Consider the following 57,671-nt stretch of genomic DNA (forward strand, 5'->3'; position numbering starts at 1 on the left):
CAAGCTCTGCTTAAGTATTTACTACTAGCTGCTCATAGTGGATTCTACCAAAACCAGATTGCTTATACAAGGCTGATTGTCAGTAGCATTACCTCGCTTAGTACTTATGCTAAGGTTTGTTGGGCATTTTTTAAAGAAAAAATTAAACTGACTCAGGATTTACAGTTTTTGAGTTACTGATCATGTAACTTGAGAGTAGTGCCTACCAGTGCCTCTACACTAATTCTCTCCCTGATAAACCAAAAACATTACTGGGCATAGCTTTACAATGTTACGCTAATAAGGCATTATTCGGGGTTATTACTAGCTAGCCGCTCACCCATCGACCGTGAGTCTGTTTGTGGTGCCAAGGCAAGTCTTAGCAATACATAGTTAGCAATACATAGTCAGTTTGGTTTGGAGCAATAGAAGCAATGTACAGTCCTAGCGAGTCTACTAATTCCAGCACTGTTACAGAATTTGGTAGTCGCACTTACCTTTATGAGGTAGTCGGTCTTCGTCAAAATGGACCGATTCGTCAGAGTGGCACAGTTTTGTTGACGGTGCCCTATAACCGCATGAAGCAGGAAATGCAGCGTATTGCTCGCATGGGAGGGAAGATTGTAAGCATTAAACCTTTATCCAGTAGTGCCGCTAATGGGTCAGTGGCTCAAACACAACCTACCCAGTCAGAAAACACAACTAAGCCTACCCAGTCAGAAAACACAACTAAGCCTATGACTCAAGCGAAACCCAAAAAGGCCAAAGATGATATCCCTGTCAATACCTATCGACCCAAAAACCCCTTCATTGGTAAGTGTATATCAAACGAACAACTAGTCCGGGAAGGGGGTATTGGTAATTGCCGTCACCTCAAATTTGACCTTTCTGGAGGTGATCTGCGGTATCTCGAAGGTCAAAGTATTGGTATTATTCCCGAGGGTACTGATGACAAAGGCAAACCCCACAAGCTTCGTCTGTACTCCATTGCTTCTACTCGTCACGGCGATGACCTGGATGATAAGACAGTATCCCTGTGTGTCAGACAGCTGCAGTACAAACATCCGGAAACTGGGGAAACCGTAAACGGTGTTTGCTCTACTTTCCTGTGCAATATGAATCCAGGGGATGATGTTAAAATCACTGGACCGGTCGGTAAGGAGATGTTGCTGCCATCGGACCCCAATGCCAATATCATCATGATGGCAACGGGCACTGGTATTGCACCATTCCGCGCTTTCCTATGGCGGATGTTTAAAGAGCAGCACGAAGATTACAAGTTCAAGGGCTTGGCTTGGCTGATCTTTGGTATTTCTACTACCCCTAACATCCTCTACAAAGATGATTTAGAAGAAATGCAGCAGAATAACCCAGATAACTTCCGCCTCACCTATGCCATTAGCCGTGAGCAGAAGAATTCTGAAGGGGGCAAGATGTATATCCAGCACAGGGTGGCGGAACATGCTGACGAGTTGTGGAAGCTGATGCAGCAACCAAACACCCATACCTACATCTGCGGATTAAAAGGTATGGAAGGTGGTATTGATGAGGCTTTGACTGCTGCAGCTGCTAAGGAGGATGTAGATTGGACTACATACAGACAGCAAATGAAGAAAGCACATCGCTGGCACGTTGAAACCTACTAGGTTACGGCTGGTATAAAGTAAATCCTCCAAAAGGAGGATTTAGAGCAAACTAGCGCGTCTGTTTCTTTTGGCCATAGGGCTGAGGGACACAGGCGCGCTACTGTTTATTTGAGTTGATTCTAACTACCTTGCTCACAGAATGAGATTTATGTTAAATTTAGTTAAAATAACGTTACAATAACTTGTGTTATCACGAGTTATGTGGCAATACCCCTCAAAGGTATTGACCAAAAATACAAAAATACTCAGGAATTACGCAAGTGCCCCCTAAATCCCCCAATTCTGGGGTACTTTGACATCATTACCCCCCAAAATTGGGGGGCAGGGGGGCAAAACCAACTAAACTTCGTAAGTTCTAATACTATAGGCAAACGGTTTTAGGGTATTGAATGGATATTTGATCTTGATTTGCTTTGTAATCAGATCCTCCCTAACAGGGTGATACCAGCATTCGTTACCAGTAATAGAGGCGAATAAAACATGAAATTTTCTTGGAGAATACTCCTACTCTGGACATTACCTGCCCTAGTCATTGGTTTTTTCTTTTGGCAGGGAACATTTGCCAGTACTACCGGGAATATGGGTAGTAATACCGCCAGTACTCGCATGACCTATGGTCGCTTCTTGGATTATCTTGATTCCGGTAGAGTCACTAGTGTTGACCTCTATGATAGTGGTCGCACAGCGATTGTAGAAGCTGTGGATGTGGATCTTGATAACCGCTTACAACGGCTGCGAGTAGATCTGCCAATTAGTGCGCCGGAACTGATTTCTAAGCTTAGAGAGTCTAATGTTGCTCTGACATCCCATCCCGCTCGCAATGATGGGGCAATTTGGGGACTGCTGGGGAATTTAATTTTTCCGATTCTCTTGATTGCAGGATTATTTTTCCTATTCCGTCGCTCCAGCAACATGAATGGTGGTCCTGGTCAAGCGATGAATTTCGGGAAATCCCGGGCGCGGTTCATGATGGAAGCGAAAACTGGGGTCCTGTTTGATGATGTCGCCGGTATCGAAGAAGCGAAAGAGGAACTCGAAGAAGTAGTTACCTTCCTTAAGCAACCGGAACGGTTTACCGCTGTCGGAGCACGAATACCAAAAGGTGTGCTGCTGGTCGGTCCTCCTGGAACTGGTAAAACCCTCTTAGCAAAAGCGATCGCTGGTGAAGCAGGAGTGCCTTTCTTTAGTATCTCTGGTTCCGAATTCGTGGAAATGTTCGTGGGTGTTGGTGCCTCTAGGGTTCGTGACTTGTTCAAAAAAGCTAAGGAAAATGCCCCTTGTTTGATATTTATCGATGAAATTGATGCGGTAGGACGGCAACGGGGAGCTGGAATTGGTGGTGGTAATGATGAACGGGAGCAAACCCTAAACCAATTGCTGACGGAAATGGACGGGTTTGAAGGAAACACCGGCATTATCGTGATTGCTGCTACTAACCGTGCGGATGTTCTGGATACAGCTCTGTTACGTCCCGGACGCTTTGACCGCCAGGTGATGGTAGATCCCCCAGACCTCAAAGGGAGGATTAAGGTTTTGGAAGTCCATGCTCGGGATAAAAAACTGGCTTCAGAAATTTCCATCGAAGTGATCGCAAGACGGACCCCTGGATTCACTGGTGCTGATTTATCCAACCTGCTCAATGAAGCTGCTATCCTGACTGCTCGCCGTCGCAAAGAAGCGATTACAATGCTGGAAATCAATGATGCGGTTGACCGGGTAGTGGCTGGGATGGAAGGTACTCCCCTGGTAGATAGCAAGAACAAGCGATTGATTGCTTATCATGAAGTTGGTCACGCTATTATTGGTACCCTAGTCAAGGATCACGACCCCGTACAGAAAGTTACCCTGATTCCCCGGGGACAAGCTCAAGGTCTAACCTGGTTTACTCCTAGTGAAGAGCAAGGTTTAATTACCAGATCTCAGCTTTTGGCTCGCATTACTGGAGCGTTAGGCGGTCGAGCTGCGGAAGAAGAAGTATTCGGTGATGCGGAAGTCACTACTGGTGCCGGTGGTGATTTGCAGCAATTGACTGGAATCGCACGGCAAATGGTAACTCGCTACGGCATGAGTGACTTAGGTTCTCTGTCCTTGGAAAGCCAAGAGGGAGAAGTCTTTCTCGGTGCCGGATTAATGTCTAGGGCAGAGTATTCTGAAGAGGTTGCTGCTCGGATTGATCAGCAAGTTCGTCAAATTGTAGAACATTGCCATCAAGAAGCACGAGATATCATTCGAGATAATCGAGATGCGGTTGACCGATTGGTGGATCTGTTGATTGAGAAAGAAACTATTGATGGTGAGGAGTTCCGTCAAATTGTGGCTGAGTACACCGATGTGCCTGAGAAGCCACAGTATGTACCTCAGTTATAAGGGCTTGAAGAAGGTTGAAGGTTGAAGGTTGAAGGTTGAAGGTTGAAGGTTGAAGGTTGAAGGTTGAAGGTTGAAGGTTGAAGGTTAGTGGACACTTGACCGTGGCGAATTAAATTCGCCACGGGTCGCACCTGTAGAATGGGCATCTTGCCCGTCCCTTGATCTTGCCCTTGCGGGCAGGATGCCCACTAATCTCCTATTCATTACTTGACTGATGCAACGCCTGGATTCTCGTTGTTTTAATGACTAATTCCATAGAAATGATTCAAGGATGTGATTTAAAGAATCACATCCTTGAATCATTTCTATGAAGATCAATGGCTATGGAAGAGAAATAAAATCAGCGTACCAATTAAACCCTCTGAGAATTAGACCTTTGACACTCCCCGGCCTTAAGGCGCGGAGATTCTTAGTTCTGCGATATACCTTAAAGTTAGCTATCCTGGAAGGCAATACTTAAGCCGTAAACCCGTTATAAATAACCAAGAATCAAGCCTAATTTAACTAACCCCAGTGGGCTTATCTCCCTAAGCGTTTAAGATTCAGAATATCCGAATCCTTGTTTCCGTGTGCCCCACGGTACATTATCATTTTGATTCTTTACTTTACTGGGTTTCGGTATCTGTTAATATCCATGGGTTTGAGAGGTTTTTCGCGCCTCGTGTACTAGCATCGCTTTACGTCGTTGGGGTTGGAGGCAGTACCGACGAATCCTGCCTGTGCTAGGCTACACACTTAATAAAGTATACACCTTTTGTTGGATAGATTCCGGAAAAGCCGTCCTAGAAGGACGGGGCTTGAAACCCATTTTTTTGGTCAAACTGTTGAAACCTTCCAATTACTGTACAAATTAACCATTAGTTAAATTGTACAGCGTGATCGTTTTAAAAAAACGATTTTGAAACGCTTACAGTGATTGAGTTTCGGCGTTGCTGAATTAAGGAATGAATGCGCGATCATCTGGTTTTATTAAAGCCCTCGCTCGGGGGACTTTGAGTATGGCTCCCCCCTTTTTTAAGGGGGGCTGGGGGGGATCATAATCTTGCGGAAAACTTTGAAAACACGCCCTAGGGGGGCGAAACCATACCTAGAATCAGCAACGCCTCATTTTTGGTAGATAGGTCAGGGTTACTATATTTGACCTATCTTTTTTTTATTCCTCTGCTGTAGCCCTTGCTACACAAGGGCTATAACCGCTATTTATTCCCTTCAGGTGGAGTTTAAGGTTGAGACTTCGCATCACCAAAAGCAATAAAGCTGAAAGCAGCATCTACAAAGCCATTTTGGTCTGTAGTCCAGAATTCAACATAATCACCATCAGTCTCTTGTTTAAAATTGTGTACTGAAACAGACATGCCAGCTGTGCTATTGGTATAATAACTCTCATCAGTATAAATTGAAGTGGTTATTGCAGGCTTTTCCTTAAATTTCTTGTCAAATTTTATTTTGTACTTCCCTTGTTTGTCCGGATCTAGCTCGCAAAGTTTGAAGCCTTCACCCCAAAGGTTTTGGCCGTTTGCCTCAACACCACCTTAGATATGCTGGTGTTCATCACCATTAACACTTTTAACAATTGGCATAACTAACTCCTGTTAGATTGACTGTTTACAAATGGATTGTAGGAAAAAAGAAGTGATTAAATTCTTTGGTTCCCCTACACATAATTATCTTAGTATTTTTCACAGTTTTTAATCTAATAAAACTCATATAAAAACTCATATAAAAACTCATATAAAAACTCATACTACTCATCTCAAACTTCATACTACTCATCTCAAACCTCATACTACTCATCTCAAACCTCATGTAAAACCTCATACTACTCATCTCAAACCTCATACTACTCATCTCAAACCTCATGTAAAACCTCATACTACTCATCTCAAACCTCATACTACTCATCTCAAACCTCATCTCAAACCCTACATTCCGGTTCCTACTCAATCTCCCATAAAATTGTTGCAAAAAAAATTAAACCATATATCACATTACCGTCAATTTGTCAAATCCTAAGTCCTCATACCTGCTGAAAGCCCGATAAAAAAAATGACGGACTTCAGCAGGTAAACCCGTCAGCTACAACCCTCATGGTTGAGGGATTTTTATCAAGGGCAAGACCTGTTTAGCCCCATATTTCACCCGAGCTGAAGCGAGGACGATTTTCCCCATCCAAATGCCAATACCTATACCAAAGGGAACAGGGAACAGGGAACAGGGAACAGGGAGTAGCGATGCAGCGCAGTCTTGGGGGTTTCCCCCATGAGCGACTGCATCAAGACGGGAGTAGGGAAAAGAGAACAAAAATTCTCACAATTCATTTATGATTGGTATACTATGTTTTCCCGGCTTTTTCAAAAGTCGGGGATTGTTGTAATTTTGTTCATTTTCCGCAACCCCGACTCCCGACTCCCGACTCCCGACTCCCGACTCCCGACTCCCGACTCCCGACTCCCGACTCCCTGTTCCCTGTTCCCTTTACTAAACTACCTCACCCAATTTAAAACCGCTATATTGATTAATCCAAATATGGCAAGATTACTTGAAACTTTGTTCCCACACCAACTTCGCTGTCCAGGTTAATCTTACCCCGATGCAATTCAACACATTTTTTAGCAATAGCCAGACCTAATCCTGTTCCTTTTATAGCACCAACATTAGTGGCTCGATAGAAAGAGTCAAACACTCGTTGCTTTTCTTTTGACGGAATACCAATCCCTGAATCCCGAATAGTTAAAATTGCTTCTTCTGGCTGACAAAATACGTCAAACTTAATGATGCCTCCTTGGGGAGAATATTTAACCGCATTAGATAGTATATTAGTCAAAATTTGTCCAACTAACTGTTCATCTAAATTAACTTGACTAGAATTACTCTGAGTAGAAAAATCTATTTTATAGTCACTACTTAAAGTAACCTGTAAATTATTAATAATTTTTTGGCATAGTTTCTCTAGATTCAAGTATTCAGGATGACAATCAAGTTCCCCTGATTCAGTTTTATCTAGGAAAATCACATTGGTCAGGAGTTGATTCATGTGTTCAACTGCCCATCCAATTTGTTGAAAATGTTTCAGTCTTTTATCTTCTGACAATTTCTCACTGTACTTAGCTAGCAATTCGGTAGACGATTGAATCATCATCATTGGAGTACGAAACTCATGAGATATCGTACTAATAACCCGAGATTTAAGTTCACTGAGTTCTTTTTCCTGTTCTAGGGATTTACGAATGATTTCTGAGCGACGTTCTCGTTCTTGGATATCCGCTTCCAATTTGATTTTCTCTTTTTCTAAAGCTTGAGCTTTTCTAAGTTCAGTGGTGTCTTGTAGCATACCAGAAAAACCGGTAACCACACCATCAATCATCAAGCTTGAATGAATATTAATCTCCCCCCAGCGGCACTTCCCTGTTTTGGTAACATATCTTATTTCATGTTTAAAGGAATCCTTTTCACCGTTGACTAGAGACTGCCACAATTGTTGATAACGTTCCTGATCATCAGGATCAATAAATTTTAGGCAATTTTTCCCTAGACTTTCTTCTACAGTAAAGCCAGTGAAAGTAGTCCAGGCGGAATTGAGAAATATCCAGTGTCCAGTGGCATCGATTTGAAAAAACACTTCTTTAACACTTTCTACCACAGAACGATATTGTTTCTCCCTCTCCCGTAAGGTTTTTTCTGCTCGATTAGCTTCGATCAGACGACGGACACGCTTCCTTAGAACTGATGGTTGGATGGGTTTAGTTATATAATCCGTTGCTCCGACTTGAAATGCCCAATCAACGGAAGCTTGGTCATTAAGTCCAGTAATCATTAATACTGGTGTTGATTCATTTTTAAGTAGCTTTTGGATTTGGGCGCAACACATAAACCCATCCATCACTGGCATCATAGCATCCAGCAAGACTATATCGGGTTTTAGCTCAGTATAAGCTGCCAGACACTGCTGCCCATCTCCTACATCTTCGACGTTATATCCCTCATTTTCCATAATTGTACGCAGCATTATCCGGGTTTGTTTATCATCATCGGCGACCAGGATTATAGGAGCATTGTTTTGTTCAGTATTCATCATATTTAAGCTAGTTTATACTGTTATTATAGTAAGCGTTAATAACGGTTTATCTCAGAGGTTGTCTGAGAAGTCTCATTTGCTACATCCAAGCCCCCTAAATCCCCCAATTCTGGGGGACTTTTAGAAGCAAATGGACTCTTCCCCCAAAGTTGGGGGGTCAGGGGGGCAAAATTCAATATCAAAAAACTTTTCAGATATCCTCTCACTAGTTTTGGATTTAATTAAGGTATTAATTTAAAATTAAAATAATAAACAAATGGTTATTAAACCTCAATTTCAGCATTGTTAACTGACGCAATAACCTAACGGACTTGTAAATATATTGATAAACATTACTATAGTTGTCAACCTTAGCACAGGCATCTTACCTGCACAAGGATGATGCTCACAGGAACAATTTATTTGACGAATCAAATCAGATAGTAGTTTGAGAAGGTTTAAAAGTCCCCTGCTTTATCTTCCTGGATCATCTCTAGTTGCTAAAACCGTATTGTTGGGGATTTTTTTGAGCTTGCAGTCAATTAAGATCTAGAAGAAATTACTCAAAGTGTGGACTGTTGACTGTGGACTGTTGACTGTGGACTAGCAATAGTCAACTTAAGCCAATGCATAGCCTACCCAAATTTTAGTGAGGCACACACCAAATTTTTTTCCTCTGGTCTGCTTCTTCCCACTCTGCCCCTCTGACCCTAAAAAAAAATAAGAGAGTCACAACTGCGGCTCTCTTAATCATCAGGGTGCATCTACTGATCTAAATATAACACAAATAATGAGGGGTGCAACCCCTCACCCCAAAAATCTAAAAAAATGTTATTTTATATACCGTCTTCAGGGAAAAGTTAACTGGAAACGGATGGGTTAACCCATGTAACGGATATAACGGAAGATGATATGGTTCTAGAAAGACTCAACTTGTTGTCAAGGCGTCAAACTCTGCAATGGCTAATCTTTGCATCCAGCACCTTTATCCTGGGGGCATGTACTCCCCCAAAGCAAACATCTTCTGGCAATGACTTGGGTGATGCTAAGCCCAGCCCATCGATGTCTTTCTCTCTAGGGGTGACCACTTGGATTGGTTTGACTCCTCTTTTGATTGCGCTCAAAAAAGGCTTCTTTCAGGAACTGGGGCTAAGGGTTGACCTGAAAACCTTTGGCTATAATCCCGATTATATCTCTGGCTTTTTAGCAGGAAAACTGGATGCTATTGCTCCTGTAACTTCTGAAGCAGTCTTATTGGCAACTAAGGGCAAAGACTATCGCATTGTTTTGGTAGAGGATAACTCCGTTGGTGGGGATGGCATCTTAGCCCGCAACAGTATTAGTAGCATTAAGGACTTTAAGGGTAAGAAGATTGCTGTTGAAAAAGGGGCAGTTAGCCATTTCTTTCTACTAAAAGTACTCACAGCAGTTGGGTTGAGTGAAGCTGATGTTACCTTGGTGAATGTGGATCCAGCCGGAGCAGCAGCAGCTTACCAGGTGGGGAATGTGGACATTGCTGTTACCTATGCACCATTCCTAAAACAGGCTAACTTGGCTCAACCTGATGGACGCATTATCTATGACTCGTCCCAAATACCAACAGCGATTACGGATGTTTATCTGTTTGCCACTGAGTATATCGAAGCTAACCCAGAGGCGGTGGAAGCCTTTGTCAAAGGGGTTTTCAAAGGACTAGGGTTTCTCAATCAATATCCATCGGAAGGGTTAGCGATCGCAGCTAAGGAGTTGAAAATTAAGCCGGATGCCCTAGCTGCTGATCTAAAAGGCATTAGTATCCCAGACGCTCGTGCCAATCTGGAGATGCTAGGAAATAAGCAGAGTGATTCCTACTTACGGTCGCCGTTGATGGATGTGGCGAGATTTTTGGCAAACCAAGGCAAGATTGATACTATTCCTGATATGGAGCAATTCCTGGAACCCAAATTTGTCAAAGCCGCTTTAGAAACATTGTAGAGAAACATTACCTAAATTTGCTGTCACTTAAGACCCCTGTGCCACAACCTATATCTTCTCCCCGCAAACGTTACCTACGACCATCCGTATTTTGGAGTATCCGTCAGGGCTTTCCTGGCTGGCTCAGTATCTTTCTCACCATCATTGCCTTAGTAGTACCCCTGCTAGTTTGGATCGTCCTAAGCTATGAAGAATTAGTAGACCCAAGATTCTTGCCAAGTCCGATGGTTGTCCTGAAAGCTGGCTGGAAAATGTTGACAGAAGAGCAGTTACTGACTGATATTATCGCCAGTTTTACCCGTGTGCTAGTTGGTTTTTTGTTTGCCGCAGTAGTTGGTATTCCCATTGGCATTGCCATGGGGACATTCTACAGCATGGAGAGCTTGTTTGGTACGATTGTCGGTATTGTACGCTATATGCCAGTGGCGGCGTTTATGCCCCTAATTGTTCTGTGGGCAGGGTTAGGTGAAACCGCAAAGATCCTAATTATTTTCTTAGGAATTGTCTTCTACAACGCCATAATGATTGCTGATGCTGTCAAGTTTATCCCTGATGAAATGCTGAATGTGGCTTACACCTTGGGGGCGAATCGGGTTGATGTATTATTTCGAGTGATTCTACCAGCAACTCTACCAAATATTATTGATACGATGCGGGTTAATGTTGCTGGTGCCTGGAATTTTCTGGTGATTGCGGAATTAATTGCTGCTGAAAATGGTTTGGGCTTCAAGATTATCTATTTTCAACGATTCCTAGAGACAGATAAAGTGCTCTTTTGTATTTTAGTGATTGGATTGATTGGGTTGATGCTGGATTTTGCGTTTAGGTGGCTTTTTCGATTAACTGTTCCTTGGTCGGAGCAATTTGTTGAGCGTTAAAGGTTTAAGCTTTAAGGTTGTTCGCGTAGCGTGGCCTTTTGGCCAAGGTTTAATCAGCTTGAATGTTGAATGTTGAATGTTGAATGTTGAACGTTGTTCGCGTAGCGTGGCCTTTTGGCCAAGGGTAAGCATTCAGCTGATAGCTTCAGATATTTTCCCGATTCCCGATTCCCGATTCCCGATTCCCGATTCCCGATTCCCGATTCCCGATTCCCGATTCCCGATTCCCGATTCCCGATTCCCGATTCCCGATTCCCACACTTCCCCTTCTTTTTTACAAATATCAGATGCACCCTTTTAAAATGACCAATGATCACAATTTGCCTAAGCTACAGGTGTGTGATATTTCCAAAAGTTTTCGCCAGCGACGGGAAGAATTGGTAGTGCTAAAGGATATTAATCTCAATCTTGAAGCAAATGAATTTGTGTGTATAGTTGGACCGTCTGGCTGCGGCAAATCAACCTTGCTCAACATTATCGCTGGACTAATTCCTCCTTCCAAAGGACAGGTAAAGGTAGATGGTGAGGTGGTTTTAGGTCCTGGTCGGGATCGGGGCATGGTCTTTCAGAACTATACCCTATTTCCCTGGCTAACCATTGCTGATAATATCGGTTTTGGTCTGAGGTTACAACAATTGCCTAAGGGGGAATCCCAAGAACGGATTGCTTACTATTTGGATGTAATCGGTCTAACCCGCTTTGCTAATGCCTACCCCAAACAGCTGTCAGGGGGTATGAAACAGCGAGTTGCGATCGCACGAGCGTTGGCTAATGAACCGGAAGTGCTGTTGATGGATGAGCCTTTTGGAGCCTTAGATGCCCAAACTAAGGAGGAATTGCAGGAATTCTTTCTTGGACTTTGGCAGAAGACCCATATTACGGTTTTGATGATTACCCATGATGTGGAAGAAGCGGTGTTTTTATCCGAGCGTATCTATGTGATGGGAGCTGATCCCGGTTGTATCCGGGATCAGATTATGATTGATTTGCCCACTGTTCGTACTCTGGATACAAAGCTAACCCTGGAATTTGTGGAATTGAAACGGCAGGTAATTCAGGCTTTGCGCATTTGATCATGCTTATTAATTGGAGATAGTTGCTATTTTATTAACTCTTTCATAGTCTTTATTAAGATTAGAATAGTTGTCCAATTTCTCTCCAGAAAGCCAGGTTTTGATGATATCTACGACTTCTGCTGTAGCCTCGACTGTAATGCGAGCAACAGCGTTATCCCATTCCCTTTCATCCTGCCAGTCTTCTAAATCAATTGCTATTCCATCACCATCTGTGTCAATCCAAATGTGTCTTTCTGGATAATTTAGGCTTTGGAAAGATAAAGTAGATAGACAAGCTTCAGCACGATTGACCTTTGGTCACGCTACGCGATCGGTTTCATAGGCTATTGGGATGATCTCCCCAATCATTTGCCTAAGAGTTTCGGTAATATCATCCTTTGGATCAGTTCTCAAAGTCATCAGGTTACCTCATTTCTTAAATTTTTATCTGTTATCTGTCAGTAGCTTGCGAATGTTTATCCCTGCTACTCTTCCAGCTTTAATATAGCGATTCAGCTCTTTCGTGACTAATAATTAGTCTTGGGGAATCGATAGTAGAAGGTTAAGCGATCGCATTGTAAGCATTCAGCATTAAGCATTCAGCATTCAGCATTCAGCATTAAGCATTCAACTTTCAACTTTCAACTTTCAACTTTCAACTTTCAACTTTCAACTTATGGGCTACCCACGCTACTTGAGTGGCCATTGGCCAAGGGCTGACCACTGACCACTGACCACTGACTACTGACCACTGACGGCTGTTCGCGTAGCGTGAGCTTTTAGCTCACGGCTGAATGCTTAAATCGCATTCACAAAATTATGATAAGCGGTCTCAACCTTCTGGGCTTGGGAGGCGACATCAGCCTCTAACTGTTTTAAGCGAGCTAATTCTTGCTCCCGATTAATTTCATGAGATTCTTTTTGCTTAATTAAATTATCTAATTCAGCTTTGCGAGCTTTAATATCATCATCCATCCGCTCAGTTACTTCCTGCTCATACATATCAAAACATTCTTTGATAGCATCATAAATCGGTTGCCATTGCTCTTGTGCTACCTCAGGCAAATATTTCACCAACTCTTTTCTAGCTGCTTTCACCAATTCCTTACGAGCTTGATCGGCTTGCACGACTCCAACTCCTAATCCTAACAACGCTAAGCTGTTCGGCATTTAAATTGGTATAATAAAAATTAATAAATAACCCAATAATAGGAAATATGCCAGCAAAAAATTATCTGACAGCAAAAAACAATACTTCAAAAAGCCTTAAAAATAGAAGAAAATGGAAATATTAGAGAACGTATTTTAATTTTGCTGTTGTTGAATAGTGGAAAAACACAGTTAGAAATTGCTGAAGTTTTGGGTTGACAATCCTTTCTAATGTGGAGGTACCAATGAAAGTGTGTTCCTATCATGAGGAGCCGTATGACGGGAAACTGTCACGTACGGTTTTGGAGACGAGTCGCAGAGGTAACTCTGCGGCTTAGTTTAATACTCTAACGTTTTGCAGGACTGCGTAAAAAGGGTAGACCTTGCCTTTAAAAGATACCTTAAGGGTGATTGCAATGGGAAACGGAGTGGTAAACCTAGATTCAAAAACAAAGCCAGATATAGGTCTTTAACCTTCTCTGCTTTTTCTAAAGAGCCCATAAAAGGAAACAAACTGAATCTTCCTAAATTTGGATGGGTCAAGATGGTATATCATCGCCCCATTCCTGAGGGGTTCAAGATTAAGACAGCCACCCTGACCCGCAAAGCTGACGGATACTATGTGACTTTGTCGCTACAAGATGACACTGTCCCAAGTGTCATCCCAATAGAGGAGGTCTCTAATCCAATAGGAATAGACATGGGACTTAAATCTTTCTTAGTTAAGTCTGATGGCACAGAGGTGCAAATTCCTCAGTATTATCGTAAAGCTCAAAAAAGATTAAAAAAAATCCAGAAAGCAGTTAGTCGATCTAAAAAAGGTAGCAACAACAGGGAAAAAGCAGTAACAAAGCTAGGAAAGGCTCACAAACAAGTTTCTGATACCAGAAAAGACTTTCATTTCAAGGTAGCAAAGAGCTTATTAGACGACCATGATTTAGTTGCTCACGAAAAGCTCAACATCAAAGGTCTTTCTAGGACTAGGATGGCCAAGTCGGTTTTAGATGCTGGATGGGGTCAATTCCTGGATATATTATCAACCAAAGCCGTTCGCGTAGCGTGGCCTACGGCCATAAATGCTGGGTTGATAACAAAAGCCGTGAATCCTCGAAACACCAGTCAAAACTGCTCTAACTGTGGGCAAAAAGTACCAAAGAAACTAAAAGACCGAGTTCACTCCTGTCCTCATTGTGGATATACAGCGGACAGGGATGTTAATGCAGCAATTAATATATTGAAGTTGGCGGTGGGGCATCCCGTCGGAAATAAAGCTTACCGAGTATCCGAGGCATTAGCCGGAGTTGGTAAGAAGCCCACACTGAACTTGTAAAGTCAGTGTGGGAGTATGTCACATAAAGCTTCATGGATGACCTGTTTTTGATCAGAATCGTATCTCCAGCGCTGCAGAAATTCTTGGTAGTTGCCAACTCCGGTAAGGGCGCTTTGCCTTAACTGTTGGGCAATGTCAAACAGGCTTGGCATGTTTAGTTGTTTAATGAGATTAGCACTACGCGATCGCACTCGGTCTGATCCTTGAGCCATGTCTTCTTTGCCATTGCGGCGATGGTTCAATGCCATTGCCGCTGACATAGCTAAATTTTTGACTAACAGTTCGGCTACGATTTCGGGGGATGACTCTAGGGCTGTGATCACCTCTGGTGAGGGATTGTCAGCTAAGGTGCTGTCACTGGTAAGGTAGGTGACAAAGAAACCTCTAGCACCATTCTTGCTCTTGACTAAGGATGCGATCGCTTCGGTAATTTCTGGCGATGTTAGTTCCCCTGTTACCATTTTGGTCATTATCGATTCGGTGAATGCGATCGCATTATCAAACGTTACGGTTTCCAAAATCTCCATGGCAGTTCTGAGGCTAGTTCCATAGTGGGTCAGTTTCAATTTGACCACAATTTTAGTAGAACCGCAGATAGAGCTTTTACGATCAATCCCCCAAAGTTATCAGCGGTCAGCGGTCAGCGGTCAGCGGTCAGCGGTCAGTGGTCAGCGGTCAGTGGTCAGTGGTCAGTGGTCAGTGGTCAGTGGTCAGCGGTCAGCGGTCAGCGATCAGCGGTCAGCGGTCAGCGATCAGCCGTCAGCCGTTGGCCTTGGCCTTTAGCTGATTACTGATTACTGATTGCTGATTGCTGATTGCTGATTACTGATTTATTATAGCTGATAGCTGATAGCTAATTACTGATTACTGATTACTGCTTACTGCTTACTGCTTACTGATTACTGATTACTGATTACTGATAGCTGATAGCTAATTGCTTACAAACCAAACCCTAGCTCTTGACAATTGCTCCAAAATCTGCTAACACACGAGCATGATTCCGCAACAATCCCAACAAATTCAACCGATTACTGCGAATATTGGGGTCAGGATCCATCACCAACACACTCTGGTCACCATCAAAGAAAGTGCTAACCGTAGGAGCAATCTGCTCTAGTGCTTCCACTAATTTCTGATAATCTCGCTCTTCCTGAGAAGCTTTAATTTTCGGCACTAATTCCACTAGGGCATCATAAAATGCTTGCTCACAAGATTTCTGGAAGTATTCCGGAGTCACTACTGTTGTTGGTTGTAACTCTTTGGTATCTAAATCCCCTTGTTTAGCTAAACGAGCTGAACGGTTGACAGTTTCATAGATTTTATCCAGGGTACCATTATCTCGGATAGACTGAAGAAACAAAGCGCGATCGCGTACATCTAACACATCAATTAATGCCCTGTTTTGATACTCGGGATCATCTTCTCCTAACACAGCATTCACTAAATCATAGTCAATTTTATTTTCTTCTTGGAGCAGAGTCCGAATCCGTTGTAAGAAAAATTCTTGTAATGACTCTATTGGTGAGTTTTTGTCTGGATAAGCAGCTACAAAATCTGCAGCAATATCTTGTAGCAACTGTTGGAGATTAATCGGTAAATTGGCATCCCAGGTAATGTTGATAATCCCATTAGCAGCACGACGTAGAGCAAAGGGGTCAGAAGAGCCTGTGGGTAACATCCCTAAGCCAAAAATACTGACTAAGGTATCTAGCCTGTCTGCTAATCCTACCACTTGCCCGGTCAGGGTTTGAGGTAGAGCATCCCCTGCACCTCTGGGTAAATAATGCTCAAAAATTGCTGTTGCGACTTGCTCAGATTCCCCACTAGTAACGGCATACTTTTGTCCCATTACCCCTTGTAATTCAGGAAATTCATAGACCATCTGGGTAACCAAGTCGGCTTTACACAGTAAGGCCGCTCTTTGAATCTGAGTAATCGCCTCTGGTGAGATTAGATTAGGAGAGTGTTGACGTAACTGGTCAGTAATTTGACTCGCTATCTTTTCTATTCTACCGACCTTTTGGCGTACTGAACCCAAATCTTTCTGAAAAGTGACCTTCTCCAGTTGGGGTAAATAGCTTTCCAAGGGTGAGTCGATATCGGTTTTGTAGAAAAACTGTCCATCGGCTAGCCTGGCTCGGATTACCCGCTCGTTCCCAGTAGCAATAATTTCGGATTTAGCCGGGTCACCGTTACCAATAGTAATAAAATAGGGGATAAGTTCAGTAGCCGCTTCGGTTTTGAATACTGGGAAGTAGCGCTGATGAGACACCATCTCTGTGGTGACCACTTCTTGAGGTAAATTCAAGAATTCTGAGGAAAATTTACCTACTACTGCTGTCGGCCATTCCACTAAATTAGTGACTTCTTCCCATAACTCAGGGTACAGAGGGGTATAACCACCTAATTGTTTAGCGGCTGATTCCACTTGTGATTTGATTGTCTCCCGACGTGCTTCAGGGTTGACCTCTACATAAGCATTGCGCAAATAGGACTGATAATCTGTTGCTTTGGGAATCTCTACCGGTTGGGGAGACAAGATCCGATGACCACTGGAAATGCGTCCGCTTTTTATAGTTTCGGCATTATTATCTAACTCTACCGGTAGCACTACATCATCCAAAAGTGTTACTAGCCAGCGAATCGGACGGGGAAACTTTAAATCTCCATTCGCCCAGCGCATGAACCGTCTACCTTCCAATCCAAATATCCATTGGGGAATCAGTTCCGTTAAAATTTCCGTAGCGGGGCGACCGGATATCTGTTTCTGAACAAAGACAAATTCTCCTTTAGCCGTATCTCTGAGGAATAGATTATCTACCTCTACCCCCTGTTTACGGGCAAACCCAAGTGCTGCTTTAGTAGGTTGGCCATCCTTAAACGCTGCTTTAGCCGGTGGTCCTTTAACCTCTTCTTCTCGGTCGGGTTGCTTTTCAGGTAATCCTTTGATGATAACTGCTAAGCGGCGAGGGGTGCCGTAAATCTCAATTCCTTCTGGAGTAAGAAAGTACTCATCCAGGGTTTGGGGAATTCTCGATTGCCACTGTGCGATCGCACTATCGACAAAATCTGCGGGTAATTCTTCTGTACCGACTTCTAATAAAAATGTAGACATAGGGAACTGATTGCTAATCAAAACTATAATCTTTAACTACCAATTCCCCCAGTGTACCTCTTGAGATTCTAGACCTGGTTATGATGGTTTTCACAGAATAAGTAGAGTTACAGCGACTGTCGCCAAACTCTACCCTGGTTGACTGACAAAACTTACGTAGGGTGCGTTGGGGACGGAATCGCCCTAATGTTGCGCCTGTTCCCAGCTGGGACAGCCCGTCCCTTAACGCACCACCCACGGAATAGCCCTGATTTTACTGACAGATCAAGCTCAATCAGATCACTAAATCGTCAGAAAGTTGCTAGCCCTAGCAATAGTGCTAACTTGTGCATCATTGACAACTGCTAAGACTTCACCATTAGCAGCGATTGCCACACCATCACTACTTTGGTTAAACGTCAAGTTACTGAAAGTCAAGGCACCAGACAGACCCAGGAACATCTTACCAGCCTCAAAGTTAATGATAGTATCAGTTCCTTTGCGTGCTTCTAGGACAACAATATCCTGACCACCCCCAAGCCTGATCGTATCGTTGCCAAAGCCACCAACAACGAAATCATTACCAGTGCCAGTGTCTATGAAGTCATTACCGATACCCCCATAAACTGAGTTACTGCCTCCGGAGGAGAATATCCGGTCATTACCAGTGCCGCCATAAATGTTGTCAGGGTTGGAACCGCCGAAAATCAGGTCATCTCCAGCACCACCATAGAGAATGTTTACTCCCTCACTGCCAAAGATTGTGTCATTACCACCTTGACCGTAGATTGTGTCATTATCAGCAGTACCGAAAAGAGTTTCATCGTTGCTTGTGCCTACAATTACTTCATCTTTCGGCACAACTTTCAAGTTATCCACTAGTAGGGCGGATTCCAATAACTCATCTTCTACATCCACCACTGCCATACCTACTAGATAAGTACCAGAAGTTGGGAATTTGTAGGTAAAGGTATTGTAGTCTGTTTCCTGACGAAATCCTGTAGGAGACAGGAGAAATGAACTATTTGTATCTGCGAGGTTAAATAAAACGTTTGGGGTGATGGAGACAAAGGCAAAATCCTTGAAGGTGGAGTCAGGGGTAAGCTCATCAGTGAGGAAGTTAAAGTCGAAGCTCAAAACATCTCCAGCGTTGACTGTAATAGGTTTTAGCTTGAGAGCGGATCCTTCTTTGGCATCCCCATTGCCAAAACCATCTATAGTGCCTGGGTTCAAACCCAAGAGGTTTTCAAGTTCGCTATCACTTACAGAACCCACATCATTAGTAATTAAAGCCTGAAATTTTCCCTGAGAAGGGATACTGCCAAATGCCGCTGTCTCAATGCTGGCATCGCCGATAGTGTTCCAATTTATGAAGTCGCCAGTCTCAAATCCAAAAATAGTAGTCATCATATTTTGTCTTTGGTAGATTAAATTATTGACACAAGAAGGTCATTGCAGACAAACAAATTTTGACTAAGCTCACCTCAAGGCATCATAAGTTGATACACCAGTTGATACACCAGTTGATACACCAGTTGATACACCCTAATTCAGACTCGTAAAACCGATAAAGTTTTCGGAGATTCCCCTTTAAATCAACGTTTAAATGTTGGAGTATTCATGAAAAATTCAAATACCTTAAGGTGTCTTATTTTTTTACCCTGAAAATTTTTATATTTTGCTTGACTTGACTATTTATCAATTTATCAATTCTTTTTTTAAAGAAAAATACTTTTATTTAAAGTATTCGTAAAGTTAAGACTAAACTTGTTCAAGTTTTAGTTAAAATTAGGGAATCACAGTTAGCTAGGTAACGCCCATAAACTAGATACCATCAGTTATCCGGGGAATCTTCACAGATTTCAGGGATCGTAACACTGCCAAAGTCAGCAGCATCGATTCATTCACAATAGGTTTGATTACTTGTATAGCGGTTTTCAATTTGGTGAGGTACACAATTTTGGGATTTTAGGGAACAGGAATCCCCCCTAACCCCAGGGCTGTTTCTTGGGTCCGACTAAAATGTGATAGGTGCGCTTTCCGGAGACAAAACCTTGAAGAGTGGTTTGAAGTTACCGTAAGACAGGCTCGCTTTATTCCACGAGTTTTAACCCTTTTATGCATAGCCTGCCGACGCTCATTGGCGAGCCTGTCTAAGGTTTCATCTGAGGCCTTATTACAAAAGTTTTAACCCTTTTACCTATAGCCAGTAACCCATAAAGGCGACCCTCTGAATGCGGGAACGAAGTTACCGCATTCAGAATTAAATTCCCTCAAGGCCCGCGCCTCCTAGGCCGGGGAACCCGGCCTAGGGTCGCGCCTTCGGGTCGCACCTTTGGATAGGAGGTGGGGAGAAACGGGAGAAACGGGAGATAGCGGTGCGAAGCACCGTCGGGGAATTTTTTTTAATAAAAAGGTATTTTTATTAAAAAAACCCTCTCCCCAGCACCCCACCTCCCTTTCACCCGATTGACCTGACAATTTATTCCAAATAATGAAACAGCCCTGGCATAACACCAAAAAAATCTCGTATTTCTTTTCTACTGTTCTCTGTTCCCTGTTCCGGTGATCCGCTGTTCCCTGTTCCCTAATACTTAATAAGATTAAACCTGAAATCCCATAGCCTGAAGTCCCTGACGAAGACGCTGAGCTTCAGCTGGGTTATCGGTTTCGTGAAGTGCGATCGCTTTTTTAAAGGCTGATAAACTCTGATCAACCTTGCCCAGTTTAAGCCAAACCACTCCCAAGTTTTGATAAGCCTCTCCATACTCTGGGTTGAGTTGAATCGCTTGCTGATAGGATGCGATCGCATTTTCCATCTGACCCAAAGCCTTCCAAGTCATGCCCAGATTATTATGTCCAAGGGCAAAACTTGGGTCTATCTTCACTGCCATTTCATAGGCGGTTTTGGCGTGATTCAACTCCCCTGCTTGTAACAACAAACTGCCCAAGTTATTGTAAGCTCCTAATTTCAACTGGGGCAAAATCGGTTGTTGGATCGCTTGTTGGTAATGTATTGCTCCTGAATTAAGCTCTCCTTGGCGAGTATAAGCATTCCCCAGATGGTAGTGCAGTTCAAATAATACCGCTGGCTCTAGCTCAGTGCCAGTTAAACCACGCTTGAGTAACTCCACACCCTGGTCTACTTGATTATTTTGAATATAAAGCGCCCCGAGTTTACTACACACATAAGCATCAAACGGATGACTAGCCAGATAGCCTTCCATCGCCGTAAGCGCTCTAGTCAACTTATCCCGTGATGCGATCGCATCATCGCTATAACCGTAGTGTAAGATTGCCACCTGGGATAGAGACACCACCTGCCATTGGGGTTCTCGTTGTAACATTTGCGCTACAGTATCATCCACCATAGCATGATAGGGGCGAGAAAAGCGAATCTCTGGGTGATAGCGAAACAAACGGGACACCAGAGAATAGGGAGATTGAGTTGCACCCACTTCTTGCCGGACTAGATTAATAACTAGATAGGAACTATTTTGGATTGCCTGCTTAATTTCCGGTACAACTTCCGGTTTCAACACTTCATCAGCATCCAACACCAGCACCCATTCCCCTTGCACATACTTCAATGCCTGATTGCGAGCAGCTGCAAAATCATTACACCATTCAAACTGATAAACTCTAGCACCATAGCTTTGCGCCACCTCAATCGTTCGATCCGTTGAACCTGTGTCTAGGACGACCATCTCATCCACTACATCCTTGACACTACTCAAACATTGTGGTAATGATTCTTCCTCATCTTTAACAATCATGCATAGGCTAAGCATGGCATTAGTCATTGGTTAGGAGGTTTAAGGTTAGCCAGTTGAAGGTTAGGAGGTTGAAGGTTAGGCGGTTGATGATTGACGGTTAGACGGTCGATGGTGAGACGGTTGATGGTGAGACGGTTGTTGAGGATTAGAGGCTTAAGAAGAGCAAACCTGGATTTATAACATTCAAGCTGTAAGGTAAGCTACAAGGGACGCCAAGGGCAAACAACCTGCAACCTTCAACCTGCCAACCTGCAACCTGTAACCTGCAACCTTCAACCTGCCAACCTGCCAACCTGCCAACCTGCCAACCTATAAAACACCAATATCAAACCGTAACCGAAGCTTTAGGTCGAGCAAAAATCATCCTACCTGCTGAAGTCTGCAACGCTGAGGTAACAATCACTGGCAGTTCAACACCCATGTGTTTATACCCTTCTTCCACCACTACCATTGTGCCATCATCTAGATAACCAACTCCCTGGGTAGGTTCTTTACCCCCCTTAAGGATTTTAAGCTCTAGGATGTCACCTGGTAGATACAGAGGACGCACGGCTTGGGCTAAATCATTGACATTCAACACTGGCACCTTTTGGAGGTTAGCCACTTTACTCAAGTTGTAATCATTGGTTAAAAGAGTGCCATTAATTTCCTGGGCAAAACGTACCAATTTGGTATCTACAGTTTGTAGGTCATCGTAATCAGCGGAATGAATCACCAAGCGTTCTGGGTAAAGGGCTTGCATCCGATTCAGGATATCTAGCCCCCGCCGTCCCCGAGTCCGCTTCTGATCATTGGCAGCATCGGCAAGTTGCTGCAATTCTAGTAAGACAAACTGGGAAACCAGAATTTGACCTTCGATAAAACCCGTCTCAAGCAGTGCTTCGATCCGACCATCAATGATACTGCTAGTATCTATAATTTTACTTGAGGCTGATTTGAGGGTGCCTTCTGCCACTAAAACTGATTCCAGGCTGTTAGGATTGATCAGCTGCAAGAAGGTGCGACCATGGGTATCGGCTAGACTAACCCCCAAGAACGAAAACATCACACTTCCTAAAATGGCAGTCAGGGGTTTGATGAAGGAAAATTCCGAGGGGATGGGGAGTAAGAAAATCGGCGCTAGCATCAAATTAGCTAACAGCAGTCCCAGGATCAGACCAATAGACCTGGTTAAAATCACCTCCATTGGCATTTTTCGCACTTGGGCTTCTACCCGACGGTAACTTACTTGGGCCATTAACCCTAGTGCTAGTCCGATAATGGCACCAAAGCATGCAGTAGTCGAGCGTAACGCTGTCAAATTGCTGACTTGATCTTGCACATGACCGGGTAGCAATTCCACACTGTCGAAGCCTATGCTTGCTGCTGCTATGATAAATAAAAGTATAATGACGAAGTCAAGCATTCTTCCTTTCCAATTGGTTTTGTAGTTGTTTTTTTAGGAAAACTTTTTAAACGATTGCATAAACTGTCGTCAACGTGATAGTCAACAACACTATTTAGTATATCCTTTATATCGCTGTATTCTCTGATCCGACTTAGCTTCATTAAACCGTTGAATTGCCTAGGCTAACCGAGGGATAGCTTGGGCAATTATATTCGCTGGAGTTATCTGCTCAAGGGAGTTACAGCTTTTCTACTGTTGACTCTTCTTAAGGGGGGAATCTCGCTCCGGAGAAGATTGAGGTTAGCCAAAAGATGATCACAAAACTAATAAAAAATTTATTTAATTAATAACTGTTCATCCCAGGGGTCGGATTGGCTGACCTGATTGAAGTATTACCGTAAAAAGCCAGTGGTCAATTTATTACATAATTCTGAGAAAGTTTGCGATTCTTTAAGAGTCAGTGCCGCCTATGTTCATATTCCCTTTTGCCGACGCCGATGCTATTACTGTGATTTTCCAGTCTCTGTGGTAGGGGATAACGCCACAGAGAGTACCTCTAGCATGATTGACCAGTATGTCGAGGTGTTATGTCAGGAAATTAATATCACTCCACCCACCACAAGCAGTTTAGAAACAGTTTTCTTTGGAGGTGGAACACCCTCCCTGCTGGCAGTTGAACAACTAGCCAAAATCCTCGACACCTTGGACAGGCGCTTTGGAATTGCAGCTGATGCCGAGATTTCCATGGAGATGGATCCAGGAACCTTCACCAAGGATCAGTTAACGGGATACCGAGATTTGGGGGTCAATCGAGTCAGCTTAGGCGTTCAGGCATTTCAAGATAAATTATTGAGCAATTGTGGCCGTACCCATGACTCTAAAGATATAGTCACTGCTATCGAACTGATCCATCAAGTAGAGGTTCCCGAATTTAGTCTTGATTTAATGTCTGGTCTACCGGGTCAAACCTTAGAACAATGGCAGGAGTCTCTGGAAATAACGGTCAAGATTGCCCCTACCCACATTTCCAGCTATGACCTAGTCCTTGAGCCTGTGACTGCCTTTGGCCGCCAGTACACCTCTGGAACTAAGCCTTTACCGACTGATGAAACCACTGTCATGATGTACCGCTTAGCACAGCAGGTGTTTACTAGTGTGGGGTACGAACATTATGAAATTTCTAACTATGCCTTGCCTGGTCATCAATGCCGTCACAATCGGGTGTATTGGGAAAACCGCCCTTATTACGGTTTTGGCATGGGTGCGGCTAGCTATACTCAAGGATATCGGTTCACTAGACCACGCACGAGGCGGGAGTATTATGCTTGGGTGGAACAGTTACTAGAAGCGGGTGGGGTTTGGGATGGCTCACCCACGACTTCAGAGGATGTGTTGTTAGAAACCCTAATGCTAGGTCTACGCTTGGCAGAGGGGTTGAGTCTATCTATGCTAGCTCAGAGGTTTGGGGAAAAAATTCTGGAACAGATTTGGACGGGTTTGCTGCCATACTACGGTTGTAACTGGGTAGAGGTTGTGGGAGATAATGGCGAAAGGGTTAATTTAACCTATGGTCAGAGGTTACCAGTGGCGGGAGGGTTGAGATTAACTGACCCGGAAGGGTTTTTGTTCTCGAATACCATTCTGGCTGACTTGTTTCATCTTTTGGGGTAGGAGCCCGTGATTTGTTGATTAACCGCAAAGACGTAAGGGATGGCGAAGAAGACAAGTGGGAATGCTTTATGTGGTGGGAACACCAATTGGTAATTTGCAGGATATGACGTTTCGGGCAGTGGAAATTCTGCAATCGGTGGATTTGATTGCTGCGGAAGATACGCGCCATACCGGGAAGCTATTGCAGCATTTTCAAATTAAAACGCCGCAAGTGAGTTACCACCAACACAATCACGACCAGCGTTTACCCGAGTTGTTGAATCGCCTGGGTCAAGGAAATACCATTGCGTTGGTGACGGATGCTGGGATGCCAGGCATTTCTGACCCTGGCTATAAATTGGTCAAGGCTGTTATTGAGGAGGGGATATCGGTAGTGCCAATACCAGGTGCTACTGCTGGAATTACGGCATTAAGTGCTGCGGGACTACCGACAGACCGATTTGTGTTTGAAGGCTTTTTACCCACCAAGGGTCAAAGTCGAAAAAAACGTTTAGACTCTCTCAAGGGGGAACCAAGAACGTTGATTTTGTATGAAGGGCCTCACCGTGTGCTTAATACGTTGCGAGATTTGGCAAACTGTTTGGGAGAAAATCGTAGAATTGTATTAGCTAGGGAATTAACCAAACTGCATGAGGAGTTTTGGCGGGGAACTATTGGGGAGGCGATCGCTCATTTTACTCAGCTAGAACCCAAGGGAGAGTTTACCCTAGTAATTGGTGGAGCTTCCCAACAAAAGCCTATGTTATCAAAAGCTGAACTAGAAGCTCAATTGACAGAGATTATGGCTCAGGGAGTATCGCGATCCCAAGCGAGTCGTCAGTTAGCTAAGCTAACTCAACTCCCCCGACGTCAACTCTATCAGCTAGCGTTGACAATTCCTTCATCAGTTTTTCCGGTCAAGGACCAAGACTAAGCTTGATTGGTAAATCTTTCTAAATTTTTTAGTTTTTGTTGATTAACAAGTAGCAAGTAACAAGTAGCAAGTAACAATCAACAAGTAACAAGTAGCAAGTAACAAGTAGCAAGTAACAAGTAGCAAGTAGCAAGTAATGACTAATCCCTAAAGAAAGCTGCTTTCCTTGCGCTTTGAGTTAAACAACGCCATCTATCTATTCGACATCCATTCGAGTTATGATTTTCAGGATTCACTCCCACTCATCAGCCCCTAACTATAAAGCTAAATTAATACCATGGGTGACACTCGTTTTAGCAATGACTCTGATGTTTGGTTACAAAAGGATTGAAAGCTATTTAGTGCAACCAAAAGTTGCCTTAGTTTTAGGGGGATCTGAATCGCGGGAGAGATATGCTGCCAAATTTGCCATAAAGCACCCAGACCTCAACATTTGGGTATCTTCCGGCAGCCCGAAGGGATATGCTAAACGGTTATTTACCCGGGAAGGAATTGAGGTCAGTCGCCTCCACCTAGACTACAAAGCGGTGGATACGGTGACTAACTTTACCACGTTAGTGGATCAGTTAGAAGCTCAGGACATCGATAGTGTCTATTTGATTACTTCTGACTATCATATGCGCCGTGCTCGCTTGATTGGTGATATCGTGCTTGGCAGTAGAGGAATTGTTCTCAAGCCGTTACCTGTTCCTTCCGGAAAGTCTCCTGAACCCTTTGAAAAAGCTTTGCGAGATGGGGCTAGGGCGTTGCTGTGGTTGACGACAGGTCATACAGGGGCTGAATTAGGCCAAGCCTCGAAAAGGTTAATCAATTGACACTCCCCGTCCTAGAATAACGGGGATTCTTACTTGGCCGTAGGCCACGCTACGCGAACAACGAGCTGTCTTGCGTATAGCAGGTCGGAACCAAAAAAAGTAGAGGACAATTCGACCTAAGCGTGCTTGATCATGGATCTAGGTTTCGGTGTGCCCCACCGTACCTTTTTTATATATAGATAGATAGATACTTTTTTTTATCTAAATTTTTCATAGACCTTTAAGTCGTTAGACCAAATTACGCAATATGTATCACAGACATATTTTTTACGTTGCCTACTTATGGTTAGATAGTATCTATCTAGTTTTTTAGTTTATTGTTATAGACTTTTAAAATAGCACACCTAGTACAAACTGTCAAGGCCATTGTTTAAAAAAAAGCCGTCCTATAAGGACGGGGCGCGATTACCCAAATTTTTTGGTAAAGTCCGTTGAGAGTTCTTGCACCAGTACGTAGGGTTGTACAATCAGAGCCTGAAACCGCTTGTTCTGGTTGCTGTTCCAATTAGAGAGTTGCTCAAGTAAAGGCTTGTGCATTAGCTGCTCACTGATCCAATGTTGGACAGATAGCACATCATCATTTGCGATCGCTACCCCAACATCCAACAAATCCAGTCCCTCATTCACCACCAATACTGCATCTCGTTTCACATGAGGAATCAGTAAGTCCCAGGTTGTCTCATCCAGAGATTCCGCCAATTGTACTCTTAAATCCATGTTTAATTCAAGGTTTTCTTAATAGTTCTTTAAACATACAGTAAAATTGCTCCGATGCTTTGTTTGATTTAACTATTTGATCAAAGCTCTAATCACCTCAGGTTTCCACCTCAGCCTTCCTCTAACCATTGAGTTATAACGGTTCTCATAGTAATGAGCTACACAAGATTGTTTCCCTGATGAGAAATTCGATTAACATCATCAAACAGAAAATGTGGTTGAGGCTGAATCCCAAACATCGGCGTGCTGTAAAACTATTCCTTGGCTTGGCGCTGCTTGGCATCACGGTGCGTACGCTTCCCTATCTCGCTCCCATTCGTGCTAAAGATTTAGTTCAAGATGACCTAGCGGTAGAATTTCGTGATCGCAATGGTTTATCCCTAGGCACTATCCTCAGTCGAGACCAAGACCATACTGCGGTTGTCCCTCTCGATCAAATTTCCCAGCACTTTATCCATGCTATTCTCGCCGCAGAAGATGGAGAGTTTTATCACCATGGGGCATTAGAGATGCGGGCAATTATGCGATCGCTAATTGAAGCCATTGAGGCGAAACGCATTGTCAGTGGTGCTTCCACCATCACCATGCAACTGGCACGGATGCTGGAACCCAACCCCCGCACTCTACCTGCCAAATTCCAAGAAATTTGGCTATCCTGGCGATTAGCAGCAGGGATGAGTAAAGATGAAATCTTGGCAGCCTATATCAACCGACTCCCCATGGGTGGCAATATCTATGGCTTAGAAGCTGCTGCTCGGATTTATTTTGGCATGCCCGCCAGTGAACTCAATGTTGCTCAAGCCAGCCTATTAGCTGGTCTACCCAATAATCCTAATTATCTCAATCCTTATTATTACTGGGATGCTGCCAAACGGCGGCAAATCTATGTGCTCAAGCGCATGGTAGAAGATGGCTATATCACCGCTACTCAAGCAGACCAAGCCTATGAAGAAGCCATTTCCCTACTACCTCGACAGCAAGGAATAATTGCCGCGCCACACTTTTTATTCTTGGTTGCCAACCAATTACCATCAGAACATCCCTCCCAAATTCGTACTACTATCGACCGTCCCCTACAGGAATTTGTTGAAGCCCAAGTGCAGCAAGTAGTTCGCGACCTTGCCCATAAAAATGTCCATCACGCTGCTGCTATAGTCATTGAGAATCAATCCGGTGAAGTATACGCCTATGTCGGCTCTCCCGATTACTTTTCCGAAGCTGAATTAGGACGCAATGACGGAGTCCAAGCCCTACGTCAACCCGGTTCCACCCTCAAGCCTTTTTTATATCAATTAGCCCTAGAGCAACGAATTATTCGTCCTAACACCGTCTTAGCTGACATCCCCACCTATTACCCGATTCCCGGAGCTAGACTCTACAGTCCCACCGATTACAGCGAAACCTTCCTCGGACCAGTTCGCATTCGTATTGCTCTAGCCAATTCCCTTAATATCCCAGCAGTTAGGGTATTGGAAAAAGTTGGAGTATCAAACTTTCTGTTGCACTTACATCAACTAGGCTTTGAACACCTAACCCAGTCTCCAGAACATTATGGATTAGGATTAACCCTAGGTAGTGGCGAAGTCAGTCTTTGGGAACTAGCTCGCGCCTACCTCACCCTAGCACGACTTGGAAAACCCACATCCCTTGTCACTAAGCTATCTAGCCCCTCGCCAAATAGGGATGATTTGTCCGTTTATCGAAAACAAGGAAGACAGGGAAGACAGGAAAGACAGGCAAGCGGGGGAAGTAAACAATTGTCAGATCATCGAGCAAGTAAGCAAAACCCACTATTTAACCTACCCTACCGGAACGCCAAAGGCAAACAACATCCCAACCTTGGCCAAAAGGCCACGCTACGCGAACAACATTCAACCGTTCAACATTCAACCGTTCAACCTCCTAACCTCCAACCTCCTAACCTCCAACCTCCTAACCTCCAACATTCAACCCTTCAACATTCAACCCTTTCAACCTGGGCATTAATCACAGATATACTGAGTGACCCTCAAGCTCGTGCTCAGGGGTTTGGTGTCGATTCAGTACTGAATTTACCTTTTCCCGCTGCCGTTAAAACTGGCACCTCTTCTAATTTCCGAGATACTTGGACTGTGGGATTCACGAAAAACTATACCGTTGCCACTTGGGTAGGCAATTTTAATGGTGAGCCCATGGAACAAGTGTCTGGGGTGATTGGTGCTGCTCCCCTCTGGCATCGGATTATGTTACACCTGCATCAATCTCAAGAACCTGCTCCGTTTCAAGCTCCTCCCGGTTTAGTCCAACGTCCAGTGTGCGCCCTTTCCGGTTTGCGTCCCACTCCTGCTTGTCCAACTGTTGTCCAGGAATACTTCTATCCAGACGACCTCCAGGATTACGAACGTCAATCCGATACGTTTTATCAGATCACCAGTGTTGGAGCTAATCAGCAATCGCCCCAATACATCGTTAATTTACCTGATGAGTACAACGAGTGGTTAGCAAGACAACCCCAAGGAAATCTAGCGCCAGGGAAACTGAAAATTTTATCTCCTCGGGAGGGGGATTTGTACATGCTCTACCCTACTGAATCGGATCAAGATAGCAATAGTGCTGTTCAACGGCTAGAGTTCAAGGTGGCTGGGCTAAAGTCTGAGTCGGTCGAGTGGTGGTTGAATGGTGAAAAGCTAACTACCAACTCATCCAATTCCTTCTTTTGGCCTCTGGGTCCTGGGGATTGGACATTGGAGGTAAAAAGTGGTGACATTAGCGATCGCGTCACTTTCAAGGTGCAGTTAGCAGAAAACCCACCAACTCGCCGGGGGTTTTCTATTGCTGGTCCTTAGTGATTTGTTAATTGTAAATAGTTAATTTATAATCTACGTGCATTCATCGGTTATACCCAGGACTTTCACTGGTTCGATTTTCTATGGCAAACTTCACGAAATATATCTTGGCAGTTGCGATCGCTGTCTTACTCATCCCATTTTTAGTGCTAACGAATTATACCTATACTGGGGAACTAAAATCAAACATCAATGCTAGTGAAGTTTACAAAATCCGCTCTTTTCATAGCAAAGATGGCATTGGCAAATTCTATATGGGTCGAGAAATTGCTAAAGTAATGGGACATCAGGAAATGTTATGGCTGGAACGCCCTAGCAGGGAATCCCAAGAGCAACCTTCTGTAGTTATTGATGCTCTTAATTTAAGACCTACAGATACTGTTGCAGATATTGGAGCAGGCACTGGTTATTTTAGCTTTCGAATCGCTCCGTTGGTACCTGAAGGAAAAGTATTAGCAGTAGACATTCAGCCAGAAATGATCGACGTTATTGACTTTTTAACAGAAGACAACAATGTTAATAACGTCGAGACAATATTAGGAAGTTTGACTGACCCTAAACTTCCTGAAAATAGCATTGATTTAGCCTTAATGGTAGATGTTTACCATGAGCTTGAATATCCCCGAGAAATGATGGAATCGATTGTTAAAGCTCTTAAAACAGAGGGAAGAGTTGTGCTAGTAGAATATCGCAAGGAAAACCCACTTATTCCTATTAAGGGCTTGCATAAAATGACTCAGAAGCAAGTTAAAAAAGAGATGGAATCCATTAATTTAATTTGGCAAGAAACCAATAATGATTTACCCAGCCAACATTTGATGGTGTTTCAAGTTAGTGACAAGTCATTATAGCGGTTTTAAATTCGTTGAGGTATTGACTATAAGTAAATTTTAGCCAGTAGACAGTAGGCAGTAGGTAGTAGGTAGTGGTAATACATAGCTAGTTGATTAACTATTGCGTCTTGCCTCTTGCCTTTTCTTAAGAGATTTTTTTCACAAAAAGAAAAATCCTATAGCTTATCTTGCGAGTAACAAGGTTTTTGTGTTAATGGAATGTCGGTGATAAAAATCAGACCAGAAGTTGATTCAGATCACAATAACTTACTGAAACTCTATTTACATTGAATGAAATGAATGAAATTAAATTCCGGAGGAATAAGTAGGTGCTAGAAAAGTTAAACGAGATTAAATCAACTCTAAAAGATATAGGTGAAAAAGTTGATCAGATAGCTGATAAAGTCGAGGCTGGGGTAAAGCCAAAATTTAAGTGTAATGTTGATCATAACAACATTAATGTTAAAGAGCATAACAGCTGTTATGACAAAGTAAAAGAACTTGGCTATAAGCAGTTGATTGTAGAAAATGATGGTTGTATTGGAGCCCCCAATCTATATCGGTATAAAGTTCTTGATAACGACGAAAATAAAGTCGCTGAATTTTATACATTAAAAGGAGTCAAGGACTATTTAGAGAAACAACCTAAAAAGGCTTAAGCATCGGATAATCTTGATTTTAAATTGGTGATAATTTATCGTTTCAGGAGTTTTGCATCTACAGTTTCATCAAGAGTTTAATCAAGAAATACTGACATTTTTGATTCAGGGGTTTTGCATCTACAGTTTAATCAAGAGTTTAATCAAGAAATACGGACATTTTTAATTCACTGGACTTTAGAGTAAATTTTGGGTTTTAACGAAACTTGATAAAAAGTAATTAGGAATAGAAACCAATGCCTCAAGCACCAAAGAGTGTTTGAGATAGTCTTGAGCGATTTAATTATTTGTCTTTTTTGCCGAGTTTGGATTAGGGCTGCGTTATCGAAACTTTTCAACTCGTCTTGTGTACACAAAATTCCATCATAGCACTGCCTGAGCACAAGTGGTTTAAAAATTGTTGTAATAACTATTTATCAAGGGTTTCAGTTGAGTAAGTCAATGTGACTACTCAAGGGAAGCCAAGGGGTGCATCTCATTTTTGCTGTTTGACACGGTGGTGCGTTACGGGGCGGGCTATCCAAACCCTGACTACGAGGCGAAAAATGAAGGCTCCCCTAACACACCCTGTCTTGATGCAGTCGCTCATGGGGGAAACCCCCAAGACCGCGCTGCATCGCTACGCAAAATTTTCAAATATGAGATGCAGGGAAGCCAAGTTTCTGGTGAACGAGAATTAGTCTAAACTCCAGTGATAAAGATCAGAGCAAAAGTTGATTTATATCACAAACACTTACTGAAACTCTATTTACATTGAATGAATGAAATTCAATTCCGGAGGAATAAGTACATGCAAGAAGACTTAAACGATATTAAATCAAGGGTAAAATCTCTAGAGGAAAAAATTGCTCAGAAAGCTGATAAAGTAGAGGCTGAGGTCAAGCCAAAATTTAAGTGTAATGTTGATTATAACAAAATTGATGTTGAAGAGCATAACAGCTGTTATGATAAACTCAAAGAACTTGGCTATGATTTAGTTATGGAAAATGATGGTTGTATTGGCCCCCCAGGTCAATATCGGTATAAAGTTCTTGATAACGACGGGAAAAAAGTCGATGATTGTTATACATTAGAAGGAATAAAGGAGTTTATAAAAAAAGAAGAAAAACGCTTAAGTATCTCATAATATTGATTTCAAATTGGTCATAATTTGTCTTTTCAGGAGTTTTGCATCTACATTTGTATCAATATTTGAATCAAGAAATATGGACATTTTTAATTCAGAAGTTTTGCATCTACAGTTGTATCATAGAACATAAACCTTACCTTAAATCACTAGCTCCTAGTCCAAATTCATCACTTAATTGAACCCACGTCATCTCTAATGATAAAAGAATTTCAACCATAAGGATTGCTGACCCTAGACACACTACGCACTAGCTTTTGCTGATCCTGTTTTTGTTTCTCATCACCACTATCATTAATAATTACTAGGATAGTAGAAATCTGATTAACATCAGAAGCATCAGGACAAGAGATAATACATAGATTTACACTGTGTTCTGCTTGAGTATTATGGGATACTAAGGTTTGAGCTGAATAATCTTGCCGACGTTCTTCTTCAGTCTTGGCAGCTAATGCTACATCGAACCATTGGGAAAAATTGCCCTCTTTAATGTGGAGCAAGTCCCGTAAAGACTTCTCCTCAATATCTTTCAAACCAATGAAATCCTTAGCGTGATCATTGGCAAGAATAATCTGACCAGTTTTATTGGTAAAAATTACACCACTGGATACATTAAAGACCAAATCTCGCTGCTCTAGCTGTTGTTGCTTGACTTTACTAAATAGCTTGGCATTTTGGAGCGCTACACCCGCTTGAATATTAAATGCTTCCATCAAGTCTTGATCCCTGCGATCAAAACTTGCCTTCCAGCAATCGGGAGGGTTTGGCCAATCGGCGGGATTGTATGGGGGAAAATTGCCCTGTTTCTTTTTATTGACTAATTGGGTAACAGCAATTAATTGATTATCAACATTAAACACAGGCATCCCTAACAAACTACAGGTGCGATAACCGGTTTGACTATCAGTTTGTTTGGCAGTTTCTGAATTGGGATGGTCATAGAGATCAAACGGAATTATCAGTGGCTGTTTAGTGGTAACAACTTGACCAGCAAAGCCAGCTCCTTTGGGAATCCGAATTTCTTTTAATGTGCCATCAGCAACCGTAATTTTTGTCCATAATTCATCCTGTTCCTCATCTAACATCCAGACTGTGCTGCGATCAGCAGACATTAGCTCTTGAGCCTGATTCATTACTTTATTCAAAGTTTCTTCTAGATCCAAGCTACTTTTACCCAGAGATTGTGTCGCATTTATCAATGCTGAAGCTATTCGTTGTTTCTGAGCTGCTTTATAAAATAACCGAGAGGATTTAAGAATCATTTGAATCGAGCGGGCGAATTGCGCAAAAAGTTTTTCATCCTCTGGTGTAAAGCCTTTTAAATCAATTTTATCAGCTAAGGGCGCGTCTAAAACTGGCGGTTGTTTTAACTTATTTAGTAATTGGACAACAGCCACTAAATCTCCTTTATCATCTAGTAAGGGTAAAGCCAGCATGGTATAAGTACGGTATCCAGTTTTGGTATCCCATTCCTTAGCAGTATTAGAACGGGTATCGTTATATAAATCGTAAGGAATATTGACAGTTTTCTTAGTTTGAGCAACATAACCAGCAATCCCTTTATCCGCAGGCATCCGAATCTCTTCTGAGTCTCCTCCTTCACCCTTTGCCACAATTGACCAGAGTTCATTTTTGGCTTCATCTAATAAAAAAATAGTCGTGCGATCTGCCTGTAGTATCTCGCCAGTTTTGAAGGTGATAGACCGTAACATTTCATTGAAAATGGAATCAAACCCTTCTCGGTCTAGCAGAGTATCCATCATGGATAAGGTTTGATTAAAAACTCCTAAGTCCAATTCAAGGTTGGAAACAATATATTTGAAACTTTCTGGGGTCAGGTGTTCAAGAGACTCATAGATAGTTTCCTTAGTGGTAGCCGCTAGGGCTGGATTAAGTTTCCCTTGTCGTCTGGCTTCTGAATACCGTTGAATTTCTTCTAACGCCTTTTTAAATTCTCGCTTTTCCCATTCTTGGCTAGTGGTCAAAAACTGATAATCTTGATGGCTTAAGCTTTTACCCAGGGCCCATCTTAATGCATCCTGTAACTGTTGTCCTCGCAGAAGACAGGATGTATCCTGACAATCGGAGTCTAACCAAGCAGCAATTTCATTACTATACGGTCGCAAATTTGCTAATTCTTTATATACCCAATTTTGGTTAAAAACAGCTTGATAAATACGGTTATAAATCCTTAATTTTCCTTGCTTCTCAACTACTAATCCCGATAGCCGCAATTCTATTTGTTCATAACTGTCATCAGAAGCAATTTCTCCCCGTTGCAGAATTTGCTGATACAATCCCAGTAATCGCCCAGCCCGTTGTTCATTCTTAATAAGACGATCGCGAATAGTTTTAAGATGCTCCGGATTATCATGGGATTTCCAATCATCAATCACTTGCGATCGCACTAATTTATCAACCCACTCTGCCTCACCACCTGTTGGGATAGTAGATACAGAATCCAACAAGAGTTTACAAAGCTTTTGGGTCAGAAAAGGTTGACCTCCACTCCAGTACAAGACCTGTTTCAGGACATCTTGGGGATTACTAATTTTTCCTTGTAATCCTTGCGCTAATCCCTGTGCTTCGTGCAACTGAAAGCCATATAGCTGAATCGCCTGACCAATATTAAAGGGTGTGCGTTTTTTATCTTGAATTAAATCTGATGGTGTTGCTACTCCAAGTAGCGCAAACGTAAGGCGTTGGTAGTCTGACTTATCCACACGTTGGTTATAGCAGGCACGAATAAAAGCGAAAAAATCATCAGTGGGGAAATCGAGGCTAAGAACGCTATCAATTTCATCAATAAAAATTACAATATTTTGAGTAACTTGCTGGAGCAAAACCTCTTCAAGAAATTCTCTCAATCGCCGCACCGCAAATATCATTTCTCGCTCACGCCACCAAGTGCGTAAATTAATATCTAGGTCGAAGTCTCTAGCCAGAGAGCGGACAATATTGGCATACCATTGATCGAGAGTGACATGCTGAGTACCATCCATGGATAAATCAATTACTGCACAGGCAACCCCATCTGCTTCAAGCCGACGCATTACTTGCACTCGTAAGCTAGATTTTCCAGTCTGTCTTGAGTTCAATACATAACAAAACTGTCCAGCCTTCAATCCTTCATATAAATCATTATCTGCTTGTCGCTTCACATAGGTAAGAGCATCGGCTGGTAAAGTCCCTGAGTATATATATTCGTAGGTCATTTTATTTGTTAACTTTTGTTCGCGTAGCGTGGCCTATTGGCCAAGGTTGACAGTTGTTCGCCTTTGGCGTTCGGTTTAGGGTAGGTTGACAGTTGAATGTTGACAGTTGTTCGCGTAGCGTGGCCTATTGGCCAAGGTTGTTCGCGTAGCGTGGCCAATAGGCCAAGGTTGTTCGCGTAGCGTGGCCAATAGGCCAAGGTTGTTCGCCTTTGGCGTTCGGTTTAGGGTAGGTTTAAGGTTTAAGGTTTAAGGTTTAAAATTTAAGGTTGTTCGCGTAGCTTGGCCTATTGGCCAAGGTTGTTGGCCTTAGGCGTTCCCTTCGGGTAGGTTGTTCGCCCTAGGCATTCGGTATAGGGTTGGTTTAAGGTTTAAGGTTATATGAAGTATGGATTGTGAACTGACCCACTCAGCACTCAGGCTCAAGCCGCTGCCAAAGGCGATCGCAAAAATACTTGTGATATAAATCACAGCGAGGCATGACGCTATTCCCTTGCAACTTTACTAACCCCATGCTATATAACTTAAAGGCTTGCTCCGATGGGATAGTTACCCAGCTGTGTGCTTGAACCACTTTCTCCAACGCAGTTTCCAATTCTGGAGACTGTTTGAGATTTCCTAGGTGGCGTCGCAGATGGTCACTGAATGGTCCGGCTTCTGTGGGTGCCACCTCTAAGAGTTGCGCTAGGGTAATCTGATGATATTTAATATAAGCTAAACCTTTGCGCAACAGATAAGGATGTCCTCCCACCATCGCCATCAGTTCCTCCACTTCTCTGGGATTCCCATCCAGTCCATAACGTCTGACTAACTCCTGTACTTGCTCTGTGCTAAACTCTGGCAACTCAATTTCCAATCCGACATTAGCCAGTGGTGAGTGATTGATATCCAAGGAGCTATAAATTTCTGTAGAATGTACTATCACCAACCGGAGTTTTTTCCAGATAGCGCTACTGCGATCGCCCCGCCTAGCGATGTCATACCAACCACGGAGAAGGCGACAAAAATCATCAGCAATAAAGGGGTGTTCAAACACCAGATCAACTTTATCTATAACGAGTACTATCTGGCTTTCAATTTCTGCCAATAAATACTCCTGAAAGTAATCTGTGGTGTTACTATTACATCCAAAAATATCATCCCAATACTCATCCAACTTATTTGACAGCCCTAGAGTCTGACCAACTCTGGCACAGAACCACCGTGAGAATTTGCCGAGGTCCCTATAGACGGTACTATCGGCTAACTCAAAGCTTAAGGTCACAGCTTGATAACCTTGCTGCCTGAGCTCAGCCAGAACTCGTTCAATCAGGGAGGTTTTACCCATCTGCTGGGGTGCTTTGATCCGAATTAGAGCACCAGGCTTGACAATTGCCTCTAACAACTGATCTTCATAAGGAATGCGCTTGACATAAAAGTCAGCATAGAGAGGAACTGGCTTTTGTTGCCCTTCTGACTCTGGCATCGGTGGGACGATGAAAGATTTATATTTACTTAATAACTCTGGATTGACTAACTTAGGCTGATATTCACTAAATAAGTCAATTAACTGATTTCGGAGTGAGTAGTGTTCACCTGGTGCATTCCTCAGCTCAAATTTCTCGCACAGCTGCTGCACATGTTTTCTGACAGTAGCTTCTGTGATGTGTAGGGACTTAGCGATCGCTTGATCGCTTTGGCCCGCTAACATTTTCTTCAAGACCTCTCGTTTACGGGGTGTTAGCTGATCAAATGCTACAGTCAAATCTAGTTGATTCAATTTTTCTAAGAACATCTCAGTCTTGCCGATAGAGATTTTGAATAATCGGTTTTTTCCCCTAGACATAGCGTTTAGGTGGTTATCAAGATGCACCAAAAAAAGATAGTATTTCTGCTAATTTTAAACCCATCCTAACTAGCTTATCGAAAAGCTGAGCTAGCCATGAGTTTGTGAAGATTTTCACACAAATTATGGATTAGACGTGGCTTGTGAGCCTTTTTCCACAAATTACCCTGATGTCTTAAACACAGGCTATAGTTTGATTAATGGCAATCAAACCTATACGAGGTTATAGATGTCTCAGTACTCTCTTGCCTTTTCCCTCAAGCTAAAACCCTGCGTCTGATGGCACTGAGTACTGGTCATATCATATCACTCCCTGTTGCACTTGTATTGCCCAAAATTGGGAGCTTGATGGGTTGTGTTGATAAAGCGATCAGCTTTTAGCTATCAGCTATCAGCTTGGTAGATACCTGATCCGAAGTGGGTGAAAACTTGACAAACATAAGGTTAATACCTCGCCCCTTGTGCCGGACCTAACAAAGCTAAGTGCCTCAGGGCGAATGGTGAGAACTTTGATCTAGCGTTTATCTAGATATAGGGATTGAAAGCTGCCAAACAAAACGTCGTTAGTAGTTAGTCAGACCAATGGCATTGCTGAATCTTCGAATTAATATGAGTGGGGTGGGCATCCTGCCTGGGAAATGAAACGGGCAAGATGCCCGTTCCACGGCAAGATGTCCGTTCCACAGGTGCGACCCGTGGCGAATTTAATTCTTAATGGGTCAAGCGCACCTAAAAGATGCCGGTTCCACCAAGATGCCCATTCCAAAAAACTATTAAAATCATTGCATAATTAAGCAATACCAGACCAATTAACTAACTACTAACCCCTAACCCCTAACCTGAAATCCCCCGGATGTGACCGTGGGGATGAGCTTAAATCTAAATCAGGAGTTGCTGATATGCCTACCATGATGTTTAATCCTACCGAGATAATCATTGATACCTGTGTTAAAAATCTAGAGACAGGTTTCCACAGCACTTACGGCAACCTTAAATCAGACTACTGTGAGCTGATTACTTGGGCTACCCACATGGCTCTGGAAAATATTGCTAATAGTGACGCTCTCTATCACAACATTGAACACACCTTCCTAGTCACCCTAGTTGGACAGGAAATCTTGTGGGGTAAGCACATCTGCGAAGGGAGCGTCTCCTGTGAAGACTGGTTGCACGTGATTATCTCTTTGTTGTGCCATGACATTGGGTATATCAAAGGCATCTGTCGCCAAGACCAACCAGACCAAGGATTGTATGCCACAGGAATAGACAATTTTATGATTACTCTCCCTACAGGTGCCACTGATGCCAGCCTTACTCCCTACCATGTAGACCGGGGTAAGCAGTTTATTGATGAACACTTTGGTAATCACCTGCTGATTGATACTAAGCAGATTAAGCACAATATTGAATTAACCCGTTTCCCAGTACCTGATGATCAGGATCATCAAGACACGGTTAACTATCCTGGTTTAGTCAGAGCAGCAGATTTGATTGGTCAGCTGGCTGATCCCCGCTATTTACAAAAAATTAGTGCCTTGTTCTATGAGTTTGAAGAAATCGGGAAAAATCAGATTTTAGGCTATCGTAATCCCGGTGATTTACGCCGGAACTACCCAAACTTTTACTGGAATGTTGTCTATCCTTATATCAAACCCGCATTGCCCTACCTAGAGCGAAGCCTTTCTGGTAAACAAATCCTGGCTAATCTCTATGCCAATGTCTTTCGAGCAGAACACCAATCCCAGCCTAAAGCACTCTTCTGCCATCCCTGTCGCTATAGTCAAACGACAGCACAACTATGTACAGCATGATTAGGCATGGATCTAAAAGGGTTAGTAAACAGCTAGAGAAAATGTTGCAGAGTCTACCAAAAACTCTTATTATTTGTTAGAATTAAATTAGGGTAACACCGACAGGGATTATTATGTAACTTAAATTAAAGCCGAAAACCAAGGGTTTAATAGTTGCGCTCTCTATCCCGGTGGAACGACTTTTTTGACATTTTTATGGCGCTCGCGGGATATTCCTGAGGGCTTTGGGAGATACCCCCTGGATGCGAGAGCATCTTGCATTGGCGAGCTAGAGTTTACCTTTGGTAGATTCTGGTAGCTAAAAAGTATCGGACATCATCAAGGCAAATCATCAAATGGCGATTTTGTTCAAAGTTATTTGTGCAAAGTTAATTGAAAATTGATCATTGACCATTGACCATTAACCATTGACAATTAACAATTAACAATTAACAAATGACCAATGAAAGCCATTTTAATGACCGCTGCTGGTACACCTGAAGTGCTGCAACTTCAGGATGTACCAGACCCCACAATTAAAAACGACACAGAAATCCTGGTGCGTCTTCACGCTGCTGGTGTTAATCCCATTGACACCAAACTGCGGCGTAGAGGTACCTTTTACCGTGACCAAATGCCAGCTATCCTAGGCTGCGATGGTGCTGGTGTGGTAGAAGCTGTTGGTGCTGGTGTCGATAAATTCCAGGTCGGTGATGAGGTATATTTCTGTGCTGGGGGATTAGGATTATCTGGTACGGGTAACTATGCCGAACTAGCTGTTGTTGATCAGTCCTTAGTTGCCCACAAGCCTAAATCCCTCTCCTTCCCTGAAGCCGCTGCTGCTCCTCTAGTACTGATCACTGCCTGGGAATCATTGTATGACCGAGGACGGTTGGAAGCAGGACAAAAGGTGCTGATTCAGGCAGGTGCTGGTGGTGTTGGTCACGTTGCTATTCAGCTAGCTAAGCTCAAAGGTGCTGAGGTTTGTACTACTGTCGGTTCTCAAGAAAAAGCTAGATTAGTGCGTCAGTTAGGTGCTGACTATCCTATCCTTTACAAACAAACTAGCTTTGTCAAAGCTGCCTTGGATTGGACTGGGGGAGAGGGAGTAGATTTGGCGTTCGATACTGTAGGCGGTAAAACTTTTTATGACACCTGTGAAGCAGTGCGGGTATATGGCGATATTGTCACTATCCTCCAACCAGACCCAGCCGAGGGTAATTTGAAGACAGCGCGATCGCATAATTTGCGCATCAGTCTAGAACTCATGCTCACCCCAGCCTTGAAAGGACTCACGACAGCTCAACAGCACCAAACCGAGATTCTCCAGCAGTGTGCTAATTGGATTGATGAAGGTAAACTGAAAATTAACCTCAGCCAACGGTTTCCCCTCAAAGAAGCTGCTGCTGCTCACAACGCTATCGAAGCCGGTTCTATGACAGGTAAGGTAGCACTAATTATCCATTGAACCTCCCCACCCGCCTCAGGGATGGGGATTCCCAGGCACAGCAACTAAGTCACTGTTAACTCCATGGGCGTAACTTTCCCCCGCACCGGAGGTAGCTGAGTTTGAAGTTACCGTAAGAACAAGGCAGCCTTTATAGTTAAAGGGTTATGGGTAAAAGGTTCTAGGTTGTTGTAATAAGGCTGCCTTGTTCTAAGGCGCGCGTCTTGTGGGGTCAATTCCCAGTTTTTTGAGACCCCGAATTTTTATATTTACTGCACCATTTACATCTGCGTCGTTGTAATGACCACAGTTAGTGCAAAGGAATTTTTCTTTTTTTCTGTTCTCTTTACTCGTGTGGTGACATTTTGGACAGCTTTGAGACGTATGCTTGGGATTTATTTTGATTACTGGAATACCTGACTTTGCAGCCACGGCCTCAATCTTATTGACCAATTCTCCCCAAGCTGCATTAGATATTGAACGATTTAAGCCTCTTTTTGCGGATTGTCCATTGCGTTCGCGTAGCGTCGGCTTTGCCGAATCGTACCCACCATTTTCATTGGGTTTAGGCTTGCAACGAGACTTCATCGCTCTGATGTTTAAATCTTCAAAGATTAGAGCGTCTGCACCATCTACTAACTTATTGGCAGTCTCCCAATGGTAGGCATTACGATTATTAGTAATGCGTTCATGGAGAGATGCCACCTTGGAGTAGGACCTGCTTCTATTCTTAGACCCTTTCTTTTTTCTGCTGGCAGCTCTTTGTCTTAGCTTCAGACGCCTTTCTCTACGCTTAAAAGACTTTGTCCGTGCCGGGTTAGCTATCATTTTCCCAGTGGAAATGCTGATTAGCTTTTTAATCCCCAAGTCACAACCTTTAACTCGCTCAGGATTAATCTCATCCCTGGCTTTTAATGGAGGGACTGGAATTGACTTGTCTTCAATCTGAAGACTTACGAACCATCCACGAGCTTTACGCCGAACAGTGACAGATTTAACATTAAACCCTTCGGGAATTGGACGAGAATTAAAGAAACCCATCCATCCGATACCTGGCAAGTAAATCCGATTCCCATCTACCTTGACCTGCCCAGGGGAATATTTAAAACTTCTGAATCTAGATCTTCTCTTAGGCTTAGGATATCCAGATTCGCCTTTGAAGAACTTAGAAAAAGCCACATCCAACTGTCTTAGCGCCTGTTGCAAAACAGTTGAGTTAATAGTCTTGTACCAAGGTCTCTCCTTTTTAAGGATTGGCAAATTTGAACTTTGAGCTTCGTAAGCAGTTCTTCTAGGGTTCTTTTTATTACTCTTCCATGGGTAACCAACAGAGTGAGATTTGCTAACCGAACAGGTCAACGGGCACACTTCACTCTTACTTTTTAGATCACAGTAATTGCCTAACCTAGGAGCTTTAGCTTGATCAAAAGATTCAATTCTATCTCTAAGTAAGTAATTATACTGCGAACGCAACATATCCAACCACCTATTCATTGTGGCTTTTTGTTGTCGGCTTGGCTTGAGTTTGTACCTGTACCCGAACTGCATTGTTTCGACCTATTTATCCATGCTATATTAATTATAGCTTTTAGGAATGCTGATGTCTTGAACATGGGAAAAAGAACTGGACGCCCTCCAATACACGGAGAAGCGAAAAAATCACATACCGTTAGAACTACAGATGCTGCCTGGGACGGCCTAAAAGAGATGGCAGACAGGGCAGGTCTAACACTATCTGAGTATTTGGAAGCTTTGGGGAAGACTGGCTTACTGATACTTTTAACCGCGACATCTTAGACATTTAAGACATCTAGTACAACATCACCGACATGATAGGTTTTGGTGGTATCCCACATCGCCTTGAGGAAAATCCCCACGGCTCCATTGAAATCTCTATGGATTTCATACCCACATTTGGGACATTTAAAATTCTTGGATCCTCCAAGTTTCCTATGGATGTGTCCGCATTTTGTGCAGGTCTTTGAGGTGTATTCCTCAGTTATTCTCACGAGCTTGGAACCGTACCGGTTACACAAATGCCCTAAAGTCTGCGAGAATTGGTAGAATGCCCAACTCATCATCGCGCGAGCAGTTTTACTCCTTAACTTCCTTCTCTTTTTAGCTACCATCTGAGAAGTCTCAAAAGTAGGCATAACAATAATGTCGTAGTTTCTGGCTAGATAAGACGCTACTTGTTTATGAATCTCAGAACGCAGGTTTTTTATTCTAGTCCGTTGGCGTTCCATGGCTTTCCTAAGCTTGTAACGTAGCCTCTTGAATTTCCTCCCTTTGAGTTTGTCAAGCTTTGACTTTATTTGGTCGAGATGACTACAAAGCGTGGGCGTACTTGCTAAAATCACCATTTCCGAACTCTAAAAAATCCGAACCATCAAATCCTGTTACGAAAGTGCGGACGCCCGGATCTAAGGCAATAATTTTCTCGGTTATTGTTGGTTCAGTCCTTAGAGGCACAGGGAAGTGAGCAAACCACCTACCTTTGTTGAAGGTCAATTCAGTAGATCCCTTAGTCAGTACACAATAGTTGTGTCCCTTGAATTCTGGTAATGGTAGATGTTTTGTAGACGAAACCATCCAGTGGCCATTTTTATAGGCTGTAGGATCGAACTTTAGAGTAGCGGTTTGATCGCGAATACTCCTAAACCTGGCTAGTTTTCTTCCCCTGTCAGGGTTAAGTTTTCTTTTTTTACCAATACCAATATACTGTGGCTCTTTTTTCGTCTCCTTCCAGGCGGTGTAAGCTTCCATTGACGCATTGTCTAAAAGTTTTGATATACCTAGATCAATGCACCATTGAGGAATTAATCCAGAACTTTTTAAAAAAGTCCTAAATCCGTGCTTCCCTCCCTTCTTGGTAGTCTTAACATAGCCTTGCTCTCTGTTTAGATAATCAATCGATATGTTGTATACCTTTCGAGAGGCTGCAACCCACTTCTTCCAGATCTTCTCAAGTTCCTTTACTGGATAAACTCGGTAACTCGCTGTCATCAAGGATTCGTTTTTTGTATTTCCTGAGTCCATAGAGTCGGCAACTAAAGACGTGGACGATTGCCAGGAGATCTTCGACCATTTCCTGTTCTGGGCTGAGGTGCGTTTCGTCGAGAACCAGTATCTTTGTCTCAAATTTGCCGCACAGCCATGAGATAAGATCGAACCCAAAGCGGCAAAGCCGATCTTTGTGGGCAACGACAATAAGCTCGCAAGTGTTGCTGAGAACTCTGTCCAGTAAGGATTGTAGTCCTTTTCTTTTGAAGTTGAGTCCTGACCCGATGTCAAAGATGACTTCACAACCGGGGTAACGAGACTTAAGAAAGCGTACTTGTTGTTCAAGGTCACTCTTTTGAGAGCGGCTTGAAACTCTGGCATATAAGATGATGTCTGTTTTTGGTTTGGCTGGTCGAATAGAGACAACTGAATCCAAGTCGTATCTTCTTTGACCTCCCGGCGTCTTGATCCCTTTGATTGTCCCTGCTTCGAGCCATCTTTCGAGAGTTCGAGTTGAAACTCCAAGTCTTTGAGCAGCGACTCTTGGTGGAACATAGTTGACTGACATCGTTCTCCAAAGAGCTACTCTTTAAGTCTAAGGCAAGATGTCGGTTAATGTTACGCTTTGTCAGGAGTTTTATTGATCAGGACTCAACTCCCTTAAATACTTGAGGGGAAATTCATCCCTGGAGACGAAACCTAAGGAGAGTGGAGCCTTTATGGTTAGTCAGCTATGCATAAAAGAGGTGCGACCCGTGGCGAATTAAGTTCGCCACGGGTCGCACCTTTAGATGCGGACGAAAGGACTTGAACCTTCACGTCTTGCGACACTAGAACCTAAATCTAGCGCGTCTACCAATTCCGCCACGTCCGCGTACCTTGCGATTTATATCATAGCAGATATTATAGCTTTTATTGCAACTGCTGGGGAAAATTTTCCCAAATCCCGGTTAAAAACCCCCTTTATCATCTACACCTCAACTTTCACCCCGCCCCGGAAGGCAACATACCCTTCAATTGGTTTCGCCTTCTCCTTGGTACTGGGGTAATACCAGGCTGCATCCTTATTTTCTTTACCATTCACAACTATGGTATAATAGTTAGCTTGACCTTTCCAAGAACAGGTTGTGTGGGTACTACTTTCCTTGAAATACTGCTTGTTGATGGAGTCGCGGGGAAAGTATTGATTGCCTTCCACCACCACACATTCGTCGCTCTCGGCTAGTAACGCTCCGTTCCAGATTGCTTTTGGCATGGTTTACTTACTTGTGGTTGACCTACTTAATTGAATACTATTTCTAAGTTGACTAGATCAACAGCATTGAAGTGCAAATGGTGTTTCTTGACCGTTGACCCTAAACTGTGACCTTCAAAAGCATTGAGAACTGCTATAGTAAGCATTCAGCCGTGAGCCATTCGCGTAGCGTGGCCATAGGTCAAGGCTCACGCTACTTGAGGTGCTGTCAGCCGTCAGCTTATTTTATTCAAAAGCTGTTCGCACCTTAAGTAGCGTCGTCAAAGCCCAAAGCTTACCTCTTTTATTCAAAAGCACCTCAAGTAGGGTGCGCATTAGCTGATAGCTGATCGCTGATCGCTGATCGCTGATAGCTGATCGCTGAACACTGACCTGCTATAGATGATAATCGCAATTGAAGGCTAGAATCCAGTCAGGAATAGTTGCCAATCCACCTCAGCCAAATCCATAGTTTGGTTAATTGCTCGCATCCTATTCCGAGGAGCCCACTAGTAAACTATTATAACTGGAGACCGCAAGTCAATATGTCTTTCACTGCTAGTGTCATTTCAGCAAAAGAATGGGGAGCTAAACCCCCAAAAAAATGGCCAGATACCACTAGACCACGATATATTATTATTCACCATACTGCTACTCCCAATGCCCCGAATGATCTATCCAAAGGAACCTTATGGGGCTCCAGAAGTTTGGCTAGGAGTATTCAAAAATCCCACATGGACGGCTTTGGCTGGGATGATTCAGGTCACAACTTTTTGAATACCACCGGTGGATATTTACTCGAAGGTAGACAGAGTTCCTTATCAGCGATTAAAAAAGGACGTTCTGTCAGCTCTGCTCATGCTGGTAGTACCCTAGGTAACCAGTCACCGGGAATTGAAAATGAAGGCACCTTTATCAGCTACCGGATGAATGCCAAACAATGGAAAAGTTTGGTAGATTTATGTGTTTCGATTTGCAAAACTACCAAGATTAGCCCAGATAATATTAAAGGACATCGAGACTTTTCACCAACCCAATGTCCTGGGGATTGGTTATACAGTCAATTGCCTCGGTTGCGCCGAGAAGTTCGTCAGCGCCTTGGCTCCTCAGTTGAAGACTATCTCAGAGAAGGAGACACTGGTCTGAAAGTCAAAGAGCTACAGCAATCCCTCCAAACTCAAGGGTTTAGTCCCGGTCCAGTTGATGGCATTTTTGGTCCTGCTACCACCAAAGCAGTGATTTCCTTTCAGAAGTTTGAGGGACTCAATCCCAATGGATTAGTGGGATCAAAGACCTGGGACGCACTGAAAAGTTCTTCTAAACCATCAGAGAAATCTCCTTCTGAACCAGGTAACAAGAAGCGCCAGCCTGTGGTTATCGTGAACACCTACAAGTATTATCGTGGCTTACCTCACCAAAAACAAGCGATTGAGTGGCTACAAAAACAACTACCAAAAGAAGTCTTGGAAGAGTTTTCAGAAAGATGGCGTAGTGATAAACCCTCATCTGCCTATCTTCCTTTAATTGAAGGAGCAGTTGGCTCAGAAGTAGAGGAACTACAGCAGCGGCTCCAAACCCAAGGATTTTATGCTGGTGCAACGGATGGGGATTTTGGCTCTCGGACAAAAGCTGCGGTGATTGCTTATCAGAAAGCGAAAGGATTATATGCTGATGGGATTGTGGGTTCTATAACTTGGTCTACTTTGAATCTTGACTAATGGGAATCGGTAATTTTGAATTGGTAATTGCTAGTTTACGATGACCCATTAATCATTAATCTATACAAGTTATTTTTTTTAGAAAGGAGGCTAACAAAGTATTTTGTTAGCCTCCTTTATCTAGGGATAAAACCAGTTAAATTTAAGCTATTTTTTTTATGCCTATAGACATAATTAAACGTAACTATGTTACTGGTTACGTTTATTAACGTTGATAAAACTCTTTATGTGAACCGTTTCCCCTTGTCTAATATAGCACTACGCATTAAAGTTAGAATATTGATACAAGCAGCAAAAGCTGTTGTAGTCAACTTTTTCCTCTTGCCTCTTGTCTCTTGCCTTGCGCGTAGCGCTATACCTGATCTTAACAGTCAAGTTTAATTGTATATAACTACTTGAATCGAATATTTCTGATCTTATCGATCTATTCGGAAAACAGGTTGCTACTGTCCCAGACACGACCTCTGCCAGATATATGAATCAACAGCCAGTCAAGCTAATTGAATTTGACCAGGTGGAAGATGCATACAAAGCTCTCAAAGCGGGGCAAGTGCAGGCTTTAGTTTATGATTCACCAAGGTTACTTTACCAAACGTCACAAAACCGAGAATACCAGATTGTGGGTGAGTTGTTTGCTGAACAAGACTACGGCATAGTTTTGCCTCAAGGTAGTCATTATCGTGAGCCAATCAACCGAATTATTTTGCAATTACAGGAAGACGGAGAACTCACCAACCTAGAGCAAAAGTGGTTTCCTTCTAACCAGTAAGATTAGGTATGCTTAATCACGTACAATAGGGTCGATTGCATGCATAGTAATTGGTAATTGGCCATTGGTAATTGGTAATTGGTAAAGTGACACAAGAGATACAGCTTCAAATTGAAACAATTGATGAAAAATCCCTGCACCTAAGGACAGTCAAGGCTTTGGGACGAGCACACGCAACCACTCTTGGTCATTTTCCTGAAGGAGCTTTTGATCAACACGCACTCAGTCGTCAAATACTTGTGGCTCTTACTCCTGAAAAAAAGTGTACCGGTTATTTGTTATACCGGAAGGTGCGTAGACATAATATCATCGTTCTTGTTCATCTATGCATCGAGCCATCATGGCGTGGTAACGGTATTGCTAGAAAGCTAGTTAATTATCTAAGTCAGAATACTCAGGACTTTTACGGCATTAAACTCAAATGCCGTCGTGATTATGGATTAGAGAGAATGTGGTCTCACTTAGACTTTGTTCCTTTGGCTGAAAAACCCGGAAGGAGCAAGGATGGAAAACTACTTACCGTTTGGTGGCGCGATCACGACCATCCTACCCTATTTTCTACGGTTGCTACCCAAAAACTTGAGTCTAAATTATGTGCAGTCATTGATACCAGCGTGTTTTTTGACTTGCAAGGAGATGAAGCTAGGTCAAAGGCAGAATCTGACTCTCTACTAGCTGATTGGTTACAACCTGACTTGGAGTTATGTATAACTAATGAAATATTTAAGGTCATCAATACTATTGATGATACTAAACAAAGGAATAGTACACGCCAGTTAGCCGATACCTTTACTCAACTCCCCTACAATCAGAAAGACTTTGAAACAGCTTGTCGGTCTCTAACCAAGGTTTTGTTATCAACTCAGGTAACTATCAATGAATCTCAACAGCGTCAGTTAGCTATAGCCATAGCTTCAGATGCACCATTTTTTTTGACTCGTAATTCGCAAATACTAGCGATCGCAGATGCTATCAATGAAGAATTTAACTTATCAATCCTTAGTCCTACTAGTTTAATTGTTAAGCTAGATTACCTTCACGAATATATTAACTATCAGCCTGTACGCTTAGCAGGCACAGGTATCACTAGACAAGTTGTTCATAAATTAGATCAGGTACCTTTCTTGAGTCAAAGGTTTTTGATTGCTGCTAAGGGAGAAAAACTTAGTGATTTTCAAGGAAGACTGGGCTATATTATTGCTAATCCCGATAAATTTAATTGTTATATTATTCTGCAGTCAAAAAAAACTCCCAAAAACAATACTCCCCTAGCTTTAATTGCGTATCATACCGATAAAACTCATGAGTTAAAGGTGCCAATTTTTCGGGTTAGATCAGGTCATCTTGAAGAAACAATAGCGCGTTACTTAATTTTTTGGTTTATATCCCTGTCAGTAAGTAAAAATCTGCCATTTACACGAATTACTGAACCTTATTTGAATCAAACTATTCTTAGCGCTATTCAAGATGATGCTTTTTTTAAAGTTAAGGATGGTTATTTAAATGCCAATCTTGCGGTTGCGGTTACGGCGACAGAATTATCCGACTATCTCACTAATTTAGCTAATCTAAGTCCGGATTATAATTTTTGTCTAAAAATTGCTGAAACCCTCAAAACTGATAATTTAACCAAAGCGGTAAAAACAACTATAGACGTTGAACGCATACTGTGGCCAGCAAAAATTATTGATGCTGACCTTCCTACTATAATCATTCCTATTCAAGCAGAATGGGCAAAGGAATTATTCGATGAAGACTTAGCTAACCAGCTCCTATTGAGATCGGAAACTGATCTGGCGCTAAAACGTGAACTTGTCTATTATCGAAGCCATAGAGGTAATGGTGGCTTAAAACCAGGGGTTGTTGGTAGAATTCTTTGGTATGTAAGCTATAATAAAAACTATTGTGGCACAGGACAGGTAAGAGCTTGCTCTAGACTTGATGAAGTAGTCGTCAACAAACCTAAAAATCTCCATCAACAGTTTCGCCGATTGGGTGTATATGAATTAGAAGATTTAATGAAGCTTACCAAAAATGATCCTAATAAAAAGCTGATGGCCCTTCGATTTAGTAATACTGAACTGTTTAAAAATCCTATAAATTTGGCTGAAATTAAAGAAATACTTGGTAAGCGTGTAACAGTTCAATCACCGTTGCGGATTGAACAGGAACAATTTACAATGATATATAGAGAAGGCACCCCAAATAAGTAGTGTTAACAATGCCCAATGTGTTGTTATTATCAATTCGTCCTAAATATGCTAGTCAATTATTCAATGGAACCAAAAAAATTGAACTTCGTCGGGTGCGTCCTCGATTAGAAGCAGGGGATATTGTTGTGGTTTATGTCTCGGCTCCAGATAAGGTTTTATCGGGTTTTTTTGAAGTGGAAGACGTTATTCAAGACCGCCCGGATATCCTTTGGTATAAAGTAAAAGACAATGCTGGTATAGAAAAAAAAGATTTTAATGAGTATTATGAGGAAGCCGCCGTCGGTTATGGGATTTGCTTAAAACTCATAGAACATTTTGAGCCACCAGTAACTTTACAAGATTTGAGAGAAAAATGGGCTAACTTTAGACCTCCACAATCTTATCATTACTTGACGACTAGTCAATTTGAGCATCTTAAGTCTATTGTAGAGGATAAAATGGCAATTATGTCAGAACATTATATCAATTAGCTAAATGTTTGGTAAGAAGATATTTTGGAATGGGTAATGGAGAATCGAACATGAAGAATAGCAAGCCAATAACCCATTACTGATAATCAATGACTAACTAACTAACAGTCTCTAATGTCTCAAACATGTTCTAAGGAAAAAAATTAGGTGGATAGTATGGTAGGGGATAAGAATGGTGAATTGGTCAGTCTATTTCAGGAATTTATCAGTTCATATCCCTACACACCGGTTGGGTTAAGTCACATGGCAACCTACAAGGAGCAGCGTCGCCTTTGGTGTCGGAATTTTGCAGTCATCTCTGCTATGGTGGACTCTGGAGAAGCTATAACCGAACCGATCCTGTTTCACCTATTCCCTGATAGAGAATTGGCGATTACGTTGAATAGTCCATATGGTGAGGGTGATGATTCATGGATACTAACTATTCCTAGAAAACGTGATAATTATTTAGAATTACGATTGCCATTAAAACTGAAATATCAGCATAAATGGATACAAAGGTTAGTAGAGCAGATTGGTTACGACATCCTTGAATTTGTTGGTTGCTGCACTAAGCATCCTAATCAGTTATCAGCAGCTTGTGATCAGTTTTCTACAGGGGAATACTCCAAAGGTTTTCCGACGGAAATGCTGACGAATCTCCTCAATGGGCTGCAACCAGATAGGTTTCTGTTAATCAATGATAGTTCTCGACAGGTTATCAATTATTTTGTTAATACATCCTACGGAAAGAGACTGACAGATTATCCAGCGGCAAATGCTACAGGATTGAAGCTGATTAAAGCCTTAGATAAAACTATGCATCAACCGGGTGTACCAGTGCTCAGGGATAATGATTTATTCGATATGTTTTGCTACTGGTTGGTTGCGGTTAAAGGGTATAATTTTTCGGGTAAAGAGGAGGTTATCGAATTTACCTCTGATGGTTCAAGGATAGCGTTACCAGAGGAGTATACGGTAAGCGAATGTGCTAAAGATACTGGTTTTGATATAGCAGAGTTAGAGGCATGGATACGTGCTATTGAACGCAAAGGACAAGGAATTTTTTACGGCCCACCAGGTACAGGTAAAACCTATAGTGCTCAAAAAATTGCTAACCATTTAATCAGTGGAAGTGATGGCTTCACAAAACTTGTCCAATTTCATCCTGCCTATTCCTATGAAGACTTTATTCAAGGTATCCGTCCACAAAGTCAAAATGGGGAATTGAGATATCCTCTAGTTCCAGGCAGATTCCTAGAATTCTGTAATAAAGCTGAGTCTCGGCGAGGAATTTGTGTTCTAATCATCGATGAAATTAATCGTGCTAACCTCGCTAGTGTGTTTGGAGAATTATTGTATCTACTAGAGTACCGGGATCAAAAAATTCCCTTAGCTGGCAGTAATCAACTATTCAGTATCCCGAAAAATGTTCGGATCATCGGTACTATGAACACAGCAGACCGTTCTATTGCTCTAGTTGATCAGGCATTTCGCCGTCGCTTTGCATTTATTCGGCTCTCTCCCAACTATGAAATCTTAAGACGATATCACCAAACAACGGATTTTCCAGTTAATGGATTGATTAAGATACTCGAACAAATAAATAATGCGATCGCAGATCCTAACTACTCCCTGGGAATCTCCTTCTTTCTACTAGAAACTATAGCTGATGAAATTGAAGATATCTGGCGAAGGGAGATTGAGCCATATCTAGAAGAATACTTTTTCGATCAACGGGATAAACTAGAGCAATTTCGTTGGGACACTATTAAAGTTAATATTAAAAATTTAGGCGTTGCTGAATCTTCGAATGAATAGGAGTAGAGTGGGCATCCTGCCCGCCCGACAATAAGCATGAAACTGGCAAGATGCCAGTTCCACGCCTGATGCCCATTCCACAGGTGCGACCCAAGGCCGGGTTCCCCGGCCTAGGAGGCGCGCACCTAAACACTCTTAAAATCATTCCATTATTAAGCAACGCCAAAATTTAAACTAAAAAATGAGAATAATCAAACTAACGGAGTATCAGCCAGATAAGATCCCACGCTACCAGATTCCAGGATCGGTAATCAATGAATTGCAGCAAAAATACAGCAATCAGGTAACAGTAAATCTTGAATACTCCAAAACCGGGGATTACTGGCAACTAACCTCTCAAGGATGGGTAGGTTATATTCCCCTAAGCAATGAACTGAGCATCCAACTCCAGCCGAAAGTCCCCCTAAACAATCTTTTCGGAATGCTTGACTATGCCTATAATCTTAGAAGCTTTCACATTCTAGAGGGGTTGATTGATTGTCAATCTCTAGAAGAATTTTACGATTACCTGGTCAGTATCCTCATTAATGGCATACGCGATCGCATTCGCCAAGGACTCTACCGCACCTACATCCCCACAATTGCTCAACTAGCATACCTTCGGGGGCGTTTGGATGTACAGCAAACTATCCAGAAGCCATGGGATATTAAACTTAACTGCCATTACGACCAACACACTAGTGACATCGAAGATAATCAGATTATCGCCTGGACACTCCACTGTATCTGTCGCACTAGTTTATATAGCGCTAATGTAAGTCCAATGTTGCGCCAAGCCTATCATGCCCTACAAAACCTTGTCACCCTACAACCTTATAGTGCTAGGGATTGTATCGGACGAAACTATAATCGGCTCAATCAGAATTACCAAAGGTTACATGCTCTTTGCCGCTTTTTTCTCGAACACAGCGGACCAAGTCATCAAACAGGTAGTAATACCATGTTGCCCTTTCTAGTTAACATGGCAAAACTCTATGAACGCTTTGTGGCTGAATGGCTAAAATCGCACTTACCCAGTGGCTTTGGGATTAAGATACTCGAAAAAGTAGACATCGACAAGACATTATATTTTTACATTGATTTAGTACTCTACGAGGTAGCGACTGAGAAAACATGCTGCATTCTCGATACTAAGTATAAAATCCCTATTAGTCCATCTCGTGAGGATTTTAACCAAGTAGTAATCTATGCCATCACACAAGATTGCCAAGAGGCAGTTTTAGTATATCCAGCTCCTTTAACTCAACCCCTTGATGTTAAAATTCGTGATATTCGAGTCCGCAGCTTGACATTTTCCCTGGATGGTAATTTGGAAGAAGCTGGTGAACTATTTTTAAAGAAATTAACAGGACTGTAATCATTCAGCTGACAGCGGTAGGCTGAATGCTTACGGTAATTGGTGATTATCCCTGAGCAATTACCCATTACTAAAAAACAAGAACGATCTTGGAATTGATTCAAATGATTCAACAGACTTGATATCATTCATCATTGGCCAATTCTTCAACGCCCTGATGAATCACGATTGGTGTTCCCACAGACGCCCAATCAAATAACCACTCAGCATGATCCACAGCTACATTGACACAGCCATGACTTACTGGAGTACCAAACTTACGATGCCAGTATGCCCCATGGATAGCATAGCCCCGGTGGTAATACATGGCATAAGGTACATTAGCCAGATCGTAATCTGCACCACGCATTCTGTCCTTGCGACGCTTGGATTGAATAGTGAATGTACCAGGATGGGTAGGTGTTGAATCTTTACCAAAAAATTTGGGTAATCGCGCCCCGTCCTTATAGGACAGCTTTTTGTGAAATTAAGACTTGACGTTTTTTTCGCATCGTGTTAAAATAAAAGCATAGCGAAAAAAAATAATGTTCTAGATAAACATGATCTGAAAATAAGTAGATAATGTAAAAAATAAGCTAAGATATCAGCTTATTGCATAATCAAATCTAACGATTTGGATATCTACGAAAACATAAGATCAAGAAAAAGTTTATCTAACTTGTTAACTAGATTAGGTACGGTGGGGCACACCGAAACCTAGGTCATAGACCAAATACGCTTGTGGAGTGGAGACCTCTATTTTTCCTGGCTCCGGCCTGGTTAAACAAGTCACCCCGTTGAAGCAAGAATCCCCGTCCTTCCAGGGCGGGGAGTGTCAACAGTGGAGACAATTATTGCATAAACCGGTTGTCTACCTTCCCAAGCAATCAGCCTTTGATTGGTTAGGTCTATCTCAATCCAGCGTTCCTCTGAATCTTGCAGTTCCATCACTCTGGTAGCGATTTGCTCACTCACAGGATTGGTCAACGCTGGTGTTGTCCAGACAGCCAAGGCGATTAGCATCAGTGGGAAACTGGCAAACCAGGTTCTTAAGGGACTTAGCCAGTGAAAAAACATATAACCTTAGCAGTCAATCAAACAAATCACCCATATCATAGCCTCAACTTAGAGAATCAGGGGCTAATCGTTGCTTTAGCTGTTTTGCTCGTTTTGCGATCGCATTCCAATTCCCCTCATCAATCAGGGATTTAGGAAACAAATTCCCAGAAAGACCCACAGCGATCGCTCCGATATTAATCAATTCCTGAGCATTGTCTATGGTAACACCACCAGTAGGGATTAAAGGGATGTGACCGAGTGGCCCAAGTAAAGCTTTGATGTAACTAACACCACCGACCGCCTGAATCGGAAACACCTTAACACAGCTAGCACCAGCATCCCAAGCTGTCACAATTTCTGTCGGAGAAAGTGCTCCGGGAACCACTGGCACGTTAGCAGCTACCGCTGCTTTAATAACTGCTGTATCTACATGGGGACTAAAGATAAACTGCGCTCCAACATCAATTGCCTGATGTAACTGAGATTGGTTTAAGATCGTGCCAGTACCAATGATACAGTTGGGTAATTCTCTATGGAGCTGACTAATCAGCTCAGGAGCATCAGCGCTATTCCAGGTAATTTCAATTAACCGTATACCCCCAGTGGCTACCGTCTTAGCCATCTGCTCGCCTAGGGATTTCGAGGATGCTCGAATCACAGCAATTACTCGCTGTTGTTGTAATAGGTTTAACCAGTTATCAGTCCTCAATTCTAGTTACCATTAGTTAAGCTCAACACCCTCGTGCGTTCCCGTAGCGTGACCTACGGTCAAATCGCATCTGCATAACTAGCAACTTGGGTTAATAAAATTTATATGACTTTCATAGAAAATGAAAATACAAGATTGAGACATTATTTAGCAAGACTACATCGACGCACTCTGTGCTACTCTAAATCTGAACAAGCGATGCAGCAAGGTCTTGGGGGTCTCTCCACACTCGCGCATTGCATCAATAAAATCTTGCATTTATCAATTAGGCTTCTTATTTATTATTTAAATTATCATAAAATTCCCCTTTATAGTTAAATCATTTCGATATTCAGCAACGCCCAATTTTGAGACAGTGTTTTTAAGTTCACTGAGCAATTGCGCTGTGAGGTAAGTTACGATGGTTTGATACTGGATTTAGGAAAGTTAATCTATGAGCCTCGTTTTGGAACGTGAGACACCACCTCTGCGAGAAGATGAAACCGGAGCGATTCGAGTTGGAAATTCAAGGGTTTTGCTAGAGACTGTTATTCGAGCGTTTCAAGATGGTGCATCCCCTGAGTCTATTGTCCATCGATACTCGACTCTATCTTTGTCCGATGTTTACAATACAATTGGCTACTACCTTCGACACCAAAATGCGGTAGAAACATACTTAAACCAGAGAGAGCAGTTAGCTGAATCAGTGCAGCAACGTTTGTCTAGTATCCAACCTGATCTCAGCTTAATTCGTACCCGTTTGCTATCTCAGCAGAATCAGTAGAAACGGTTATGCTGAGTTTGCTGAGCGATGAGAATTTCAACGGTGACATTGTTCGAGGGCTGTTTTTGCGTCAACCCAATCTTGACCTACTACGGATTCAAGATGTTGGCTTGCGAGAAGTAGATGATCCAGCGATTCTAGCTTGGGCAGCAATTAATGGACGTATCCTTATAACTCATGATCGTGCAACGATGCCAGATTTTGCCTACAACCGACTAGTTTCAGGAGAGTCGATGGCGGGCATCTTTGTCGTCAATGATCGAATGCCAATTCGACAGGCAATTGATGAATTACTACTACTCATCGATTGTAGTGAGCAAGCAGAATGGAAGGGTATTGTGCTGTATTTGCCTTTTTGACCAATAATTAGTCACTGTACAATTTGGTAACTACTCGGAAATTTATGCTTAAAAGCCCGTGACGAGGATTGAACTCGTGACCTCACCCTTACCAAGGGTGTGCTCTACCACTGAGCCACACGGGCTAGATTTAAATGATTAGATTTACATTATTGGTTTGATTTAGCCTATTGTACTGTGGCAAAACCTAATCTGCCAACACTATAATTTCGCTTTTGATTTACCGACCTGCCAACCAGCTATTGTAATTAAACAATAATAGCAACCAGCAAATTTCATGCTGACTTATCAAAAGCATATTTAGGTTATATCCCAAACCATTGTGGTGGGCCGGGCTGGATTTGAACCAGCGTAGGCATAGCCAACGGATTTACAGTCCGCCCCCATTAACCACTCGGGCACCGACCCTTTTAGCTCACATTTATAAATGTTAGCACAGCTTTTAGGAATTGTCAATTTTTTAAGGAAATCGACCGGAATTAGCCAATGGTGTAAGCGTTGTGCAATGCCCACCAGATCAGAACGCTGATACTGCCCAAAACCAGAATTGCTGAAATAACAACGGCTGTGGGGCTATCAGCTCCTTTAAACTTCATGATGCCACGATTGAGGTCTGACATAGTTTGTCGCTCCTGTTTGAGTTATCAGGGATCTAACCAACAAGTCGATTATAGCCAGGGCTAAATCAGGGGGAAATTTACCGATTAACCTTGGTATACTCAGCTTTGAGCGGTTATACTCGGCTTTTAAAGTGATCTCACTACTGAAAACCTAGACAAAACTATAGGAAAAATTTATAAATTATATAGGATTTTCTTGTGAAAGTATTGCTATTGACCTTGGCAGTGCTAGTCAGTTCCTTGGTAGCCCTAGAGGTGGGTTTACGATGGCTGCTCGGCTTCGGTAATCCCCTTATTTATGTGGCAGATGAGGAAATTGGCTACTTGCTAGCCCCTAACCAAAGCACCAGACGGTTTGGCAACCGCATTCTCATTAATGAATATTCCATGCGCAGTGCCACCACTACTCCTAGCCCACCCCGATCCATGCTGCGGGTTTTCCTACTGGGGGATTCTGTTGCCAATGGGGCTTGGTGGACAGACCAAGACCAAACCATATCAGCACGGCTCCAATCTCAATTAGAACTATGGCTGACCAAAGACGTCTTACCAAGTCTAACCAAGGAGAAACCATTTGAAACAGTCGAAGTCCTTAATGCTTCTGCTAATTCTTGGGGACCACGAAATGAGTTAGCCTATCTACGACGCTTTGGTACCTTCAACGCCCATGTAGTGGTATTACTGATTAATACCGATGACTTGTTTGCTACAGCACCGACTTCTTTACAAGTGGGACGCGATCGCAATTATCCCAGCCAAAAACCCCTCTTAGCCATAGCCGAGATCTGGAGTCGCTATCTCCTGAGAGCACCAGCTATTCCTGAAATGGAAGCAGTCAGAGCGGAACCAGGAGACCGGGTTGGCTTTAATCTCAAGGCCATTGGGGAAATTAAGACCCTAACTGATGCTGCTGGAGCCAAGTTAGTGCTAGGGATGACCCCCCTACTCCGGGAAATTGGCACCAAAGGACCTCGTGACTATGAGTTAAAAGCCCGTAAACGCTTGAGTGACTTTACTCAAGAGCACAACATTACTTATCTAGATTTTTTAGAAGTATTCAATAACACCGAAACACCAGAGATACTTTACCGTGACC

General features: G+C 42.7%; 49 protein-coding genes, 3 tRNA genes and 6 pseudogenes (1 of these 58 cut by a window edge). 32 read left to right on the forward strand and 26 right to left on the reverse strand.

Annotation, left to right across the window (positions count from 1 at the left end; all coding sequences use genetic code 11):
- The first annotated feature begins 413 nt into the window (after positions 1–413).
- Both cpcD/petH and ftsH2 read left to right on the forward strand, forming a co-directional pair.
- Positions 414–1,625 (forward strand): bifunctional rod-capping linker CpcD/ferredoxin--NADP reductase PetH, encoded by a 1,212-nt coding sequence (gene cpcD/petH / locus F6K63_RS05910; RefSeq protein ID WP_287250785.1) that lies wholly within the window; start codon positions 414–416, stop codon positions 1,623–1,625.
- Between the two features lie 480 nt (positions 1,626–2,105).
- Positions 2,106–3,992 (forward strand): ATP-dependent zinc metalloprotease FtsH2, encoded by a 1,887-nt coding sequence (ftsH2, locus tag F6K63_RS05915; RefSeq protein ID WP_287263502.1) that lies wholly within the window; start codon positions 2,106–2,108, stop codon positions 3,990–3,992.
- Here the strand turns inward: ftsH2 and F6K63_RS05920 are convergent.
- From F6K63_RS05920 to F6K63_RS05930, 3 genes are all read right to left on the reverse strand, one after another.
- Positions 3,983–4,114 (reverse strand): hypothetical protein, encoded by a 132-nt coding sequence (locus tag F6K63_RS05920; protein WP_287311227.1) that lies wholly within the window; start codon positions 4,112–4,114, stop codon positions 3,983–3,985. The genes ftsH2 and F6K63_RS05920 overlap by 10 nt on opposite strands.
- A gap of 1,098 nt (positions 4,115–5,212) precedes the next feature.
- Complete coding sequence (locus F6K63_RS05925; RefSeq protein WP_287311229.1) at positions 5,213–5,347, reverse strand: hypothetical protein; 135 nt, start codon at positions 5,345–5,347, stop codon at positions 5,213–5,215.
- 730 nt (positions 5,348–6,077) lie between these two features.
- Positions 6,078–6,293 carry a hypothetical protein gene (locus F6K63_RS05930; protein ID WP_287311231.1) on the reverse strand — a complete coding sequence of 72 codons (216 nt, stop codon included), beginning with the start codon at positions 6,291–6,293 and terminating at the stop codon, positions 6,078–6,080.
- Positions 6,294–6,316: 23 nt separating this feature from the next.
- Here F6K63_RS05930 and F6K63_RS05935 point away from each other — a divergent pair, with 23 nt between their 5' ends.
- Positions 6,317–6,493 carry a hypothetical protein gene (locus tag F6K63_RS05935; RefSeq protein ID WP_287311233.1) on the forward strand — a complete coding sequence of 59 codons (177 nt, stop codon included), beginning with the start codon at positions 6,317–6,319 and terminating at the stop codon, positions 6,491–6,493.
- A gap of 14 nt (positions 6,494–6,507) precedes the next feature.
- Here F6K63_RS05935 and F6K63_RS05940 read toward each other — a convergent pair whose 3' ends face one another.
- On the reverse strand, positions 6,508–8,067 hold the full coding sequence (locus tag F6K63_RS05940) for a hybrid sensor histidine kinase/response regulator (RefSeq protein ID WP_131827023.1): 1,560 nt from the start codon (positions 8,065–8,067) through the stop codon (positions 6,508–6,510).
- A gap of 891 nt (positions 8,068–8,958) precedes the next feature.
- Between F6K63_RS05940 and F6K63_RS05945 the strand changes: the two genes are divergently transcribed.
- The 4 genes from F6K63_RS05945 to F6K63_RS05960 all read left to right on the forward strand — a co-directional run bounded on the left by F6K63_RS05945 (position 8,959) and on the right by F6K63_RS05960 (position 11,971).
- Positions 8,959–10,020, forward strand: coding sequence for an ABC transporter substrate-binding protein (locus F6K63_RS05945; RefSeq protein ID WP_008191749.1), 1,062 nt, complete (start codon positions 8,959–8,961; stop codon positions 10,018–10,020).
- Between the two features lie 38 nt (positions 10,021–10,058).
- The gene (locus F6K63_RS05950; protein WP_008191747.1) at positions 10,059–10,898 is read left to right on the forward strand and encodes an ABC transporter permease; all 840 of its coding nucleotides are present in this window, start codon (positions 10,059–10,061) and stop codon (positions 10,896–10,898) included.
- A gap of 76 nt (positions 10,899–10,974) precedes the next feature.
- Positions 10,975–11,199 carry a hypothetical protein gene (locus F6K63_RS05955; protein ID WP_154659997.1) on the forward strand — a complete coding sequence of 75 codons (225 nt, stop codon included), beginning with the start codon at positions 10,975–10,977 and terminating at the stop codon, positions 11,197–11,199.
- Position 11,200: 1 nt separating this feature from the next.
- Positions 11,201–11,971 carry an ABC transporter ATP-binding protein gene (locus F6K63_RS05960; RefSeq protein ID WP_008191745.1) on the forward strand — a complete coding sequence of 257 codons (771 nt, stop codon included), beginning with the start codon at positions 11,201–11,203 and terminating at the stop codon, positions 11,969–11,971.
- A gap of 780 nt (positions 11,972–12,751) precedes the next feature.
- Here the strand turns inward: F6K63_RS05960 and F6K63_RS05965 are convergent.
- Positions 12,752–13,120 (reverse strand): annotated as a pseudogene (locus F6K63_RS05965) (dynamin family protein); the annotation flags it as partial.
- Positions 13,121–13,204: 84 nt separating this feature from the next.
- Between F6K63_RS05965 and F6K63_RS05970 the strand changes: the two are divergent.
- Positions 13,205–13,318: pseudogene (locus F6K63_RS05970) on the forward strand (IS630 family transposase); the annotation flags it as partial.
- A gap of 127 nt (positions 13,319–13,445) precedes the next feature.
- Positions 13,446–14,432, forward strand: a pseudogene (locus tag F6K63_RS05975) (RNA-guided endonuclease InsQ/TnpB family protein); the annotation flags it as partial.
- A gap of 2 nt (positions 14,433–14,434) precedes the next feature.
- Here the strand turns inward: F6K63_RS05975 and F6K63_RS05980 are convergent.
- A complete protein-coding gene (locus tag F6K63_RS05980) occupies positions 14,435–15,007 on the reverse strand; it encodes a sll1618 family protein (protein ID WP_353812966.1) in 573 nt (190 codons plus the stop codon).
- On the opposite strand from F6K63_RS05980, the pseudogene F6K63_RS37100 reads away from it, so the two are divergent.
- Positions 14,984–15,136: pseudogene (locus F6K63_RS37100) on the forward strand (hypothetical protein); the annotation flags it as partial. The gene F6K63_RS05980 and the pseudogene F6K63_RS37100 sit on opposite strands and share 24 nt — an antisense overlap.
- Entirely contained in the window at positions 15,097–15,219 is a 123-nt protein-coding gene (locus F6K63_RS37105) for a hypothetical protein (RefSeq protein ID WP_353737184.1), read from the forward strand. The pseudogene F6K63_RS37100 and the gene F6K63_RS37105, both read left to right, overlap by 40 nt.
- A 165-nt stretch (positions 15,220–15,384) precedes the next feature.
- Here the strand turns inward: F6K63_RS37105 and glyS are convergent, their stop codons facing one another.
- From glyS to F6K63_RS06005, 4 genes are all read right to left on the reverse strand, one after another.
- Positions 15,385–17,547, reverse strand: coding sequence for a glycine--tRNA ligase subunit beta (gene glyS / locus F6K63_RS05990; protein ID WP_287311235.1), 2,163 nt, complete (start codon positions 17,545–17,547; stop codon positions 15,385–15,387).
- 282 nt (positions 17,548–17,829) lie between these two features.
- A complete protein-coding gene (locus F6K63_RS05995; RefSeq protein WP_287311237.1) occupies positions 17,830–18,933 on the reverse strand; it encodes a calcium-binding protein in 1,104 nt (367 codons plus the stop codon).
- Between the two features lie 1,196 nt (positions 18,934–20,129).
- On the reverse strand, positions 20,130–21,302 hold the full coding sequence (locus tag F6K63_RS06000; RefSeq protein WP_287311295.1) for a tetratricopeptide repeat protein: 1,173 nt from the start codon (positions 21,300–21,302) through the stop codon (positions 20,130–20,132).
- Positions 21,303–21,627: 325 nt separating this feature from the next.
- Positions 21,628–22,707 (reverse strand): PIN/TRAM domain-containing protein, encoded by a 1,080-nt coding sequence (locus F6K63_RS06005; protein WP_287250728.1) that lies wholly within the window; start codon positions 22,705–22,707, stop codon positions 21,628–21,630.
- 390 nt (positions 22,708–23,097) lie between these two features.
- On the opposite strand from F6K63_RS06005, the gene hemW reads away from it, so the two are divergent.
- The 3 genes from hemW (at position 23,098) to F6K63_RS06020 (ending at position 26,088) form a co-directional block, all read left to right on the forward strand.
- Positions 23,098–24,360 carry a radical SAM family heme chaperone HemW gene (gene hemW / locus F6K63_RS06010; RefSeq protein WP_287311239.1) on the forward strand — a complete coding sequence of 421 codons (1,263 nt, stop codon included), beginning with the start codon at positions 23,098–23,100 and terminating at the stop codon, positions 24,358–24,360.
- A gap of 61 nt (positions 24,361–24,421) precedes the next feature.
- The gene (gene rsmI / locus F6K63_RS06015; protein WP_287311241.1) at positions 24,422–25,273 is read left to right on the forward strand and encodes a 16S rRNA (cytidine(1402)-2'-O)-methyltransferase; all 852 of its coding nucleotides are present in this window, start codon (positions 24,422–24,424) and stop codon (positions 25,271–25,273) included.
- Positions 25,274–25,491: 218 nt separating this feature from the next.
- Positions 25,492–26,088, forward strand: a complete 597-nt coding sequence (locus F6K63_RS06020) for a YdcF family protein (protein ID WP_008187866.1) — start codon at positions 25,492–25,494, stop codon at positions 26,086–26,088.
- A gap of 405 nt (positions 26,089–26,493) precedes the next feature.
- On the opposite strand, the gene F6K63_RS06025 is transcribed toward F6K63_RS06020, so the two are convergent.
- Positions 26,494–26,805, reverse strand: coding sequence for a DUF2288 domain-containing protein (locus F6K63_RS06025; protein WP_008187864.1), 312 nt, complete (start codon positions 26,803–26,805; stop codon positions 26,494–26,496).
- 179 nt (positions 26,806–26,984) lie between these two features.
- Between F6K63_RS06025 and F6K63_RS06030 the strand changes: the two genes are divergently transcribed.
- The 5 genes from F6K63_RS06030 to F6K63_RS06050 all read left to right on the forward strand — a co-directional run bounded on the left by F6K63_RS06030 (position 26,985) and on the right by F6K63_RS06050 (position 32,248).
- On the forward strand, positions 26,985–29,630 hold the full coding sequence (locus tag F6K63_RS06030; protein ID WP_502708283.1) for a penicillin-binding protein 1C: 2,646 nt from the start codon (positions 26,985–26,987) through the stop codon (positions 29,628–29,630).
- Between the two features lie 83 nt (positions 29,631–29,713).
- On the forward strand, positions 29,714–30,481 hold the full coding sequence (locus tag F6K63_RS06035; RefSeq protein WP_287311243.1) for a class I SAM-dependent methyltransferase: 768 nt from the start codon (positions 29,714–29,716) through the stop codon (positions 30,479–30,481).
- Positions 30,482–30,792: 311 nt separating this feature from the next.
- The gene (locus F6K63_RS06040; RefSeq protein WP_008187854.1) at positions 30,793–31,122 is read left to right on the forward strand and encodes a hypothetical protein; all 330 of its coding nucleotides are present in this window, start codon (positions 30,793–30,795) and stop codon (positions 31,120–31,122) included.
- 481 nt (positions 31,123–31,603) lie between these two features.
- Positions 31,604–31,807 (forward strand): hypothetical protein, encoded by a 204-nt coding sequence (locus F6K63_RS06045; RefSeq protein ID WP_131827223.1) that lies wholly within the window; start codon positions 31,604–31,606, stop codon positions 31,805–31,807.
- Between the two features lie 105 nt (positions 31,808–31,912).
- Complete coding sequence (locus F6K63_RS06050; protein ID WP_287311245.1) at positions 31,913–32,248, forward strand: hypothetical protein; 336 nt, start codon at positions 31,913–31,915, stop codon at positions 32,246–32,248.
- Between the two features lie 212 nt (positions 32,249–32,460).
- On the opposite strand, the gene F6K63_RS06055 is transcribed toward F6K63_RS06050, so the two are convergent.
- The 3 genes from F6K63_RS06055 to F6K63_RS06065 all read right to left on the reverse strand — a co-directional run bounded on the left by F6K63_RS06055 (position 32,461) and on the right by F6K63_RS06065 (position 37,285).
- Complete coding sequence (locus tag F6K63_RS06055) at positions 32,461–35,463, reverse strand: AAA-like domain-containing protein (protein ID WP_287311247.1); 3,003 nt, start codon at positions 35,461–35,463, stop codon at positions 32,461–32,463.
- An 8-nt stretch (positions 35,464–35,471) separates the two neighbouring features.
- Positions 35,472–35,660, reverse strand: a complete 189-nt coding sequence (locus F6K63_RS06060; protein WP_131827224.1) for a hypothetical protein — start codon at positions 35,658–35,660, stop codon at positions 35,472–35,474.
- Between the two features lie 209 nt (positions 35,661–35,869).
- Positions 35,870–37,285: an AAA-like domain-containing protein gene (locus tag F6K63_RS06065; RefSeq protein WP_287296261.1), complete on the reverse strand. Its 1,416-nt coding sequence runs from the start codon at positions 37,283–37,285 to the stop codon at positions 35,870–35,872.
- Between the two features lie 911 nt (positions 37,286–38,196).
- Between F6K63_RS06065 and F6K63_RS06070 the strand changes: the two genes are divergently transcribed.
- On the forward strand, positions 38,197–39,096 hold the full coding sequence (locus tag F6K63_RS06070; protein ID WP_287311299.1) for an Npun_R2479 family HD domain-containing metalloprotein: 900 nt from the start codon (positions 38,197–38,199) through the stop codon (positions 39,094–39,096).
- Between the two features lie 442 nt (positions 39,097–39,538).
- Positions 39,539–40,543 carry a zinc-dependent alcohol dehydrogenase family protein gene (locus tag F6K63_RS06075; RefSeq protein ID WP_287311249.1) on the forward strand — a complete coding sequence of 335 codons (1,005 nt, stop codon included), beginning with the start codon at positions 39,539–39,541 and terminating at the stop codon, positions 40,541–40,543.
- A gap of 189 nt (positions 40,544–40,732) precedes the next feature.
- Here F6K63_RS06075 and F6K63_RS06080 read toward each other — a convergent pair whose 3' ends face one another.
- Entirely contained in the window at positions 40,733–42,070 is a 1,338-nt protein-coding gene (locus F6K63_RS06080; RefSeq protein WP_287311251.1) for an RNA-guided endonuclease InsQ/TnpB family protein, read from the reverse strand.
- A 63-nt stretch (positions 42,071–42,133) separates the two neighbouring features.
- Between F6K63_RS06080 and F6K63_RS06085 the strand changes: the two genes are divergently transcribed.
- Positions 42,134–42,319 (forward strand): hypothetical protein, encoded by a 186-nt coding sequence (locus F6K63_RS06085; RefSeq protein WP_287311253.1) that lies wholly within the window; start codon positions 42,134–42,136, stop codon positions 42,317–42,319.
- Here F6K63_RS06085 and F6K63_RS06090 read toward each other — a convergent pair.
- The 5 genes from F6K63_RS06090 to F6K63_RS06110 all read right to left on the reverse strand — a co-directional run bounded on the left by F6K63_RS06090 (position 42,316) and on the right by F6K63_RS06110 (position 44,780).
- Entirely contained in the window at positions 42,316–42,885 is a 570-nt protein-coding gene (locus tag F6K63_RS06090; RefSeq protein ID WP_287253485.1) for an RNA-guided endonuclease InsQ/TnpB family protein, read from the reverse strand. The two genes, F6K63_RS06085 and F6K63_RS06090, sit on opposite strands and share 4 nt — an antisense overlap.
- A complete protein-coding gene (locus F6K63_RS06095) occupies positions 42,851–43,528 on the reverse strand; it encodes a hypothetical protein (protein WP_287253486.1) in 678 nt (225 codons plus the stop codon). The genes F6K63_RS06090 and F6K63_RS06095 overlap by 35 nt, the downstream gene beginning before the upstream one ends.
- The gene (locus F6K63_RS06100; RefSeq protein ID WP_287253488.1) at positions 43,488–44,093 is read right to left on the reverse strand and encodes an IS607 family transposase; all 606 of its coding nucleotides are present in this window, start codon (positions 44,091–44,093) and stop codon (positions 43,488–43,490) included. The genes F6K63_RS06095 and F6K63_RS06100 overlap by 41 nt, the downstream gene beginning before the upstream one ends.
- A 224-nt stretch (positions 44,094–44,317) precedes the next feature.
- A tRNA-Leu gene (locus tag F6K63_RS06105) sits at positions 44,318–44,399 on the reverse strand.
- A 96-nt stretch (positions 44,400–44,495) separates the two neighbouring features.
- Positions 44,496–44,780, reverse strand: a complete 285-nt coding sequence (locus F6K63_RS06110) for a DUF427 domain-containing protein (RefSeq protein WP_008187832.1) — start codon at positions 44,778–44,780, stop codon at positions 44,496–44,498.
- 524 nt (positions 44,781–45,304) lie between these two features.
- On the opposite strand from F6K63_RS06110, the gene F6K63_RS06115 reads away from it, so the two are divergent.
- From F6K63_RS06115 to F6K63_RS06140, 6 genes are all read left to right on the forward strand, one after another.
- Positions 45,305–46,477 (forward strand): peptidoglycan recognition protein family protein, encoded by a 1,173-nt coding sequence (locus F6K63_RS06115; RefSeq protein WP_287311255.1) that lies wholly within the window; start codon positions 45,305–45,307, stop codon positions 46,475–46,477.
- A 475-nt stretch (positions 46,478–46,952) separates the two neighbouring features.
- Positions 46,953–47,246 carry a type 2 periplasmic-binding domain-containing protein gene (locus F6K63_RS06120; RefSeq protein ID WP_008187824.1) on the forward strand — a complete coding sequence of 98 codons (294 nt, stop codon included), beginning with the start codon at positions 46,953–46,955 and terminating at the stop codon, positions 47,244–47,246.
- Positions 47,247–47,332: 86 nt separating this feature from the next.
- The gene (locus F6K63_RS06125) at positions 47,333–49,459 is read left to right on the forward strand and encodes a GNAT family N-acetyltransferase (RefSeq protein ID WP_287311257.1); all 2,127 of its coding nucleotides are present in this window, start codon (positions 47,333–47,335) and stop codon (positions 49,457–49,459) included.
- 8 nt (positions 49,460–49,467) lie between these two features.
- On the forward strand, positions 49,468–49,929 hold the full coding sequence (locus tag F6K63_RS06130; RefSeq protein ID WP_287311259.1) for an ASCH domain-containing protein: 462 nt from the start codon (positions 49,468–49,470) through the stop codon (positions 49,927–49,929).
- A gap of 156 nt (positions 49,930–50,085) precedes the next feature.
- Positions 50,086–51,729 (forward strand): McrB family protein, encoded by a 1,644-nt coding sequence (locus tag F6K63_RS06135; RefSeq protein WP_287311302.1) that lies wholly within the window; start codon positions 50,086–50,088, stop codon positions 51,727–51,729.
- Between the two features lie 181 nt (positions 51,730–51,910).
- Positions 51,911–53,086, forward strand: coding sequence for an McrC family protein (locus F6K63_RS06140; protein ID WP_287311260.1), 1,176 nt, complete (start codon positions 51,911–51,913; stop codon positions 53,084–53,086).
- A gap of 124 nt (positions 53,087–53,210) precedes the next feature.
- On the opposite strand, the pseudogene F6K63_RS06145 reads toward F6K63_RS06140, so the two are convergent.
- The 3 genes and pseudogenes from F6K63_RS06145 to F6K63_RS06155 form a co-directional block, all read right to left on the reverse strand.
- Positions 53,211–53,501 (reverse strand): annotated as a pseudogene (locus tag F6K63_RS06145) (L,D-transpeptidase); the annotation flags it as partial.
- Between the two features lie 353 nt (positions 53,502–53,854).
- Complete coding sequence (locus F6K63_RS06150) at positions 53,855–54,088, reverse strand: L,D-transpeptidase (protein WP_131827226.1); 234 nt, start codon at positions 54,086–54,088, stop codon at positions 53,855–53,857.
- Between the two features lie 97 nt (positions 54,089–54,185).
- Positions 54,186–54,833, reverse strand: a complete 648-nt coding sequence (locus F6K63_RS06155; RefSeq protein ID WP_287247783.1) for a bifunctional 4-hydroxy-2-oxoglutarate aldolase/2-dehydro-3-deoxy-phosphogluconate aldolase — start codon at positions 54,831–54,833, stop codon at positions 54,186–54,188.
- A 90-nt stretch (positions 54,834–54,923) separates the two neighbouring features.
- Between F6K63_RS06155 and F6K63_RS06160 the strand changes: the two are divergent.
- The 3 genes and pseudogenes from F6K63_RS06160 to F6K63_RS06170 form a co-directional block, all read left to right on the forward strand.
- Positions 54,924–55,151 (forward strand): annotated as a pseudogene (locus F6K63_RS06160) (IS1 family transposase); the annotation flags it as partial.
- Positions 55,152–55,266: 115 nt separating this feature from the next.
- Positions 55,267–55,596, forward strand: a complete 330-nt coding sequence (locus tag F6K63_RS06165; protein WP_071105970.1) for a DUF433 domain-containing protein — start codon at positions 55,267–55,269, stop codon at positions 55,594–55,596.
- An 8-nt stretch (positions 55,597–55,604) separates the two neighbouring features.
- Entirely contained in the window at positions 55,605–55,955 is a 351-nt protein-coding gene (locus F6K63_RS06170; RefSeq protein WP_287311261.1) for a DUF5615 family PIN-like protein, read from the forward strand.
- Between the two features lie 53 nt (positions 55,956–56,008).
- Here the strand turns inward: F6K63_RS06170 and F6K63_RS06175 are convergent.
- The 3 genes from F6K63_RS06175 to F6K63_RS06185 all read right to left on the reverse strand — a co-directional run bounded on the left by F6K63_RS06175 (position 56,009) and on the right by F6K63_RS06185 (position 56,575).
- Positions 56,009–56,080 (reverse strand) — tRNA-Thr (locus F6K63_RS06175).
- Positions 56,081–56,278: 198 nt separating this feature from the next.
- Positions 56,279–56,363, reverse strand: a tRNA-Tyr gene (locus F6K63_RS06180).
- A 71-nt stretch (positions 56,364–56,434) separates the two neighbouring features.
- Positions 56,435–56,575 carry a hypothetical protein gene (locus tag F6K63_RS06185; protein WP_168166531.1) on the reverse strand — a complete coding sequence of 47 codons (141 nt, stop codon included), beginning with the start codon at positions 56,573–56,575 and terminating at the stop codon, positions 56,435–56,437.
- A gap of 198 nt (positions 56,576–56,773) precedes the next feature.
- Between F6K63_RS06185 and F6K63_RS06190 the strand changes: the two genes are divergently transcribed.
- A protein-coding gene (locus tag F6K63_RS06190) for an SGNH/GDSL hydrolase family protein (RefSeq protein ID WP_287311263.1) crosses the window boundary here: on the forward strand, positions 56,774–57,671 show its 5' portion. It continues 89 nt past the right edge of the window; the window shows 898 of its 987 coding nt (coding positions 1–898); the start codon lies at positions 56,774–56,776; its stop codon lies beyond the right edge, outside the window.

Origin of the sequence: Moorena sp. SIO1G6 (assembly GCF_010672795.1) — a bacterium.
GTDB lineage: Bacteria > Cyanobacteriota > Cyanobacteriia > Cyanobacteriales > Coleofasciculaceae > Moorena > Moorena producens.

Coding starts and splice junctions, on each gene's coding strand:
- F6K63_RS06080 (WP_287311251.1), bottom strand. CDS start 42,070: ATGCAGTTCGGGTACAGGTACAAACTCAAGCCAAGCCGACAACAAAAA.
- F6K63_RS05955 (WP_154659997.1), top strand. CDS start 10,975: ATGTTGAATGTTGAACGTTGTTCGCGTAGCGTGGCCTTTTGGCCAAGG.
- F6K63_RS06000 (WP_287311295.1), bottom strand. CDS start 21,302: ATGATTGTTAAAGATGAGGAAGAATCATTACCACAATGTTTGAGTAGT.
- cpcD/petH (WP_287250785.1), top strand. CDS start 414: ATGTACAGTCCTAGCGAGTCTACTAATTCCAGCACTGTTACAGAATTT.
- F6K63_RS06140 (WP_287311260.1), top strand. CDS start 51,911: ATGAGAATAATCAAACTAACGGAGTATCAGCCAGATAAGATCCCACGC.
- F6K63_RS05945 (WP_008191749.1), top strand. CDS start 8,959: ATGGTTCTAGAAAGACTCAACTTGTTGTCAAGGCGTCAAACTCTGCAA.
- F6K63_RS06035 (WP_287311243.1), top strand. CDS start 29,714: ATGGCAAACTTCACGAAATATATCTTGGCAGTTGCGATCGCTGTCTTA.
- F6K63_RS05995 (WP_287311237.1), bottom strand. CDS start 18,933: ATGACTACTATTTTTGGATTTGAGACTGGCGACTTCATAAATTGGAAC.
- F6K63_RS06150 (WP_131827226.1), bottom strand. CDS start 54,088: ATGCTAATCGCCTTGGCTGTCTGGACAACACCAGCGTTGACCAATCCT.
- F6K63_RS06075 (WP_287311249.1), top strand. CDS start 39,539: ATGAAAGCCATTTTAATGACCGCTGCTGGTACACCTGAAGTGCTGCAA.
- rsmI (WP_287311241.1), top strand. CDS start 24,422: ATGCTTTATGTGGTGGGAACACCAATTGGTAATTTGCAGGATATGACG.
- F6K63_RS06025 (WP_008187864.1), bottom strand. CDS start 26,805: ATGGATTTAAGAGTACAATTGGCGGAATCTCTGGATGAGACAACCTGG.
- F6K63_RS06185 (WP_168166531.1), bottom strand. CDS start 56,575: ATGTCAGACCTCAATCGTGGCATCATGAAGTTTAAAGGAGCTGATAGC.
- F6K63_RS06100 (WP_287253488.1), bottom strand. CDS start 44,093: ATGTCAGTCAACTATGTTCCACCAAGAGTCGCTGCTCAAAGACTTGGA.
- F6K63_RS06005 (WP_287250728.1), bottom strand. CDS start 22,707: ATGCTTGACTTCGTCATTATACTTTTATTTATCATAGCAGCAGCAAGC.
- F6K63_RS06070 (WP_287311299.1), top strand. CDS start 38,197: ATGTTTAATCCTACCGAGATAATCATTGATACCTGTGTTAAAAATCTA.
- F6K63_RS05960 (WP_008191745.1), top strand. CDS start 11,201: ATGACCAATGATCACAATTTGCCTAAGCTACAGGTGTGTGATATTTCC.
- glyS (WP_287311235.1), bottom strand. CDS start 17,547: ATGTCTACATTTTTATTAGAAGTCGGTACAGAAGAATTACCCGCAGAT.
- F6K63_RS06030 (WP_502708283.1), top strand. CDS start 26,985: ATGAGAAATTCGATTAACATCATCAAACAGAAAATGTGGTTGAGGCTG.
- F6K63_RS06085 (WP_287311253.1), top strand. CDS start 42,134: ATGGGAAAAAGAACTGGACGCCCTCCAATACACGGAGAAGCGAAAAAA.
- F6K63_RS06050 (WP_287311245.1), top strand. CDS start 31,913: ATGCAAGAAGACTTAAACGATATTAAATCAAGGGTAAAATCTCTAGAG.
- F6K63_RS06055 (WP_287311247.1), bottom strand. CDS start 35,463: ATGACCTACGAATATATATACTCAGGGACTTTACCAGCCGATGCTCTT.
- F6K63_RS06095 (WP_287253486.1), bottom strand. CDS start 43,528: ATGACAGCGAGTTACCGAGTTTATCCAGTAAAGGAACTTGAGAAGATC.
- F6K63_RS06065 (WP_287296261.1), bottom strand. CDS start 37,285: ATGTCTAGGGGAAAAAACCGATTATTCAAAATCTCTATCGGCAAGACT.
- ftsH2 (WP_287263502.1), top strand. CDS start 2,106: ATGAAATTTTCTTGGAGAATACTCCTACTCTGGACATTACCTGCCCTA.
- F6K63_RS06110 (WP_008187832.1), bottom strand. CDS start 44,780: ATGCCAAAAGCAATCTGGAACGGAGCGTTACTAGCCGAGAGCGACGAA.
- F6K63_RS06130 (WP_287311259.1), top strand. CDS start 49,468: ATGCCCAATGTGTTGTTATTATCAATTCGTCCTAAATATGCTAGTCAA.
- F6K63_RS06020 (WP_008187866.1), top strand. CDS start 25,492: ATGATTTTCAGGATTCACTCCCACTCATCAGCCCCTAACTATAAAGCT.
- F6K63_RS06165 (WP_071105970.1), top strand. CDS start 55,267: ATGAGCCTCGTTTTGGAACGTGAGACACCACCTCTGCGAGAAGATGAA.
- F6K63_RS06115 (WP_287311255.1), top strand. CDS start 45,305: ATGTCTTTCACTGCTAGTGTCATTTCAGCAAAAGAATGGGGAGCTAAA.
- F6K63_RS06090 (WP_287253485.1), bottom strand. CDS start 42,885: ATGGTGATTTTAGCAAGTACGCCCACGCTTTGTAGTCATCTCGACCAA.
- F6K63_RS06120 (WP_008187824.1), top strand. CDS start 46,953: ATGAATCAACAGCCAGTCAAGCTAATTGAATTTGACCAGGTGGAAGAT.
- F6K63_RS06170 (WP_287311261.1), top strand. CDS start 55,605: ATGCTGAGTTTGCTGAGCGATGAGAATTTCAACGGTGACATTGTTCGA.
- F6K63_RS05925 (WP_287311229.1), bottom strand. CDS start 5,347: ATGTCTGTTTCAGTACACAATTTTAAACAAGAGACTGATGGTGATTAT.
- F6K63_RS05940 (WP_131827023.1), bottom strand. CDS start 8,067: ATGATGAATACTGAACAAAACAATGCTCCTATAATCCTGGTCGCCGAT.
- F6K63_RS06135 (WP_287311302.1), top strand. CDS start 50,086: ATGGTAGGGGATAAGAATGGTGAATTGGTCAGTCTATTTCAGGAATTT.